The organism is Psychrobacillus vulpis (genome assembly GCF_006861825.1).
In the GTDB taxonomy this organism is placed as follows: Bacteria; Bacillota; Bacilli; order Bacillales_A; family Planococcaceae; genus Psychrobacillus; species Psychrobacillus vulpis.
Genome location: NZ_VDGI01000004.1, coordinates 115,637 through 172,129 on the forward strand (window position 1 = coordinate 115,637; position 56,493 = coordinate 172,129).

The following is a 56,493-nucleotide window of genomic DNA, read 5'->3' on the forward strand; positions in this document are numbered from 1 at the left end:
CTCCTTTATTCCTGTTGAAAAAGCTGACCGAATAGGCCAGCTTTTTCAAGTTATTTTTTTAGAAGTTCTAATACTACTTCTTTCGCTTTTAATAATTGAGGATCTTCGTTCAATATTTTTTGGCGAAGTTTATCCATTAAGATAAATGAAGATTCACCAGTAAGCTCTCCAGTGGATGCAAGTTTATTATCCGATTGAAATTTTTTCACTGCTGCAGTCATTTGAGCATCGAAGTTTCCATCTACTTTCCCAACTTCGTAACCAACAGCTTTTAGCATTTCTTCCGCATTTTGAACTGCTTCAGATGATTGATTTTCTTTTAAAATCATTGAAGGGTCTAATGGAGCGAGCATTGCATATGAAGGATATTCCACCACGTAATCTGGTGCAATTCCCTTTTCGTGAATCCAATTTCCATCTGGAGTTAACCATTTAGCTGTAGTAATTTTAATGTTTGATCCATCCGGTAGATCGTTAACTGTTTGGACAGTACCTTTACCGAAAGAATTTACTCCTACTAAAGGTACATTAGCCGATTCACTCAGTGCACCTGCTAGAATTTCAGAAGCAGAAGCACTTCCCTCATCAATAATAAGTGTGACAGGAACTTTTACTCTTTCACCTGGAGATGCTGTAGTGACATCTTTCTCCCCACGAACATCAACTTGAACAATTGGTTTTCCATCTTCAACAAAAAGGGTAGAAATATCTATTGCCGAGTTTAGAAGACCACCAGGATTTTGCCGAACATCTAATACTAGTGCTTTCATTCCTTGACTATTCATTTCATTTATCGCATCTAAAAGTTCATCATACGTGTTCGTTGAAAAACTTGAGATAATAATATGTGCAACTTGATCGTCCATCATCTCTGCATAGACTGTCTCTATCGGAATTTCATCACGAACAATGGTAATATCCATTGCAGCACTTTCCCCACGTTTAATAGAAAGCGTTACTTTTGTGCCTTTATTTCCACGTATTAATAATACAGCTTCTGATGCGCTTAAACCTTTTATATCTTTTCCATCTACTGCCATTATTTTATCATTTGGTAATACACCTGCTTTTTCGGCAGGAGAATTTTTTATTGGAGAAACGACTGTAATTACGCCATCTCTTTCTTGAATTTCTGCACCAATCCCTTGAAAACTAGAAGAGATACTTTCGTTAAACTGTGATGCCTCTTCTTCATTCATATAGTCTGAATATGGATCACCCAATGCATCAAGCATCCCGTTAATTGCACCATTTACGATTGCATCTTGGTCTATATCTTTATAGTATTCTTGTTTTAGCTTATCATAAGCCAAGTAGAGCTTGGCAAATTCTGATCTTTGTGGGTTAGCCATTTCCCCTACTTTTTCTTTCCCAATAGTTAGAGAAAACACCGTAATGCCTACAGTGGCTACAATTAAGGATAAAATCATTATTAAAAAAACAAATGGTTTCATCTTTACATATTTCGATGCGCTATTTACTTCAGAAGATTCTACTTCTTCATTCGTATGCTTTTGTTCTTCCAAATTTTTCACCCTCTTCAAAGAAAACTCAAAATCTTTTAAAAATAGACTGTCATTTCCATGACAGTCTATTTTAGCTTTTTCACTTAGTCCTGAATAGCCGCTTCTAAAGCAACGACAATCATATCGTTAAACGTTGTTTGTCTTTCTTCAGATGATGTTGCTTCTCCAGTAATAATATGGTCACTAACAGTTAAGATTGAAAGTGCTTTACGACCAAATTTAGCTGCTAATGTATATAGAGCTGCAGATTCCATTTCAACTGCGAGTACTCCATATTCTGCCCATTTTTCATTTTGAGCATTCTCATTATAGAACAAATCTGCCGTAAACACGTTTCCTACTTTTAAGTTTAATCCTGCTTCTTTACCGGCATTATATGCTTTATACAATAAATCGAAATCAGCAGTTGGTGCATAGCTCACATCATTCAATAATACTTTATTCAAAGTTGAATCTGTTGAAGCACTTTGAGCAATAATTACGTCGCGAACTTTTACATCTTTTTGGATTGCTCCACAAGTACCTACACGAATCAATTTTTGCACGTCATAATCGTTCATTAATTCATGAATATAAATAGAGATAGAAGGAACACCCATTCCAGTACCTTGGACAGAAATTCTCTTTCCTTTATATGTACCCGTGTAGCCAAACATATTGCGTACTTCGTTATATTGAACAACATCTTCTAAAAATGTTTCTGCAATATATTTCGCACGAAGAGGATCTCCAGGAAGTAAAATTGTATCCGCAATTTCACCTTTTTTTGCACTAATGTGTATACTCATTTATTTGACCCCATTTCTATTACATATCGGATTAATGATACATTTTTTTTGGTAGAATTGCAATGAAATAACTAGCTAATCGCTTCTATATATTGTTCCCAAAGCTCGTCAAAAACTACTGCACTCATATCTGGATGAGCCAGTTCTTCTATATATTTCGATAAAGTATCAAAAGAAGTTTCTGCTTTAGGAAAATCATGCTGATTAAACATACTTTCAGCAAAAAGAGATTTCATATCCTTCTTTTGACCCCCACGGAATTTTAATACAAATAAATAAAACGATTGATTCATAATTTCCCTCCGTCTTTAGTCATGAAGTCATAGAAAATTCAAAAATGTGTAGATAATTTAATCTAAAACAAGTAAACTTAAAAATATTGGTAAGAAATAGATCTTAAAGGGGATGGTTTAGTTGTTAAAACGGATCAAAAAAAAGATAAAGCCAATTGAATTACCAAAAATAAAGAAACCAGAAAAGAATTTATCAAAAGCGAAAAGAATTCCTTCACTATCTTTCTTCAAAAGGGGGAAAAAGAAAGTCAAAAACCCTGCGGTTATTTCCAAATCTAATATATTGAATTCAATTCGTGGCAGAGTGCTTTTAATTTTTTCAGTTCTTATCGTTATCTTAATTTCTATGCTTATATTAACATCTACAAAAATGTACTCATCTCAACAAGCATTAGAAAAATTTACAAATGTTGATATTAAAGAGCAAATGATGGTCAATCAAATCGCAACTGAAATTGCACAGTTAGCAAATGCAGAGCAAAGTTATATTATAACTGGTAAAACAAATTATATGGGAACTTACAAAAAATATAAAGATGCAATTTCAACTCACCTAAAAGAGTTGCACAACACATATAAAGATCGACCAGAAGAATTACAAAAGATAAAATCCATTGATCAATTTTTTACGACTTATCTTCAATATTCCGAACGAGTTGTTAAAATGCGAGATGAAAAAGGGATGGAATCAGCGCAAAAATTAGTGAACACTGGGAACGGTAAAACAGCGATGAGCTATGTAGATGTTCATATTGCAGCAATGAATGAACTTTTAGCTAAGAAAAATGCAGAGCAAATTGCTCTTTTGAAAAAAGAAAATACTACGTCCTTATACTTATTTATTGCTTTAACAGTATTTTCTGTAGTATTAACACTTTCATTTGGAATATATTTATTCCTTTCTATCAAACGTAGTACATACTCGATTAACCGATCTATTTTGGATATTGCACAAGCTGGCGGTGACTTAACAAGACGAGTTAAAGTACGTTCGAAAGATGAATTTTCAGAAATTGCTGAAAGTACAAACGTCTTAATTACTTCTATTGCAAATCTTGTCAAACGAGTAAGCTTATTAACTGAAAATGTATCTGCAAGTGGTCAAGAACTAATGGCATCATCGGATGAAACGGCTATTACAATTCAATCGATAGCAGACTCGACAAATGAAATTGCTGTTGGAAGCGAGCAAACAATTCGAAGCATGAATATCGCTATTCAAAAGATGAATTCTTTGGAAGAAGCAACAAGATATTTAAATAACGATGCTCAAGCTGTAAAAGAGGCTACAGACCAAATGAGGTTAGCAGCACTTAAAGGTGGAGAATCTGTACAACACTCTTCCAATGTAATGATGAGTATCGAAGAGACAATGGCCAACACTTCTCATACTGTAGAAGCTCTAGGTACCAAGTCATATGAAATTACATCTATTATTAAAACAATTACTGCTATTGCAGAACAAACAAATCTCTTAGCTTTGAATGCAGCTATTGAAGCTGCTAGAGCGGGAGAACATGGCCGAGGATTTGCAGTAGTAGCAGACGAAGTACGTAAACTAGCAGAGCAATCTCAAAATGCAGCAAAAGAAGTTACAGGAATAGTTACCTCTATTCAAATGGAAGTTACATCAATTGTGAAGCAAAATCATGAAGGTGTAGAAAACGTTATTCGTGGTGTAGAAGTAGCAAATGAGACGAATACATCACTTGAGCAAATTATGAAACAAACAAATGAAACGATAACTATCATTGATAAAATGGTCAAACAAATTGAAGAAACACTTGGTTTCAGTCAAGAAGTTGCTGCATCGTTCATTGAAGTTAACCAGATTGCTGAAAATACTGCAACAAATACAGAAACTTCAGCTGCTGCTGCAGAGGAAGGTTCTGCTGCTATGGAAGAAATCAATGCATCATCTGTTGAATTATCTCACCAAGCAGACGAGCTACGTAAAGTTGTAAACGAATTTAAACTATAAATTGAAAATAGCACGGAAGAGTACTTACCTCTTTCGTGCTATTTTTGTGTTAAAAGATAATGATTACTAAAATAATTTTAAGTAATCCTCATACCCTTCTTCTTTCAACTTTGCTTTTGGAACAAAGCGTAAAGAAGCCGAGTTAATACAATATCGTAGCCCTGTTTCATCTTTAGGACCATCTGGAAATACATGACCTAAATGAGAATTTGCAGTTTTACTTCTTACTTCTACCCTTCTCATCCCATAACTATCATCAAAATGCTCTGTCACCTCTTGAGCTTCAATAGGTCTTGTAAAGCTTGGCCATCCACATCCTGCGTCATACTTGTCCTTAGAATGAAACAATGGTTTACCCGAAACGATATCAACGTAAATTCCTTCCTCAAAATGCTTGTCATATTCATTTTGAAACGGAGGTTCAGTTCCTTTTTGCTGTGTAACATAATATTGCATTTCCGTTAGTTTATCTTTCATTCTTATCCCCCCACATTTTCTCTATATATGCTGCTCGTCCAGATCCTATAAAATATCGGTTATAATGAGTAGGATTTTTCTTATAATAGTCTTGATGGTATGACTCAGCAGCATAAAATACTTGTGCTGGCAAAATTTTAGTCGTTACATTGGAGGAAAACTTATTGGAAGCATCCAAATTGGCTTTCGAAATTTCAGCTTTTTCGCGTTGTTCTTCCGTATGATAAAATATAGCAGTCTGATAAGAAGTTCCTCTGTCAAAAAATTGACCACTATCATCAGTAGGATCGATATTCATCCAAAATATTTCTAGCAATCGTTCATAGGAAAAAATGGATGGATCAAATGTAATTTGAATAGCTTCATAATGACCAGTTGTATTCGAACAAACTTGTTCATATGTTGGATTTACAACATGTCCTCCTGTGTATCCAGAGATCACACTCTCAATACCATCGTAGGAATCAAAAGGTTTTACCATACACCAAAAGCAACCGCCTGCAAATGTAGCTTTTTCCATTGTTAACCCCTCCTTACTCATTTGGAATGACTATTTCTAAAGTAATAATATCTTCTGCAAGATTTATTTCCTTAGCGCGAACACGTACGCCAGAAGTCATCGGAATGCTTGCCAATTGTATTAGCACTTCCTCTTCATCAGGTTTTACAACTATCCATTCTGGTAATTGAATAGATTCATTTAGTAATTTTAAGACCGTTGCTGGATCTAGTTTTGCTTGACCTACTTCAATGGAAGACTGCTCCAGGCGAATATCACCATTTTCCTCCACAAAGGGTTCGAAAAATAGTTTCACAGGAAGAGTAAAAGAAAAAATCGTTAGCTCGGAAGATAGTACTACTTGGTCTTCTAAGGTCAATTTTAAAGGTACTGGCTTACCTTCCATCGCTTTTTTTATAAAACTATTTGCAATTCCTTCAAAATCTTCTATCGTTGAGTTCACTGTTAATACATGACCTGTTAAATTAGGTGATTCTTCGTAAACTACTTCGGAATCGGAAGGAAGAGTAATCCAGTAAAATAGTCCAATTATGGAACCCACTATTACTAGAACTAGTAAAAAGAAAGCAATCTTCCATTTGTTCATCTCATCAACTCCTTAAAACAACAATTCCCTATTTTGCGTATCTATAAAACCACAACCTTGTAAGGAGCTCATAATAGATTCTTTCATTAGTTGATATCCTTTACCGTTCGGATGAAAAAAGTCTGTATGATACACTAGATTAGCATTTGTATCAAAATGCTTTTCAATTGAAATAAAACATGCGTTTTCATCGTCTTCTGCAATAGATTCAATCGTTTTATTCCAATCATAAATTATTGTATCGAACTCATTGAACTCATCTGTTACTAAAGATAATGGGTTGTATATCCCAATTAACGCTATTTTTGCTTCGCTATTAATCTCTCGTATATGGTCCATAATTTTTATATAATTTTTTTCAAATGATACTAATCCCTTATCAAAGGACCCTACTTGCAAATTAAATAAATCCTTTTTTACTATTTTCATGAGATCATTCCCACCAATTGTGATCATGATGAGATCTGCATTTCGGATGGAATGGTCGATATCTCCATCTCGAAGTAGTTTTAATAACTGATCACTTCTTCTTCCTCTTAATGCAGTATTGGTTAAGATAACATCTTCTATTCCTTTATATTGCAAAAGTTCTGTACGTACTCTGCCAATATAACCTTCTCTTTTCATCTCATCTCCAACACCTTTTGTAAGAGAGTCTCCCATACCAACTAATTGGAGTTTTCTTGGAAAAAAAGTATAAGGGATAATATATTCCTCAAAAGAAATAGCTTCTTTCTTCGTAAAATCCACAGTTTTTGTATCCTGAGCCACACAGCCCGATAGTAAAATAATACATAATAAGTTAATAATGTACTTCATTCATATCCCCTTTCGATAAAATAAAAGCAGGGACAAATCCCTGCTTTACTACTACTCAGTCATATACATGAAACCAATTGCACCAGGACCTGTATGTGTACTAATAACAGGGGAAGTAAAAGAATCATGAATATGACGAAACCCTGTTTCCTCAATCTGTTTCTTTAAAGGTGTTGCCATTGAAAATCCGTTGGCATGTGAAATTCCAACTGCCTTTACAATTTTCCCTTTTGTGTCTTCGGTAAACTGCTTAAACAAATAACTAACTACTTGTTTATGACTTCTTACTTTTGCAATTGGAGTATATACACCATCAGCTAATTTAGCAATAGGTTTTATAGAAAGGAGAGAACCTAATATGGCACTTCCTTTTCCGATTCGTCCTCCCTTTACTAAATTATCTAATGTATCAACAACAACATACAGATTTGTTTTGGAACGCACATCATCCAACTTACGAAGAATTTCTTCTACTGACTTTCCGTTTTGTGCCATTTTAGCTGCTTCTATTACTTGAAAGGAAAGTGCAAAAGAAATAAATTTTGAGTCTATTACTGTGACGTCTGCATCTGACATTTCTGCTGCAGCTTGTGCTGATTTTACTGTACCACTCATACCACCTGTCATATGTATCGAAATGATTTGATCTCCATTTTCTCCGAGCTTATCGTATAATTCTTTGAATACACCTGCAGCTGGTTGCGATGATTTAGGAAGTTCTTGCGAAACAGCCATCTTCTCTAAAAAAGTTTCAGGTTGAATATCTACTCCATCCACAAATGATTCACCGTCAATTTGAATTGTTAATGGTACTATGTGTATATTGAGGGTTTCAATCAGCTCTTTTGTTAAGTCAGCAGTTGAATCCGTAACAATATGTATTTTAGACACAAAATCCCTTCCTTCCTATATACACTTATTATAAGAAGAAGTGCAGCAGTATGTAAACTATTTGATGGCATGTTCATACTTGCAAGACACCAATTGTAGAAAGTTTGTGAATAATTATTTTAGAATTTTTTTTAACGCTCTGTACACTATATGTTGGTAGTATTAATATTTGAACTTTTACTAGTTGGATTTTATTATTAATTTTCCCCTTTATTTGAGATGTTCCGTTTGTATAAATAGCGTCACGGTATTTTCCATGTCCCTATCCACAATACAAATCGAATAGTATGACTTATACACTAACCTTTCTTTCATAAACTAAGTAAGCATAAGTTACGCCATCCGGTGTCTGCATATCTTCTGTAGTGTCAACTAGCCCCCACTCTTCGTTGCTGTATGGAGGAAAGAAAGTGTCCCCTTCAAATATATCTTGAATAATAGTAATATACAATCGATCAGCTATTGGTAAAACTGCTCTAAAAATTTGTTCTCCACCAATAATCATTACCTCTTCGTGAAAATCTTTCGCTAGATCTATCGCTGCCTCAATAGTACTTACTACTTCCGCGCCCTCAATCTTATAAGTAGTATTTCTTGTAATGATGATATTCTTTCTACCAGGAAGTACTCTTCCAATTGATTCAAACGTTTTCCTTCCCATGACAATAGCTTTGTTCATTGTTTTTGCTTTGAAATAAGCTAAATCACCTGGGATGTGCCAAGGCATTTTGTTGTCTAATCCAATTACTCTATTTGGATCATGGGCTACTATTAATGAAATCATTTAAAATCCTCCTGACATTCTCACACAGCTATAGGTGCTTTTATTCTTGGATATGGGTCATAGCCCTCAATAGAAATATCCTCTACTTCAAATTCGAATATAGAGTCCTTTTGCGAATTTAATACAAGTGTTGGTAATTGCCTCGGAGTACGGTTAAGTTGTGTATCCACTTGTTCCATATGATTTAAATAGATATGTGCATCCCCAAGCGTATGTACAAATTCCCCAACTTCTAAATTACATTCTTTTGCGATTAAATGAGTAAACAACGCGTAAGAAGCAATATTAAAAGGCACGCCTAAAAATACATCTGCACTGCGTTGATAAAGTTGACAAGATAGTTTTCCATTCGCTACATAAAATTGCATAAAAGAATGACATGGGGGAAGTGCCATTTCGTCTACCTCAGCAGGATTCCAAGCGGTAATGATATGTCTTCGTGAATCAGGATTCGTTTTTAATTGCTCAATAAGATTTTGAAGCTGATCAATCGTTTCTCCGTCTTTACCAGGCCAAGATCTCCATTGCTTTCCGTAAACAGGACCAAGATCACCAAATTCATCTGCGAATTGATCGTCGGATATTATTTTAGAATGAAAAATTTCCATTTGTTTATCAACGACTAGCTTAAATTCTTCATCATTCGCAGCTCTTACACCGAAATTTGTCATATCTGGACCGTCATAGCTTTCACTTTTCACCCATTTTTCGAATGCCCACTCGTCCCAAATATGGTTATTAGCTTCTATTAGAGTTTTTACATTTGTATCACCTTTAATAAACCATAATAATTCACTTACTACTAAACGAAAAGCTGTCTTCTTTGTAGTCAATAATGGGAAACCTTTTGACAGATCAAATCGCATTTGATAGCCGAATACACTTTTTGTCCCTGTACCAGTACGATCCGATTTTATGATTCCATTTTCTTTTATATATCTGCATAAATTTAAGTATTGTTCCATTGTGATTCCCCTTTTTTTCAGTATCTATTCAATGTTGTATAAAGTTTGATTTAAAATATACTATATCATAAAAAAAGCTCTCGTTAAGAGAGCCATTTAGGAGGTGTATTTTTTGACCAGAAAATTTCTCCTAATGCATAATGTTTTGAATAATTATCTTCTGCTAAGTGATAGTGGAAGTTGAAATAATATCCGTCCATCGGTTTTTTATCTGTTCTAACATGGAATCGGATTAAATCTTTTCTTGAATCAAGGTTATAAATGTGAAAAATTTTCTCATGATATTCTCCGGAAGGTTGTTCTGTAATTGATAATCTAGAAGCATTATCCGTTCCTACTTTTGAAATAGTAGCGTCTATGGCTTCTTGAATTCGAGGGAAAATGACTGCATCAAACTCATCTTGAATAACAGGTCCAATCCGTTCACCAAATTTTATGTAAGACTGTTCTTTTGCGGCGAACGTGAAAGTTTCTTTCTCATCAGGAGTATTTTTAATCGTAACTTGTACATACTCTACACTATTAGCTTCAGAAGAAATCGACTTTGCTGTGCTCTTATTATCTAATAATTGTTCCCAAATTAGATGACTGGGAGATATTAGTCCAAATGTTAATAATGCAACAGTAACTATGAGAGATTTCTGAATCCATTTTTTCATTCATTATCACCTTCAATTATGACCATTTTAGAAACGCAGTGTCTAATCTTGAACGTTTTCAAGAACAAAAGGTTTCATCTTCTTACTATTCATTGTACAATAATTAGTGTAAACATACAGTAGGTTTTTTCTTAAGGAGGAGAATTTATTATGGATTTAAATTTAGTAATTGGAATTGGATTTTTATTTTTATTAGGATATTTAACTTCTTTAAACTTTACTGACTAATATTATTATTCTCTAGTTGATACAAAAAAGCTGTCTAAATTGACAGCTTTTTTATATGTTCAATATGCCGTAATGGAATTTAGAAGTAAGACGTGTTAACTGCTCAAATCCATATCGTCCAAACATTTCAGATCGAAAATGTGCTTTTAAAACTACTCTCTTTCTAGCTACCCTTTTAGCTTGTTCTACCCATTCTTCCGTTAATACATCGTGTAGACCTACCGCTCGAAGCGTTTGAAAGTTAGAAGACTCTTCTATCTCCTCTTCAAACATAGGATCCATGTATACTACATCATATGTATCGGATTCACAGCTTTTCAAATACTTAACTGCATCCACGTTCATTAGATGCACACGATGCATACTATTCTGAAGCTCACTAATAGGAGTCTTATATCTTTTTAAACCTGTTGATACAATGTAAGCAACAAGTGTATTTGCCTCACAAGCATGTACAATCCCTGTTTCTCCTGTTGCAAAAGATGCAACGATACTATCAGAACATAGTCCTGCTGTAGTATCTAAGAAACAATCTCCTTCTTGTAACCCGGTAGCTTGTAAAAATAGATCCTTTTCTCCTTTTAGTAATCGCTTCATGCGAAAAGCAGCTGAATTTGGATGAAAGAAAAAGGGTGTATTGGAACCAAGCACATATAGCTCTAACCTTTCATTACTTACTACAATCACATCGCTCTTATGTTCTGCATGTAATAATTGCACCGATTTTTTTTTGCGACTGACATATTGCAATGACAGTTCTTTCGCAACAGATATAGCCACTTCAATATTTGCTTCATTCGTCCGTCCTGCTGTTGTTACGACTGCATTCATGAAGAAACAATTTGAGAAAGTACACCAGAAATATGGTCTTTAATCGTTTCCATTGCATTACTTTCAATTTGCTCACGAGGTATAAAATAAGCTAGTTGGTCATCTTTCCAAATTGCAATGGATGGTGAACTTGGTGGAACCTCTTCAAAATAACCTCTCATCGTAGCTGTAGCTTCCTGATCTTGTCCTGCAAATACAGTAACTAGATGATCAGGCTTTACTTCTAATTCATTTATCGCAGCTACCACTGCTGGTCTCGCTAATCCCGCAGCACATCCACAAACAGAGTTAATCACTACTAAAGAGACACCTTTAGCACTCGCCATATGCTCTTTTACATCTTCCTCCGTAAGCAATTCTTTAAATCCAGCATTTGTAAGTTCACTTCTCATAGGTTTAACAACCTGTTTCATATACTCATCGTACGCGTTCATGGTTTCTCCTACTTTCAATTAGTTTCAATATCCTATTATAACAGCATACCAATTATATTATCTATTATACTGCTTTCATATAGTTTCACATTATTTTGGATTTTTCTTGACTTTTTTGTGATTCCTGTGACTTTTTTGAGTAACCATAAAAATGTTTGTAAAACATGTTGCAATGAGTAGGTTATACTATTTTTGGATAAATAAAAAAGCACCTCGTGAGAGATGCTTAAATAACCAAACAAACTTAATAAAAATACTCTATGCAAAAAGATGAATAGCTCATTTTGTCCATTAAGGATTTTTCAATGTTTAATAGTATTTTTTTTAAACGCTTTTTTTAAAATATCAGAAAAACCCGAAAAAAATAAAACTAGTGATATTACAAATTTTTGTTCAAAACCTAAATCATTTAGGAAAAAATAAAATATAATACATACACTTAATAATAAGAGAAACATTTTAATCCTTCTATTTTTATTATCATTATCTAACATGGCTAATGATATTGGAATAATAAAAAGATAGGGAACCGTTGGATACCAAAATATTAATAAATAAGAAATACATAATATCAAACGAAAAAAAGTATTAGTTTTTGTATCAAGATTCACAGTAGAATTCTCCTTAAGTTCTTATGTCTACCCTAAAAGAAGTATGATAACCAAAATGAGTGTCTATCGTATTATAGCTATTTTTAAGAATATTATATATTTTTTTGAGCGCTATTTATTCTTTATATTTATATAAAGAATAAAAGAAGCATTATCCACAATTAAGTGAGCAGGACTTGTAACTACATATTATTTAATTTTTCCAACATATCTTTCAGCGACAAGCGCATGTTCTAATGATAATATGTAATAAAAAAAGGTGGGTATTTATGAGTAAAATTAATGGAGTTGAACTAAAGCATTTTTCTAGTGAGTATCTCAAAAAATTGAACTCTTTTGAGCTTCCCGAAGAACAAAAACAATTTTCAGCATTGCCTAATAAATTTGAAGAAATTACTGAGGGACAATATCGTATTGTTATTTTAAATGATGATGAACCAGTTGGATTCTTTCTATTAAACTCAACGGAACGACTAAAGGAATATTCGAGTAATATGAATGCCCTGCTATTAACTGCCTTATCCATTAATCATACAGAGCAAGGTAAAGGATATGCAAATCAAGGGATGTCCTTACTATCTACGTTTATACAATCCGAATTTCCTAACTGTGATGAAATTTTCTTGGTTGTAGATGTAGAAAATATTCCAGCACAAAGACTATATAAAAAAGTAGGATTTCAAGAGACTGGCGAGAGAAAAATTGGTCGTATTGGCGAAGAAATTATCATGAGGTTATCAATAATCTGATGCGTATACCTATTATAATTAGCCCCGCTCACATTAAGTGCGCAGGGCTAGTAGTATTTATATAGAACCTTTAGGTTCAAGTATATTTATTAGAGGTGCAAACATCGTGATTTATCGAACGTCTACCAAATCCTTTACTACATAATCAGCAGCCATCAATCCATGTTTAACCAACGTATCTTTTGCTTTTTTTTATCCTGGCGTTAAAACAATAACTAACTTACTGCTTATTCTCTAGAGTGAAGTTACTGATTCCCATTCGCTTAAATGAATCTGTAATCTCGCTAGACTTCATCAAACGATTAATCTTCTTTTGCTTTGAACAATCGCATTCAATCCAGATTTCATATATATTCCTTGTATCTTCATCAAGCATCGGTAAACAAGGGATTGCATTTTATTCATTACGAGGAGTAAATAATCTAGCAGGTATGGTGTTTCGTTATGCAAAGGAAGTAAAACTAATCAAAGACAACCCTACTGAGTCAGCATTTATACCTAAGAATAAGTTAGAATTAGAAGATATAGACGGGAGTAATGTATCCAAGTTGTATCTTGAGCCCGATGAGTTAGAGGCGTTGTTAGAGTATGTAAACAAATATCGAACTATTATAATACCCCCTCTCCTTTAATCTTTATTCAAAACTTTGATTAATCAACTTCTCCATATAGCAAAAACGTCTCCATCTGTTCGTTTCCACTTAACTGTCGAATAATTTCACGCTTTTGTTTTCTTACGAAAAGAAACAAAACCACCTTCCATTTTACTGGTTGGTGGTTTGTGCTTCATCTATCTTAATGCATACTTTTGTTACCATATCTATTTCTGATTTTGGCATGTGCTTTAGCATATCCAAGGCACCCATAACTCGCTCTCGAGGGTATTCTTTCAACATTTCTTCTATTAACTTATCCATTCTTTCTTGTTCCATTAAATCCACCCCATATTTGCTTATCCGAATACAGTTACATCTATTATATCGTCTATTTGAACAACAAATGAATTAATATTTTCCATTTCGATTGTTTGTCTTTTTTTAGATCAACTACGTTATTAATGATCTACGGAAAACAAACGTTTTTTACATAACCAATTTTTAATACGCATATGATTAAGCTGAGTTGTTTTATTCTAAAGTTGGAGGCTACTTGTAAATGGCAAATGGTGAAAATAATAACAAGGATAATCAAAATTCAAACACAGGGATTAGCTCCTCAGAGCTTGCCGTTATAGGTGCAATAATAACTACTGTTGGTGATGCTATTTCTCTTATTGCTGCATTACTTGCACTAGAAGAAGAACAACAAGCACAAAGTACACAGGACGACAGTAATAATATGCAGAAACAGATTGACCATTTGACATCTGAATTAGAAAAGGTTAAAAAGCAAGTAAACATGAATAAATCTAAATGGATATAGGATCAATATCTCCCTTAAATCGATCCTTATTTTTAGCATCTCTTTAGATGCTTTTTTTGTTATATTCTGTTGGGGACTTTCTGTCATGTCTGATGCGAACTATGATTACTATTTGATTAAATCTATTCATATAGGTTAATACTTCTAAAAAAGAAGGTGGTATATATGATTAAATTAGAATTTACCATAAATAATTTTTATGCTGAAACCCTTAATGACTTAGTAAAGCAATTTAATGCACTAATTCCTGAGAATGTTCCTTATTCATATTCAACACAAGATGTTATTGAGTTACTTATCATTCGCGAGTATGTGAATAGCGAAATAAAAATTTCTAGAACTTGAAAAAGACTAATAAGGATACACGATCACTTTTTTCTTCGTACAAACTTGTTAATCTTAACTAAATATAAAAGTTCGAAAAAAATAGTGATAATTTAGCACTCAAAAACGCTTGGACAAATTTCCAAGCGTTTTTGCTTATTTTTGTTTTATATTCCACATTGCATTTTGTAGTTCCTCAAGCTCATACCATTTGACTTCGTCATTCCGAACTTCTCATAATATGGAACTAAATCATCGTCACAACATAAATCAATCATGTATAAACCATCCAGTTCTTTCAGCATCCTATTTACTAATCCCTTACCTATTCCTTTATTTTTAATTCTGGTAAAATCTCAAGAAATGGAATGTATGCAGATAGAATTCCATCACTTATTGCTGTAATAAATCCTATTACTTGATTAGTATTTTCATCAACTGCAATAATTACATTACTGCTTTTCTTTAATAGTTTTAAGTGAGTAAGTGAATTTGGTGGTTTTAGCCAGTCCACAAAAAAGCCATTTAACATTTCCGAAGTAATACCATCTAGCGAGTTCTGGTATATCATATTATATCAGCTCCTAATTACTATTAACTTATTAGAGAGATGAAATAAATCAAAAGTACAGTAACAAAGATTAGACCTCCAAGCATTCTAAGTGATACTATCATTTATTCTACTTACATTTCAAAATTCCTTCTTTTGATTTTTTTAGTACGACTTTAACCGACGTTACTTCTTTACTTTGGTAAGTAGATGAAGCCTACTAGCTAATCAAGGAAAACGATACATTTTGCCAAAGATAATAGTACGTATCCATGAAAAATCCAAACTGTAACGTTTTAATGATTTATAATTACTAATGAATTGGGAGTAAAGCAGTTCTTTTTCTTGATTTTTTTCTCCGTCAATGTATAAATTATCTTAACCTAGACTACACTTTATGATTAAGAGCTACTATCAGTCGGGAAAGTCTGATAATTAGCTCTAACATCTAATTTAGTTCAGGAGGTCTCTCTATGGCGGAAAACGTATCTTTTTTATTTATGATGGTCATATTCGTTTTTCTAATACTATTTATCATATTGAAACCTAAAAAATTCGAGTTTACTAAACAGATAATAATTACTTCCATAATATTAATAATCGGATTAGGACTCATTGTTTATTTTACTTCGTGATACATATTTCTTTTCTTCTATTCAAATTTTGACCGAACTGTTTAATACTCTTTTCAAAGGTATAATGATTTTCTTGAAATAACAGATATCCTTGCTATATCCTCGACTAGAACGAACGTTCTAGTACTTGGGACACTGAAGAAATTACTGCCCAACAAATCATTAACCATTACCACTTAATATTTTTGCCGTTATTTTACATTTAATAGTTCTAGTAAGCCTATCAATCACTTCCGTTACTTCGTTCTCCGTTTCAAGATTTCTTAATCCCTTACACTTGTCTTTTAATTTTATTTTCCCACCAGTGATTTTCATTCCATTTACTCCTTGCATATTCACAAATGATTTAATCCATAATAGTTTCAAGTAATAAATGAGGTGATTTTATGTCTAATTTCAATTATGAATTCATTCAATTATTCCAGCTCTATATTGAATTAATTCTTAGAACAAGGTAACAACAGCACAAAAAATGTTGGACAACAATAAAAATAAAATTAACTTTGAAATAGCTATCCTGAGCGGCACTTACCCTCCCCCTGTCGAATAATTTTTACAAACCACACAAATGCTCAGACAAACATTTACTATTTACATAGAATGAACTATCTCATTTATAGGAGGTGTTCAATATGGGAAATACTGATTGTGGACCTGGTTATGAAAGATCAGGAAACGGATCAGGATTTGCTTTAATAGTCGTACTGTTTATATTATTAATAATCATTGGTGGATTAGCCTTAAATAGCCACGGCTATGGTGGAGTCCCTTGTTGAAATTACACCATTAATAACTTCACTAAAAAACAGTACATCTGAGGCAGGTTTATATTACCTGTCTTTTTCCTATTAATTTAAAAAGTTTGTCAAGTACCTAATTAGTTGAGTTTCTATCTTAAATGCCTACTTAATAATGAAGAAAAAAAAACGAATTTGTTTCTTATTATTTCCAAGGTTGTATGCCCCATTTCTTTTTTATCAATTGAATAAGCTATTTTATAACTGTAGAGGCACTTCGAACCTCCCGATTGTGCCTCCAGTATAGAAGAACTCGTTGTAATTTCACGATTGAAACGGACAAACATCTATTAGTTACAAAGAATGAATTAACTCATCTTCATCTATTGTTCTTTACAGTAATCTGGGTCCTGTTCGTCTCAACTAACTGTAATTATTCATACGAATCACTATTCCCTCCTTACAATGGCTAAGATTTATTCATACATTACAATAGATTTAAGAAGGGGGATGAATATGCTTATATCATTAAGATTGGCTATTGTATTGTTAGAAGCAGCGGAAAGAAAAGCGTTAGAACTTGGTCTTTCCGAGGATATCGCAATTGTTGATGAAGGGGGAAACCTTATTGCCTTTCATCGCATGGATAATGCGAAGATAGCGGGTATTGATATTGCTCAGAACAAGGCATGGACCAGTGTTGCTATGCAAATGCCGACATCAAATTTAGCGAATGCTGCACTTCCTGGCGGTCCTTCTTTCGGAATCAATACAACTAATCAAGGAAAAATCGTAATACTAGGTGGAGGAATACCACTAATTTTCAACAATAAGGTAGTCGGTGGTGTAGGTGTAAGTGGTGCTACCAGCGAACAGGATATCGAAGTTGCTAATGCTGCCCTTTTAACATTTAATAAAATGACTAACGCAGGTTCCAATTCTAATCCAAATAAATAGGGTGTTGTCATACTCCAGCATTCTAAAATGGAAGATTTCTGTATTATGCAGAAATCTTTATTTGTCTTAAACTAAGACAATTTCACTTTTATTATTTGAATAAGATATTTTATAGGGCCAGGTCAAACCTGCATCGGTGCCTCAAGTGTAGAATATCTTGTTATAACCACACGAATGAATCAGACAAAGATTTTTTTTTTACATAGAATGAACTATATCATCTATAGGAGGTGTTCATATGGGTTATGCGGGTTGTGGACCTGGATATGGAGGATCAGGATACGGATCTGGATCCGTATTCGTTCTAATTGTCGTTCTGTTTATTCTATTAATAATCGTAGGCGCAGTTGCCTTCGACAATCGCCGAGGCTACGACGGAGCTCCTTGTTAAGATGCCTCCCTAAAGGCTTAGGATTAAAAGCGAATCCAGTAAATTAAGACAGGTGCCTTATGACCTGTCTTTTTTATTTGTTACTTTAGAGAAGTTTACCTCTATCTATTTTTCTCGGTTTTAAGCCGTAATTAAATACCTTACTGTCAATACTATATCTGAAGCATCTTACGACGTTAGTTTTTATCTTAATTCACCAAGTGATCCTTCTCCCATAATTTCCATTACTTCTCCTGCAAACTTAACCTCGCTTCCCATTGGGACTTCATCACGAATTAATGCTTCATTTTCATATTCAACAGCTTGTTGTTTTAACTGTTCATTTAATTCTTCTTGTGTAGCCATCAAATCCTTTCAACAATTAAACCACTTTATCTAATTAAAGCATTACAACTCCTTAGGATGCTTAAGTGTATTTATAAATTTCTTTTATTGACTCAGTATATTCCGCTGCCCAATCGTGGTTTGAATCTTCGATATTATTGAAGACAAGTTGTTCCCCATTTTCAAATGTGAGAACTAATTCATGAGACTGTCCCGTAAACTTACTAGTTGTGAATTTCTTTTTCACTATGTTCTTGGAGTAATGTTCAAATAAAAAGTCCGCATCCTCTATTTTTGAAACTTTTAAAATGCTTTCTTTAAAAATAAAGAATAATTCTTTCTTTTTTTCATTAACACCATTTTTAAAATAAAAAGCGAGAATATTTTCTTCCTTATATACATCAGAAATAAAAGCAATTACCCGAATATACCCGTCACTTCTAAAATTAAATTGCATATTTGCCACTTTTTCTTTGAAATTTTTATATTCAAACATTTCATCACCTCCCACTGACATTATTCGCCAATGCTAGTGAAAATCCTTTAATATATATATATATATCTTCAGATCCAATCTATTCAGTCCTTCTTCAGCCTCTACTAATCGATTTCACTTCCATTATTCAATTACATGAAAAAAACGTCCATTTGGACGTTCTCTTTAAGCATCTCTTATGATTATTTATATATTTCATTTTCAAGGATAATCACTTTTTCATCGTTTGAAGATTGCCCAATTTGCTTCGTATTTTCAACTAAGCGAAATATATTATCACAACATTGTTTAGCACCCATAACTAATAATGGCACACCTATAAAATCAATTTTTATTCCTCTAGAGAAAAATCCTCCCATTGACATGACGAACGGCACAGTTGGTGAAGTATTAGAGAATATTATTTTTTCATTAAATGGATACTTGCTGTGTAGTAATAAGCTCATGTTTTTTAAGGCTGGAACAACTAGTTTGTTAGATTTTCTCCCTATTGTATATACCGAATCCCCATTTTCGTCTATACCGTGAAAAATTATTTTTCCTGAATCCTCTTTCGTTAATTTATTGAAGTAGTTAACATTTAATATTTCTTCTTTCGTTAGTTTTCGTTCTGATTGAGTAATTTCTTTTAAATGATAGGCAGCCGCCAAAGCAGTGGTATGAGTACCACCATAGTCGTTATATATATAAATCATCGTATCATCCTTCATATAATTTCTATTGTTATTATGGTCGTTTAAACTACTTCAAATTCATTTAATCAATTTTTTACTCACATAACATTCAGATTACCTTCCCTAGAAATAATCTGAACATTACTTTTGATTACTCACCTTTTTAATAATTCGCTAAATTCTGAGTTACTCTTTGAAAGGTGCCAGATTATTTATTACACCAATGGATGAACTGAACTTAAGTAAAATTGTGAATTATATAGAGTTGTTTTAGAAAATTTTATTGTCATTGGACAAATTATACAATCCATTACATTTTGAAATCATAAGTTATTTATGAAAGACTAGGTTTACAAAGAACAGATAGAAGGTTTTTAATCTTCCTGAATTTCTTATAACATAACTTCTAGACTTCGAAATAAAACTTTATTGTAATTGGACAAATTGTACAATCAAATTACATTTTGAAATCATAAGTTATTAATGTAAGACTAGCTTATCAAAACTAGAAAGGGGGTCTTGAAATGAGAAATACGAGAAATAATTGGAAAGATAGTTGTTCTTCTAGTCACAAGAGAAAATGTTGGTGCGAAGAACATCATGAAAGAAAATGTAGTTGTGTTCATGAAAAACATCATGAGAAAGAAGTCAAACGACATCAATGTAAAGGTTGTGCATGTGATCAACTAAGAAGATTACAATCCCAAACTCCAGTTGATGTTTTCTTATCAGGTGGTCAAGTATTAAGTGGTTTGTTTTTTGTTAATTTTGACAAGGATACTTGCTGCGCATTCTTTATTGATCCATCCACAACAGTACCTTCAACACTAATCATCGACTGCCAAGACATTCTAGCTATTCGCTTACTTGCAGCTGCAGCATGATTTAAAGTGGTCTCTTTCTTTAAGAAAGAGACCTTTTTCTTTTCCAGTTCCTCCGTAATACTTCTTGCATTCCAGATTTATAAACTCATCATATCCATATATACATATACATATGATGTATAAGATGTGCTAACATAGCACACTCGAGATTATAGGGAAGGATGTACTAATGAGCTCAGCTCATTTATTGATTATACGTCTCCAACAACTCAGTTCGCATTTGATGTAAATAAAAGTCCACTCTTCAAAAAAGATAATGAAAACTATATTAACATTTTAAGTATCAATCAATTAAATACTCTAGAAAATGTGTCATTATTGGATATTTATCTAAGCACGAGTAATGTCGTTGAGCCGCATTATCATCAAAATGCTGCAGAACTAGTGTATTGCATTTCAGGAGCAGTTATTGTTTCCATACTGAATCCATTTACAAAACAACTTCTAAACTATCCTCTTACATCTGGTCAGGTTGCCAATGTTCCTCAAGGTTGGTGGCATTATGAAATAGCAACAGTTGATAACACTCATCTACTGGCAATATTTGATGCACCAATACCTGAAGTAATTTTGGGCTCAGATATATTGAAATTAACCCCAGCAAATATTATGGCACACACTTATTGTATGGATGAAAGCCAATGGAAAAATGCAATTGCTCCCATTACCCCCCCCACATTTATTGGTCCTCCAAAGGACTGTAATAAACCAAAAAATAATATTCACTTTCAAAATCCACAGTATATGAACCAAAACTCCAACCAAATGTATCCATCTAATTATCCTTATCCAATGCAACCACAAAGCGGCACTAATAACCAGTAATGATGAATTCTTTAGTTATACAAGTAGATCTTAAATTCATCCTGGAGGTCAATTGTTGCTATTAATATGTCGTGTACTTCCACATTTAATAATGAAGTTTTGCCTTCTAGCCAATTGATATCTTTCCCTGTATTATGTAATTCATTGAAATCTATTTTCCCCTCTTTAATAATTACTTTGGGAATACTAAATGGTTTTCTAATTACTTGTATATCCTCTGGTGTTAAAGGTTGAAGTTGAGGGGACAAGAAAAATGATATAGTTCCATCTGGCTCCCATAAAGCAAGTGAAATTTTTTGGATTTCTTCTATTTTTTCTTTTCTTGCTTCTGATAATAAATGATCGATTGTTATTCTCGCTTTCCGTAATCCTTTATAGATGATTTCTCCATTTTTTATTAATGGAAAAGGAGACGGTTCTAGCCAATTTTTAAAAACTTCCAACTTCAAACTTATTAGTACAGTTACAATGTACATAATTGTTAATACTGAAGTGGTAATAATAGAGCCTTTTAACCCTAGTCGTTCGTCTGATAATGGATGCGCTAGAATATTCCCAAGAATTAAAGCTATTGTAAAATCGATTAATCTTAGCTGAGCAATTGATCTCCTCCCCATTAATTTCGTTGCTATGAGTAGAAAAATAAAGGTAACAACTGCACGTAATATCCATTGAATTGTTGTAAGAGATTCCTGACCGTGAAAAAAGTCCACCTAATTTACACTCCAGTTCTTTGTAGAAGAAGATGACATTAGTATTTCCAACAATTCTATAATCATGAGTGGCGCTTTTCCAAAAAGAAGTTTATGGTATTAAGCAATCTCAAATGCTACAATTGAAAATTTTAACCATAATAAAACGCAATATGTATTTCTCCGGTAATACTTTCGGATTGAATACAAAAGGCAGTTGGAATGAACTAATTCCAACTGCCTTAAAATTTTTCTTAATTATCTTCTATAGATCCTATCATTAACGAGAGCAGTACTCTTCGAGTACCGATTTTACTCCGTAAACGGGCCTTGCCAAGTTTAAATAACCAATTCCTTCAAGTTCAGGGTGGCAGATGTAAGCATCGCTTGCATGGACAATTTAATAATCCTCTAAGAGTTGTTTAACGCATACCATCCTTTTCCTTAGCATCCGCAAAGACACGTTCTACAGTTTTTTCAAACCTACGATTGTTAGTAGCTGTTTTCACATGACTAAATATAAAACAAGTTTTCCGAAGCTTACCGCTCGCTTTCCGCGGGCGTTGCCTCAGCCTCCTCGCTTCGCTGTGGGGTCTTCGACTAACGCTTTTCCCGCAGGAGTCGATCGAACGCTTCTCCAAACTAAGAGAATGTTACCTTGAACTTTATTGTATCTCATATAAAAATCAAAAACTGTGGAGCAAACTCGTTTTTTTTTGAGATTGTCTAATGTCTGAAAGTATTTCTTGGGAAAGCTTTTTTGAGTTTCTATTTCGATAATTCCTTATATGCAAGAACCTTTAATGCTAGCATTTCTTCTTCCGTCAACGTATTTTCAAGCTTGCTAAAAATTTCTTGTTTTTCTTCGGCAGTCATGCCATTTTTAGCTTTTGTTTGGAAATCTTTTAAGTCACTTACATTGAACTTTTTAACCAATACTCTCGTTGCTTCTTCTTTCGTTTGAAAAGGTAGTTTACTACTATCAACATTTTTTCCTTCTTCAATAAATGCTTGTAATTGTGGATCATTGTTTATTTCATTTTTAATAGTTTCAAGTTGACCGCTATCTTGTAGCTCCACTGCTACCTTATCCATAACTTGATCTGCTACTAATTTTGGTAAAAAATAATATGCTGATATCCCTATTATTAAGATAATAACTATAATACTAAAAAAAACTTTAATAAATCTCAATACTCTCTCCTCCTAGTTGTTAGTTAGATTCTACACTATTTCACAATATGTTAATAATAGCATTTCAGTTGGAAAAATACGAAACTCTCTTTGTTAACAATACTCATAACTAAAAATGCCATTTACAACAGAACATATATTCTGTTAATATAAATTTTGGAGGTGGATAGTGTGAACGCTACAAATTTACTAATACTTAATTTTAATGAGATTCGAAGAAGAAGCATTAAAATTTGGAACTCTATACCTGAAGAATTGTATAGTTGGAAACCTGATGAAAATGCACTAACTTGTTTAGAAATGGTTCGACATGTCTTAGAATCTGAATATTATTATCATTTAGCAGTAAACAACAGAGGCAGCATTTCTAACTTTGTTTCTCCTTTTGAATCGAGAGAATTATTATCAGTTCAAGATGAACTTCATTTTGCACAACAATTCAGAAATAGTTTTATGAGCACGATTCAATCCTTTAATGAAGAAGACTTAAAAAATATTCGAATTGATCGCTCCGATGTTGGATATGTAAGAGACCTTGGAGATATGCTCTTGCGAATTGCTTATCATGAAGCAGTGCATACTGGACAAATTCTAGACTATCTACGCACAGCTGGAGTAGATAGACCAAATATTTGGGATTGATTTTTTTAGAGTATTAATTTTCTATTAATACTCTTTTCCATGAAAATAATTTACACTGTTTTACCTAATTTTAGCTTATATTCTGAAATTTTATAGTCAATAAATGCACCAATTACTCCAATAGGCAAACCGCCTGCTGAAATGGAAAGAAAGATGATAAATAAACTTAGCTTCTCCACTTTATTACTTAAAAAATATAGCAAGAGGAGAGTTCCTATTACAGTAAATATTACTGTAAAATAATAAGTTATATGCATTTCTTCTTTCACGTTGGCATCATTTTTTATTAATTCTTCATTCAACTAACTCCCTCGTTTCTTGAAACCTAACTATAGCCTCCTCATTATTTACTAAAATCTAATTATTTACTCATTCTTTTTTCAAAGAACATATAAAAAAGCTAACCAATTACTCAGTTAGCTTAAGAGAGAAGTTCCTACTCTTCATTTAATTGTTGTTCTCCATAGAAATCCTTCATTCTTTTTAAAGTATAAATGAAATACTCCCAATTATTTATTGTTGAAGGGATACTCACATGTTCTTCTGGAGTATGGACATGAAAAATATCTGGCCCAATAGATACAGCGTCTAATCCAGGTATTTTTTCGATAAACACTCCACACTCAATCCCTGCATGCACAGCAATAACTTCTATATTCTTCCCATATTTTTCTTGATACGTTTCTTCAAACAATTTCATAACTTTTGACTTAGGGTTATATGGCCATTCAGGATAATCTGAATCAATTGTTACTTCACATTCAAGTAAATTTGCAATTAATTTTGCTTGATTCACCATATAGGATTTTACACTTTTGACCGAACTTCTAATTTCACTTACAAATGCTATTTCGCTCTCATTAGTTGACACGAACCCTAAATTTGTAGAGCTTTCTACTAATCCCTCTATCCCCATACTCATTCCTTGAACACCATCGGGTATTAAGAGTAAAGATGAGATGGCTTTATTCGCTGTTACTTTGGAGAGCACTTTTGAAGAAGCGATTTCTCTTTTTTCAATACTAACCGAAATGCCTGGATCTGAAATTTGCAACTCAGTTTTGAATGTTTGATCCCATAATTCAATTCTTTCTGTAATTTTTCCAAGATCATCTGATTGAAATAATATTATTGCTTCTGCTTCGCGGGGAATTGCATTTGACTTTAAGCCCCCGCTTATTTGCTGAATGAAACAAGAAAATTCAGAAGTCAAATCATGGAGCAATCTGCCTAATAGTTTATTAGAATTTCCTCTTCCCTTATCAATTGAAATGCCAGAGTGACCACCTTTTAATCCCTTTATACTAACACAGTAAGTTACCTTATCTTGAGATACATTATCCCATTTAATAGGTAGTTTCTGAACAACACGTACCCCTCCTGCGCTACTAACTAACAATTTGCCATCTTCTTCTGAGTCTATATTAATAAGTATTTTACCATTAAAATGAGCCGCATCAACTGCAAGAGCACCTTTCATCGTCGTTTCTTCTTCAGTAGTAATAACTACTTCTAGAGCTGGATGTGGAATATCATTCGAGTCTAATAAAGCTAGTGCGTATGCAACAGCAATTCCATTATCTGCTCCTAATGTTGTATCCGTAGCATATAACATATCTCCAATAATTCTTAATTGAAGAGGATCTTTCTCGAAATCATGATTTGTCCCTTGATTCTTTTCGCAAACCATATCCATATGTCCCTGTATAATGACTGTTGGTGAATGACTATAACCTTCAGTAGCTGCTTTTTTAATAATGACATTCATTGATTTATCTTGCACTACGTCTAAATCTCTATCTTGTGCAAAGCGCACCAAATAATCACTGATTGACTTTTCATTACCTGAACCTCTAGGAATTTTAGAAATCTCTGCAAAATAATAAAATACTGGATGGCTTATTAACTCTTCTAAATTGTTATACATAGGATTCGTCCTCCCCATTAACTTTTTCTCTATTCTCGAAGGCCAATGCTTTCTATCTGTAATTTCGTAATGTTATCGATGAATTTATTATAGCTCATACATACTATTAAAGTTACCAAAAGATTCTAGTAATTAAACTAGAAAACGATATTATATTATGGTGAATCACTAATTTTTTCTTAAGGAGAATAATTTATGAAACCTCAACACCTTGCCCAGGCTGTAAAATAAAATACACCTCAGATAATTACATCACAGGTGTCAGATTTTCGACAAAAGGTATCGAAAAGACACCCTCTCTATACCTTTCTCATCTGTAGCTGAATGAAACGAATAAGCAAACTGTTTTATTCTTTCATCTTTTACATTGTTTGAAGTTATAGTTGGACATACCTAACAATAACCCAATAGAGAGGAAAATCGTTGAGATAGCTCCCTTTCCGCGGGCGTTGCCTCAGCCTCCTCGCTTCGCTGCGGGGTCTTCGACTAACGCTATTCCCGCAGGAGTGTCGCCTTTTTCAACGATTTTCTAGTTTTAGACAAGCCCATCTTGCTCTTTTCAATTAAAATAAAAGTACAAAATTGGGGAAAAATAGTGAACTAAAAAATCGACACGGGTATGATTTGGCATCGAGCGCAGGTCTATTTGACATGTCAATTCAAGGTCCACAGACTGCGAGGAGGAGTCTCAAGCCCTTTAAGTGGAACGCACCGATTGCAGTGGAAATCCACTCTCTCTTAGCACCTTATATTTTTTATTTTATTTATAAAAAGACTGTAAGCAAACTCGAAGATTACTCGAGTTTGTCTACAGTCGGAGGTGATTTTACTTGTTCTATTGATTTTGATGAAGTGTATCCGACCAATCTACTTGATTTAAGAAAGCATACACGTCTTCACATACTTTATCTTTTTCTTTTCCTAGAGTAATAATATGTCCTGATTCTTGATACCAAATTAATTCTTTTTCTTCAGTTTCCACATGATCTAAGATAAAAGAAGCACTTTCTTTATAAATGGAATCGTCTAAAGCACCTTGTAGAACGAGTGTTGGAGAAGTAATCGAATGCAAGTCTTCACAAGTACCTTCTGTGAAGGACTGAACACCATTTAAGGAATCCTTCGGGATATTTCTCAGCTCTTCTAGCTCTTCTATAATAACGTCTTTTGATTTTCCTTCAAAAGATTTATAAATTTTTGCGTAATTGTATAATCGATCAGACAAACCTTCAGCGCTATTTCGTTTTATCGGTGCGCACATAGATACAACCGCTTTTACTGGAAATTCCTCCGCAACTTTTAATGAAAACACACCACCTAAGGAAATTCCTGCCACTGCAATTTCTTCATACCCATGATTTTTTAAATAGTTGTATCCATCGACAACATCTTGCCACCAGTCGGCAGGACTAGTTTCAAGTAATTCTTCAGGAGTTACACCATGTCCTTTGTACATTGGTGCATGACAAGTAAAGCCTCTTTTTTGCAAGTACTCGCCTAACCTTTTAACATCTTTCGTGCTTCCAGTAAATCCATGAAGCAATAATACAGCTCGATTTCCACCTTCGAATGTAAAAGATTTAGGTGTAACTACTTTCATCTGAATATCCCCTTTAGTTAGCTAAAACATTAATTTAATGAATTAATACTATCATTGACAATTGATAAAGTATAATTTATTATTTTTATCATTATAATGCATAAAAGTTATCAATTAAAAAGGAGATGCTCGATATATGGAATGGCAACGACTCGAATATTTTCAAACACTTGCGAAAGTACAACATATGACACGTGCAGCAGAAATTTTATCCATCTCACAACCGGCATTAAGTCGTTCCATTTCGAGTTTAGAAGAAGAAATTGGTGTACCCCTTTTTGATAGACAAGGTCGCTCAATTATCTTAAATCGTTATGGGCTTATGTTTTTACATAGAGTAAATCGTATTATGAATGAAATGAACGAAGGTTTGACTGATATACAACAACTCATTCATCCAGAGCAAGGGGAAGTTGCACTTGGATTTTTACATACACTTGGTACGAACATTGTGCCAAATTTAATCAGAACCTTTCATGATGAATACCCAGGAATTACTTTTCAATTGAAGCAAAATCATACACATACTCAATTAAATCAATTAAAATCTGGTGAATTAGATCTTTGTCTCCTTGCTTCTATAGAAAATGAAAAGATGATTGAATGGACTGAATTATGGCGTGATGAATTATTTATCATTGTCCCTATTGACCATCCACTAGCAAACAGAAAAAGTATCCAACTAAGGAAACTGGCGAACGAATCTTTTATTTCTCTAAAAAAAGGATATGCACTTCGTGTAACAACAGATGAGATATTTAGAAGTTCTGAAATAGAGCCAGTAATTACTTTTGAAGGCGAAGAAGTTGCAACGGTAGCAGGATTTGTTGCAGCAGGGCTTGGTTTTTCCATTCTACCTGATGGCGAAGAAATTAATCCAAACAAAATTGCAAAATTACGTATTGAAGATATGAAATGTGAGCGAGTCATTGGTATGGCAAGAGTAAAAAATCGTTATTTATCACCTGCAGCTAATAACTTTCAACAATTTATACTTGATTATTTCTTAAAAAAATAGGTTTTGTTCTTTTAGCTAACAAAATCTAATTTAGGGTATTATTACTTAAGTTGCTAAATCAGTTTTTTCAACATCTTATAATTTGTTAGCATAATCCCTTTTCTTTCAACAGTTTGCATTTTAATTACTTTATAACCTTTATGCTCAAAGAATGTTTTAGCAGTTATACTTGCATCCGTAGTTATTTGCGAAATATCAAATTTTCTTGCTTCTGATTCAAGTTTTTCAACGAGTAAAGTTGCAATACCATTACGTTGATAATCTTTGTGTACATAAAGTCTATCCAAATATCCACCACTTGTTAAATCGGCGAAACCAACAATTTCATTATTAATTTTAACTACATACGCGATATGTTGACTCAATGAGTCTTTCCAAAAAGATATCCTCATCTCTTTTTCTTCCTTTGGTGCCCAAACATTTAATTGTTCTAAAGTATAATCTTTGGAATTTATTGTATGTACTGTATCATAAAATAAAGAGACGATTTCTTCGATATCTGAAATAGTAAATTCTGTTATTTTCATGTAAAGCTACTACCTTCTTTCTATTGGAATTATTTCCTTCTCAATAGTCTACTAAAAAGAAAAAAAATAAAATAGCCTCACTCTACTTGAGAGTGAGGCTATAAGAAATATCATTTTGTAAGAAAACGAAGGGAGATCTTCTTCAGGTTACCAGCCTGTTTCTTACACCTATATATTATCATGTAATCGTCAAAGACTTATGTGTAATAGTTGTGCACAGAGCACATATTAACCACCATTGGTAAACTGTTCATTTATTTCATTTATTTTTTTCTTGCTTCACTCATTTGTTTCCAAACAGAGCCTTTTGCTTCCTCTCCCTCTTCAATTCGAGCTATTGCCATTCGTATTTGCAACTTGACTTCATACTCTTTATCTTCCAATGCCTCTTTTAGGACAGGGAGAGCATCATTATCTCCTACCTCATAGAAGTACATTGCCGCACGCCAGCGAACTAGTTTGTTTTTATCAAATAGTGCAACTTTCATTGCTTCTGCAAAAAGTTCGAAACCTAAGTCACTCATAGCGTCGCCTGCTGTTCTTCGGACTGCTGCACTTTTATCTTTTAGGGAAATTTCTAAATATGGAATGACTGCTTCATCCTCTATTAATCCTAAATACACTGTTGCTAATCGACGGATTGATACTTGTTCGTCTTGAACAGCTTTTGCTAAAATCGGTAAATCTTCTATTTCTGGATTGATTAAATTATTCAGTAATTGAAATCTTTCTTCCCACTCACTTACTTCAAATTGTTCTAAAGTAAATGGTACTCGTACTGCTGATTTTTCTTCCGTGGAATTATCTTTTTCTTCAATTAGCTGCTGTAGCTTACTTTGTGGGAAAGTTGCTTCTAGCTCTTTAACTAATTGTTCCCCTATTTCTTTTTGGTCACCGTAGCGTACACCAAAGTCAACCCATTTGCGGAGTAATATATAATTTTCTTTATCGCCTTCCATTGCTTCGTCTAGCGCTTTTATAAACCGGTCAGATAATCCATATCTAGATTCTGACTCACTATCAAATACCTTTACTTGCAAAGGAATTCCTTTATATTGTTGGACATGAACATATACTTCTCCATAATGATCCAACGATTTTTCCAAATCTTCTTCCTCATTTTCTGCACCAAACACGTTCTCTACAGCAGCTAAAATTGACTCCCATGAAAACTTTGCATTTCTTTCAATCGCTAAGAAATCTGCAACATGATAGATTCCTTTAATCCCTTCGATAGCAAAAATATCTTGTATTTCTTTTGGTGCTCCTTCAATATTGTCAGCTTTGTAATTATTGCTCTTACCAAAAGGAAGCTCTGAATCGATAATCACTTTCATCGTATTAGGACTTGGCGTTGGTTCTATTGTTACTATTTTCATTTTTCATAACCTCCACTAAAAGTAAGTAATTAAGATGATACAATTTCTTCTAAATATGACCATCGTTCAATTAATTGCTCATACTTTTCATTTTCATTTTCTAGTTGCTCTGTCAATTGTTGTAATAACGTGAAATCAGATCCAGCATTCAATACTTTTTCTTCTAATTCCCCTATTGACTGTTCTGTTTTCTCTATTTCATCACTAATTGTTTCCCATTCTCGTTGTTCTTTATATGTGAGCTTTTTCTTTTCTTTCACTGGTTTTTCTATAATATTTTCTTTCTTAACTTCTATTACTTCTGGTGATATGGATAATATTTCTTCTAGATAATCTGAATAAATGCCTAGCCATTCTTTTACAGTCCCATCTCCATTTAATACCCATAGTTTCTTCGCAATACGATCTAAGAAGAATCGATCATGTGAAATGGTTATTATTACTCCCGGAAAAGTTTCCATAAAGTCTTCCAATACCGAAAGTGTTTGAATATCTAGATCGTTTGTCGGTTCGTCTAGCAATAACACATTTGGTTGCTCCATTAGCATTTTTAATAATACAAGTCGTTTCTTCTCACCACCCGAAAGCTTTCCTATTTGGGTGCCATGAGTGTTTAATGGAAATAAAAATCGCTCTAACATTTGTGCAGCAGAAAACTTCTCTCCACTACCAGTATCAATTGCATTTGAAGTTTCTCGTATATATTCAATCATACGCATTTGTTCATTCATTTCTGGCAGCTGCTGCGAGAAATGAATCATTTTAACAGTTGACCCAACTACGATTTCACCAGAATCAAGTGGTATCTCACTAGCAAGTGTTTTTAATAATGTACTCTTACCTACACCATTTGCACCAACAATTCCAATTCTATCTCCTGCTTGTAATAGGAAAGAAAAATCCTCTATTAGTTTTTTAGATCCGAAACTTTTTGAAATAGATTTTCCTTCTAATACTTGTTTGCCTAATCGAGTAGTAGCAAGTTCCATTTCTAAGTTTTGATTAGAATTATTTCGATCAATTTTGGAATCGATTTCTTCAAATCGATCTTTTCGAGCTTTCTGTTTAGTTGATCTAGCTTTTGCACCTCTGCGAATCCACTTCAATTCATTTCGATATAAATTTTGTAATTTTTGTTGAGAGGATGCATTCATTTCTTCGCGTAAAGCTTTTGATTCTAAGTAATCTGCATAATTTCCGGTATGTGTATACAACGTTTTATCTGCAAGCTCATATATATGTGTAGCAACTGCATCTAAGAAATATCGATCATGCGTTACGAAAATGATAGAGCCTTCTACACGCTGTAACATGTCTTGCAACCAATCTGTAGATTCTTTGTCTAAATGGTTCGTCGGCTCGTCCAATAAAAGTAAATCTGCTGGTTCAATTAATACTTTGGCTAAAGCAACTCTCTTTTGTTGCCCTCCAGATAAGTGGAGAATCGAATCTTCAAATTGTGTTATTCCAAGTTTCGTTAAAGCTGTTTTTGCAAGTGCATTGACATCCCATGCTTGCATTTCATCCATTTTCTGCTGTAAATTCATTAATGTATTTTGAAGTTTTGTAGAGTTTGGATCCTTTACTAGTGCTTGTAATGCTTCCTCATATTCACGGTTGGTTTTTAAAATTGGTGAATCACCACTAAATACAGTTTGTAAGACAGTCTCATCTTTTTCAAACTTTGGTTGCTGTTCTAAGTATGCAGTTCGATATTTGTTCGGATGATCTCGGTCTATGGAGTCTGCTTCTAACTGTCCAGCTATAATGGATAGAAAGGTCGACTTTCCCGTACCATTAATGCCAATTAATCCAGCACGGTTTTGATCGTTAATTGTAAAAGATATATTTTGAAAAAGTGTTTTTTCTCCCACTGTTTTGGTTAAATTAGAAATAATTAAATGACTCATATTAGTTCACCAGTTTCTTTTCTTAAATTTTGCAAAAAGAGTTCCATAAAAGCATGTCTTTCCATTGCAAGCTCTTTCCCTTTTTTCGTAGTCATTCCATCTACTAGTAATAACAGTTTTTCATAAAAATGAGTAAGTGTTGCCGTTTCTTTTGAACGATATTCTACCTCTGTCATGTTTTCACGAGGAGTTTCACTTGCGTCGTATAGTTTTCTCCCTTTTGCACCACCGTACGCAAATGTACGAGCTATACCCACTGCTCCTATTGCATCTAATCGATCTGCATCTCGAACAATTTTTGCTTCAATTGACTTAGGCTCTTTCTCATTCCCACCGTTAAACGAGATTGACTTGATAACTTCTTTTATATGTATTACTTTTTCTTCAGATAGGTTTAACAGTTGAATAATTCGAGTTTCTTCAGATTTTGATTGATCTTTAGCGTATTTAGGATCACTTACATCATGTAGTAATACCGCTAGTTCAATAATTTCTCTATCAGCATATGGTTCAGTTTCTACTATTTCAAACGCATTTTTTCTCACTCTTTCAATATGTTGAAAGTCATGACTTGCATCAAAATGCTTATACACTTCTTTTACTAATAGTTCACATTTCTCTATTGGATTCATATTATATTTCTCCTTAAACGACTTCATCTTCTTTATTATATACAAAAAAACAGAAAAAGACTGCTATTTGAGCAGTCTTTCATGTACTTTAAAACAATCCAATTGCATGTCCGTCTTCTGAAACATCCATATTCAATGCAGCGGGTTTCTTCGGAAGTCCAGGCATAGTCATAATATCTCCTGTTAAACATACTATGAATCCAGCACCAAGTTTCGGTAAAACTTCACGCACAGTTATCGTAAAGCCGTTTGGTCTACCTAATAGTTTTGGTTGGTCGGTTAAGGAGTATTGCGTTTTTGCCATACAAATCGGCATAGTGTCCCACCCATATGATTTAATCTGATTGATTTGTTTCTGTGCTGTATCTGTAAATACGACATCAGTTCCACCGTATACTTTTTGTACGATTGTTTTCACCTTATCTTCAATCGATTCTGTTACATCATAAAGAGGTGCGAATTTCGAAGGCTTTTCTAGTTCTTGCATAACTAGCTTCGCAAGTTCAACTCCACCTTCACCACCTTTTTCCCACACTTCTGTTAAAGCAATTACAACATTTTTTTCCTTACACCATGACAATAAGGCTTCTATCTCATCATTTGTATCCAGACTAAATTTATTTAGTGCGATAACTGGTTCTATTCCAAATGCACGAATCGTATCAATATGTTTTTCTAAGTTACTCGTACCTTTTAAAAGAGCAGCCACATCTTCTTCCTTTAGCGAATCCTTTTGTTTTCCACCTTGCATTTTAAGTGCACGGATAGTCGCAACGATAACGACAGCATTTGGTGAAAATCCACCTTGCCTTGACTTAATATGCATAAATTTCTCTGCTCCTAAATCAGCTCCGAATCCAGCTTCCGTTACTACAACATCTGCTAAGTTCGCTGCTGTTTTAGTTGCTATAATAGAGTTACATCCGTGTGCAATGTTTGCAAATGGTCCTCCATGAATGATTGCAGGTGTTCCTTCAATTGTTTGCACTAGGTTTGGTTTAATTGCTTCTTTTAATAATAATGTTAAAGCTCCTTCAGCCTCTAGAGCACGAACGGTTACTGGTTCTTTGTCGTATGTATAACCAATAACAATCTGTGCTAGTCGTTCTTTTAGGTCACGTAAATCTTTTGCAAGACAAAGTATTGCCATTATTTCAGAGGCTACCGTTATATCAAAACCATCTTCTCTTGGAACTCCTTGCGTAGGACCACCAAGACCAATTGTAATATGACGTAGAGCCCGGTCATTCATATCTATTACCCGTTTCCATATAATTCTTCTAGGGTCAATTTGTAATTGATTACCTTGATGTAGGTGGTTATCAATGATTGCAGATAGAGCATTGTTTGCAGTTGTAATTGCATGTAAATCTCCATTGAAATGTAGATTTATCTCTTCCATTGGTAGAACTTGAGCATATCCACCACCAGTTGCCCCACCTTTTACACCCATCACTGGTCCCAGTGAAGGTTCTCTTAATGCAACAATGGCAGATTGCCCTATTTTTTGCATAGCATCTGCAAGACCAACAGTAACTGTAGACTTTCCTTCCCCTGCAGCTGTAGGACTGATTGCCGTTACTAAAACAATTTTTCCCGGTGTATCTTTCATTGGAATTTTTTCGAAATCTATTTTCGCTCTATATTTCCCGTATAAATCTAAATAGTCATCCGAAATACCTATTTTATCTGAAATTTCTTTAATTGGTTTCATTTTAGCATTTTTGGCAATACTTAAATCGGTTAAAGGATTGATCTTTGTGTTCATTTTCATCCCTACTTTTTAATTTTATTATATCTCGGGAATAGTGTATAAAAACAAGTGAAATTCGACATATTATTGACGAATTCTGTCATTTAATGTATAGTTTATCTATCCATTATCAGAATATTTAATGGATCGAGGGAGGAACGTTATGCAACAGGGGAAAGTAAAATGGTTTAATAACGAAAAAGGATACGGATTTATTGAGGACAATAATGGAGATGACGTTTTTGTCCATTTTACAGGTATTCAAGGTGAAGGGTTCCGTTCATTAGAAGAAGGACAAGAAGTATCTTTCGACATAGTGGAAGGCAACCGAGGACCACAAGCTGCAAACGTTATTAAAAATAGTTAGAAACGGTTCTTCCTGCGACAACTGGTCGTGGGACTTTTTTTTATAACTATTCAAGTAAGATCGCAAATCGCAATACTCGTACTTTTATTTCGATTGAAGTTTTTCACCTGCTTGTTTGATTTCTTCCCCTACTGTACATGCAGAGATGCAAAAATTATGTGCAGCTCTTCTCCCTTTCTCCTTACGAAGACACTTAAGAACTAAGCATCCTTCACAATACGTATTGATTAAATAATCGATTTCATTTATGATTTGTACATTTTTCATTTTTATTCTCCTCGCTATTCGATAAGATTGTACTATTTGGACGAATTTGTTTGCAACTGTACAAATAATAGTACAAACTAAAATAGTGTTTAGAAAAACTAAAAAAACAGGTGATACATCATGCTTGAAGTTTATATTGATGGTTCGACGACTGGAAATCCAGGTCCAAGTGGAATTGGAATTTTTATAAAAGGTGAAGGCCATCATATTAAAATTAGTGAATTTATAGGCAATTACTCGAACCATACGACAGAATTTATCGCATTACTTCGAGGTCTAGAAGAAGCGAAAAAGCTCGCACCCTCCATCGTTTCTGTTCGAACTGATTCTCAAATCGTTTGTGCTGCCATAGAGAAAAGATATGCAAAGAATGCAGAATTTGCTTCTATTTTAGAAAAAATATTAGTCATTAGTGATTCATTTGAATTGTTTTTTATTAAATGGATTCCAGATGATCAAAATAAAGCTGCACACGCCTTAGCTAGAGAAGCTGTATCAAAAAAACTGCCTTAATCGGCAGCTTTTTTGCTTATTTACTGAATATTATCATACCCATTCTTTACGATAAATAGAAGCCCCAATATTTTCAGGTAAAAATAAATTAATCTTTCTCTTTTTCGTATGCATTTTCAATTGTCTCTTTCGTTCTATTCATAAAATTTTGTACCACTTCATCACTACCAAACAATTGAAACACATTTAATAAAATATTTTTAGGCTTGTTAATAGATGTATATGTAAATTTTGTCGTCGTATCGTCGCGACTCTCTAACTCATATTCTGTCGTCATTCGAAAACGATTATTCAATAGAAAGCTTTCTTGAAGCATTCTGTAATTCTTTTCCTCACCATATTTTTTTATCGTTAGTTCATATTGTTCTGTATAAGAACCATTTTGATACGTTTGGAGGATGATGGATCCAACTACATCATCCGTTTGTTGGATAATTACCTCATCCATTACTTTTGGAAAAATCATCTTCTTTTTATCGATGTCACCATAAAAAAACGGCCAAACAAAATCAATGGGTGCTTGTATGATAATTTCTTTCCTCCATTTTTTCATTTATTATACTCCTTTCTGACTAACGCATCATTACGCTCTCCATTGCTATATGATAACATAAAAAAACAGACTCTCGAATGAGAGTCTGTTAAAGTTTTTGGTTTAAAATTAAGCTTTAACTACGTTAGTAGCTTGAAGACCACGTTGACCTTGCTCGATTTCAAAAGTTACTTCTTGACCTTCGTCAAGAGATTTGAAACCTTCGCTTTGGATAGCTGAGAAGTGTACGAATACGTCGTCTCCGCCTTCGCGCTCGATGAATCCGAAACCTTTTTCTGAGTTAAACCATTTTACTTTACCTTGTTCCATGTGTGTTTCCTCCTCGTGTGCATTAATTGCACACATTGTGTTACTATCCTTGCTCAACACTGTTAAGTAAAAGTGTTGCCACCTACTAACTAACCGAACAAAAATAATCCTCTTTTAATATAACACGCATTATTTCTTTATGCAACACTTTTAACTAAATAATTTACTTACTTTCCAGTAATGCCCCTATTGCACCACTATAACCATGTTTATCTAAAAAAATAGGATTTTTTTGCTTTAAAATGGTGTAACTTTCTATGATTTCTTTCAGTAAACTATTGTTTTCAAGTGTTGAGCCAATATAAATAATGTCATTTACTCCATGTGCATCAGCCGATTGTATGCAAAGTGATGCAACCACTTCACCTATGATTCCTTGTATGCCTGCTAAATAATCGGCTTTCGTTCTATTTTCAATCGACTTAAGCGCAACTCCACCAAAATTGCTTGCTGTAAGAGATCCATTTATCGGTAATTTATTGCTTTCGTAAATATCACTAACTAAAATGTCTATGGATGATCTAGATCCTTTCTTTGAAACTTCAATCATCTCTTCATAGCTTTTCGTACCTGTTAATGCAGATCCTAAACCAATTAATGTACCCCCGCCGATTCCTGTCCCGCCTAGCCTACTATGCGAATCCGCTTCCATAATATGGATGGACGTTCCTGTCCCAATGTTAGCAATGATTGCTTTCTCACAGCGAATACCGTCATGTTTTAACTGGTACATAACACCTGCCATTGTAGCATCAAACTCTACAATATACGGAATGTCATTTTGAGAAAGCAAAAATTTCTTTAACTGTTCTGCACGGCCACCAGTAAGACAAATGGAAGATAACGACGATTTGGAATCCAGCCAATCCTTAACAGCTTTAAAATTAGATGAAAGAAAACTAAGTAGTTGTAATTCATTCGTTTCATCCCAAAAAGCTATTTTCGTTAACGTTCCACCTGCATCAATACCGATTTTTGTAGCCATACAAATTCCCCTTTTATGTGTAACATTTATTTTATCCAAGAACCTACGATTGGATAGTTAAATGTACTTCCTGTAATCGCTTTAACTATTCCGATAACCGGAACAACAAATGCCATTATACCAAAAATTATTAGTAATGGGATACCGATTAAGAAAATTATCAAAAATATTGAAATAGTAATTAAAACTGCTATTACTAATTGGAACAGAACTGCTTGAATCGATAGTTTTTTTATTTCTTCATCATCTACAAGTAAAAATAAAATAAACGGTACTAAAAATGGTGCGAACCACGTACTGGCATGTAGTAATACTTTTAAACCTGTGTTTTGCATAGGAATCATACTCCTTTCCATAAATTAATATTTTATATTTTATACGTATATGTTATTCATTTGTTTCATTTTTCTCTTAAACTATTATTAAGATAAACAGTTTCACCTGCAACAATCGTTTCCACTATACTAGCTTTTCTAAAAGTTGTTTCGTTTAACTCTATATCTACTATCGTGAAATCCGCATCAAAACCAGGTAGTATTCTTCCACGTTCTCTTTCTTTTCCGATTGCTTTCGCACTACCTGTTGTAAACAATGAAATTGCTTCAAATGCAGTGAGTGCTTGGTCAGGCAAGTATTTGTTATTTACTGCAGCATCCATCCCTAACAAGGGATCTGCTATTTCTATAGGAGAATCAGACCCTCCTGAACAATCAAATCCTCTACTTATCAGTGTTTTCCATGCATAGCTCCATTTTAATCGGTCTTTACCGAGCCTTTCTTTAACCCAAGGGAAATCGGAAGGTACAAACATAGGTTGTAGATCGAGTACAACTGGTAATTCTGCCATCCTATTCACTAGGTCTTCACGCAAAACATTCACATGAATCAGTCTATCTTTCTTGCCAGATGGCACTGGGTATTTTTCTATTAAATCTAATATAATTTCTACTGCTTTGTCTCCAATTACATGAACAGCTATTGTTTCATTGTAACTTCTTGCCATTCTCACTAACTGCTCCAATTTTTCCGGCTTATGCACAGCTACTCCTTTATTCCCTGGATTATCTGAATAATCCTCAGACAATAAGGCAGTGTGCCCACCTAAAGAGCCATCAATAAATATTTTCATAGCGCCAAATTCAATGAATGAGGACGTTTCCTTTTCTCCCTGCATCTCTTCAAACACATCATGGTGTCTTAGTAGATGAGTACGAAAACTACGACCAATTACTTTTCTGTAGGCTTTTAATGGAACAGTATATGGGCCATAATATGCCATATCTTCTGTATGAACACCAGTCAATCCTTTAGACTGTAAATCACTAACACTGGATTTAATTACTTCTACTAAATAATCTGTTGTAGTCGGAGGAATTTTTGAAGTGATTAGTTGCTGAGCACTGTCGTAAAATAGACCATTTAGATTTCCTTCCGTATCCTTGCCAATGATACCCCCAGTAGGATTAGGCGTTTCTTTCGTAATTCCAGCCAGTTCTATTGCTTTGGTATTTGCTACAAGGACGTGTCTACAAATCCTTTTTAATACAACTGGCGTATCTTTCATTTTATCTAAATCGTATCGGGTAATAGGTCGGTTTTCTTTTAATTTATTATCATTCCAACCTTCTGCAACATACCATTTCTCGTTTAATACTCGGCTTGTAACTTCATCTACTATTTCTTCAATCGAGTCAATCAATGATAAATCCAGATACGCTAATTTTTCTCCATGCCCAATGAGGTGAATATGACTATCTACAAAACCAGGATACATGGAAGCACCATCCAAAGAATGTACTACATCTGCTAGTTCCAGTAGTTCTTCCTTTCGTCCTGTCTGAATGATTTTTCCGTCTTCCACTAAGACTGCGTCTACTTTTTCTCCATCTTTATGCATCGTGTGAATATTTCCGTCTGTCCACAATATCTTCATTTTTTCTTATCCTCCTTATTATTTTCTAATAAACCATCTACCATTATTTCTGCAGCTTTACGAAAAGCATTGCTCATACTTGCAAGGGAAGCAATGAACGATATTTGTTTTAATTCTTCTTGTGCTTCCTCTAGTTCAATTTCTTTTTCCAGTATTCTAATTTGTTTGGAAATGTTCTCTGCATTTTTCTTTTGTAAATGAACTAAAGTAGAATAAAATTGTTCGAGTTCGAAATTTTCTGATTCCAAACGTTTGTTGATAGGATCTAGCGTTGCTTTTATATCATTAATGGATAAAGTACCTTTTAACTGATAGATCATACTAATTAGCATAATATGTTGTTTCGAATATTTTTTATTTTTTATCGGAATAAAAAGTTTTCCTTTTGCGTAGTTATTGATCATAGTTTTTGTTAGAACTTTTTCTTCATCATTGCGTAAAGTTTTTGCAAATTTAGAGTCGAATAATTGAATCACTTGATCCATATACAAATCAATTTCTGGAATTTCTTCTTCTTTAATAGTGGATTCGAGTGATAGTTTTTGTAGTAATTCTTCAGATTGAATCATCTTAATGCCTCCATCAGGATTAGTATATCTATCGTATCGTAAAAAAAACTTCTCGTAAACATTGACTATTACACGTGACGGTAATATCATAATAAGTAGTTATAAAAACTACATATTGTGATAGGAGGAATTATAGTGGGGAATTATATTCGAGAGCCTTTTAACGGACTATCGCATCTCTTTGGAGCGATTTTATCCGTGTTTGGGTTGGTTGCAATGATTATCAAAGTTTCTTTCGATGGAGCAACGGCATTAACAGTTACTGCTATTGTTATCTTTGGTGTGAGTATGATTTTACTTTATACGTCATCAGCAACATATCATATGGTAATCGCAAAGGAGAAAGTGATTCAACTTTTGAGAAGATTGGACCATTCGATGATTTATCTATTAATTGCGGGAACTTATGCACCATTTTGTTTAATTGCTTTAAAAGGGACAACCGGATATGTACTGTTTACAATAATTTCTCTTATTGCTGTTAGTGGAATTCTCTTCAAAATGGTTTGGTTCAATTGTCCAAGGTGGATATCTACTGCACTTTATATCGGAATGGGCTGGATTATCGTATTTTTAGCTTCACCTTTAGCAGACAAAATTAGTTCTGAAGGAATATTCTATGTAATCCTTGGTGGTATCTTCTATACAATCGGTGGAGTTATATATGGTGTAAAGCCGAAGATTCCATTTATTAAGAAGCTAGGTTTTCATGAAATTTTTCATATCTTCATTTTGCTTGGCACATTTTGTCACTTTATATGTGTATTTGTATATGTTCTTTAACAAGAAAACCGCCCATTAGTTTGGGCGGTTTCAGACTGTAGGTAAACACAAAAATGTGAGTTTGATAACAGGCTTTTTTATGGTATTGACTAAAAATACCGTTGATTTTCACTTCGGCGGACGCTTTCCGCGGGCGGCCCTTGAGCCTCCTCGTCGCAAGCTCCTGCGGGGTCTCACCTGGGCACGCTGTTCCCGCAGGAGTCGCCGCCTCCGTTCCAATCAACTAGTGTATCCTTTTAAGTAATTTGAGGTGATCGATATGATGACGAAAATTTAAATCATAAACGCGATCAATTAGAAATGTTCTCGATTGGAGGACCAAGTATTAATCAGGTTGTCCCAATAAAATGACATTCATTTTATAGGTGTTTGGCATTCGCTCCATGTATATTTGGGCACATCCTTTGGAAGAAGCGGATTATATACGCCATCAAAATGATATTAAACAAATCTACTCCCGGCTCATAGAAACGATTGAACGCGTTTTGCAGATGCAAAGGAAAGCTTGCTATGCGTTGAACAACCCTCAGAGGGCTTGAAAAATTGTCCATGCAGGGGATGCTTACTTTTGCTGCAATGAATTTGAAGAAACCTGTTAACTGGACGTGGCGTAGTCCAGAAATTGCATAATAGATGAACTCGTATAGTTCTAATCACGTTAATCATGCCTGATTTCGTGTGCAACTTTAAACGAAATGGAAAAAGGCATTCAGAATATGATCATTCTGAATGCCTCAGACTGTAGACAAATTCGTTTTACAATGAATAGAGATGTATAAGAGAATCAGCAGGAGCGGGGCCCACCACTTCGCATTCCGTGGGCTTGGCTTCAGCCTCTTCGTCACTGCCGTTCCTTCAGCGTCTTCAGCTCAAGCTATTCCCTCAGGAGTCTCCGTGGCGGGCCCTGCCTATTTTTCAAAAGTTGAAAGTGGAAATCTGAAGATGCTGTGATCGATGAATGTTTCTCGGAATATCTGATAAAAATAACGGATTGACTATCCCGTCTCATCAAGTGAAAAGGCTTTAATTGTACACTTTTCTGTTTATTGAAGTTAAAAATAAGCGGAAGGCGGCGACTCCTGTGGGACAGCGAGACAGTCCAAGACCGCAGGCAATAAGTAGGAAGGCTAAGATCGCCGCTTCCTGCTCCTGCGCAAAGCTCGTCGCAAAAGAACTTTTGCGGCAACGCCATCATGACCAACATCCTGTTAGCCCGAGGCTTGGCGCGAGCCCGCGGAAAGCGCCCGCCTGGAGCGATTGCTACAGGAAAAGCACAATAATCACTATGTTTTTAATACATTTTGATTCATAAAAAATACATTTGTCGACGAGCAAAGGCATTCAGAATATGATTATTCTGAATGCCTTTTGTGGTCAATCTGAAACCACCCATTAACTTTGACGATTTCTTACTTTAATAGATGATGGAACTCTACTTCTTTAGATGACTCTAATTTCATCTGCTCTAATTGTAACTTCATCTTCTCTGTTTCAATGATAAAATTCTCATGTCGTAATTTTTCCAATTCAAGCTGATCTTTTACTACTTCTGCATTTATTTTAGCTTTCTTTTCAAAATGACTTGTTATGGTACCAAGAATCGGAATTGAGAATATAAGTATAACTGCAATAGTTCCCGTCAATACGTTCCCTCGCTTTTAAAAATAATTGAATATTTATATTATACAGTATATTCATTTAAGTTAATACAATCAGTTTCCAGTTATAATAACTGGTTCCAACTCAATTTCCACATTGCCACGTAAAGCTTTACTAATCATACACGTTTGTTCAGCTTTTACAGCAAGTCTTTCAGTTATTGCTATATCTTTTTCATCCATGAGAATAATAAACGGCCGATGAATAATTTTTTTGTATGTAAAAATTCCATTTGTAACATCTACAATTGCAGTAGATTCCATTTCCAATTTCTTTTTTGCAACATTACTTCTTTCCATCATTGCAGCAAGCGTAATAATATAACAAGTAGCTGCTGCTCCTAGCAACATTTCGTCTGGATTTGTCCCAATGCCAGGGCCATCCATTTCTGTAGGAATAGATATTCTGGTATGTAGATTTTCTGCTTTAATCTCCCCGATATCGTTTCGCTTACCTGGCCAGTTCGCTTTTAAATGAAAGTGATGCTCTGCCATATTGATTCCTCCATTTCTTTTCTTTACTTAACTATATACATAATTGTTTTATTGGAATATAGAAAACTTTCCAGTATGATTATTATATAGAAAGAAGGCGATTTTATTGTTAAAAGACTATGGGAAAATTGGGGGAGGCACAATTATCCTGTCCTTATTCTTATTAATACTTGGTGTTAAATACGTACTTGGACACGATTTGGTCATTAGAAACTTTATTGCTTTTGCAGTCATTTCAGTTTTAGTTGGTACAATTTCAGGAGCACTACTATTTTATAAGCTGAAAATAGCATATATACTTTTTACGACTGGATTAGTTATTGGTTTCATCGAACTTTTCCGTTCATTTATTGTAGGTAAGGATGGTTGGGGGGACTTAGTTGGAATTCTCTCCCTATTTATTTTTACTGCTTTTGGTTTAGTAATTGGACTAATTGTAGAAGGTATATTGTTTTTTATAAAGAAAAACAAGTAAAAAAGAAGTTTTTCCGCCGTTTCAGCGAGAAAAACTTCTTTTTCTTTATTTCTTCCTAAGAAGATTCCAAATTACAACTCCAATTAATAATACTTGCGGTATAATCGTTTCCCATGTCGGATAAAATCCAATTGAACTAATGACTGGGAAGCCATCCACTATATTCATTGGAAGTACACTTGTTAGTTGTAGAGTGTGAATACTTACACCAATTATTTTGAAGGCCAATAAATATATAAGTATTGTAGCTACAATAAAGAATCGATGTATAGGTATTTTCCCACTTACTTTTATTAAAACAACTGCAAAAACAGCTAAAATGACTAATGCAATGAGGATACCTAAACTCAATTCCAATGTTGACATTTTAGGAGCAATACCTGCGTAAAAAATAATCGTCTCTGCCCCTTCTCTAAATACAGAGAGAAAACTAACAAAAGCCATAGAGAGAATACTACTTGTAGAAATAGCATGATTCATTTGATTTTGGATATATTTATTCCAAGCGTTTATGCTAGATTTATTATGTAACCAAACACCAACACCTATCATTAGAACTGCTGCACCTAACCCAATATAACCTTCCATCATTTCTCTACTCGTTCCAGCCGAAATTGATTGAAGAACGGTAGAAAGAATAATGGCTACAGAAGCACTAACAACTAATCCTGCAAAAGCCCCAATGTAAATCCACTTTGTTTGATTTTCTTGGTTTGCTTTCTTTAAGAATGCAACCAAAGCAATAATAATAAGTAATGCTTCCAAACCTTCACGAAGAAGGATTAAGGCAGAATCCCAATACGTATAATTAGAAGTTGTTTGTATTAATTCTATTTCTTTAATAAATAAACTGATAGAATCGGAGATCCTTTGATTATCAACCTTAGATTTTGAAAGCTCACTTACAAGCAGAGGAATATTGCTTTCTATTTTAGTATATAGGGAAGCATTTTTTGTCCGAATATCTCCTTCGACATTTGGCCAAATTTCAATAAACTCCACTAATTTTTGAGCTGCTGCATCATATTCTTCCTCATTAATAAGATCCTTACTATCTTTAAGTAAACCTATTAAAGTAGCAGTTGAGTAATTACCAGTTGCGGCTTGGACTTTTTTCCCAGCAACAAAATCATCAATAGCACTTGTTAAAGTATTGAACTGACCTTGAAGTTGATCTATATCAAATTCGTCTTCCGCTAAAGTAATTCTCATAAATGCTACTTGAGTTTCTATTTTTCCGTAACTTGCAATATCCATCTCTCTAACAGGACGCTCGTTTTTTGTCCAAGAAGCTACGAATTTCGTATATTCCTGTAAGATAGCTGCTCGATCTTTTGTTATGATAACCTCATTTAGATTATCTATAGCTGGTTGAATCTTCTTACCGAAATTCGTTCTTTCTGCTTTTTCATCTACAGGGTTTAGTTCTTTTTCAAGTGCTGCTAATCCTTTAGCAAGTTGTTGTAATCCTACGAGGCGATCTTCCGCATTTTCTGCTTCATAGGCAATAGTAAATGCACTATTTATTTGTTCTACTGTGTTACTGCTTTGCACATTCATCTCTGCCCATTGCTTTTCAAATAATTCTAATGCTTCCTTAGCATTTGCGTCATCATCTTTTTTTGAATCCATAATTGCATCGCCAATTGTTATATACAGTTCACCAAAAGTAGTAGTAGCATGAACAGGTAATACAAATACTACAAAAAAGGTACAAACAACAAATACTATTAAAGATAATTTATGCTTTAAAAAGTGATTCACCTACAAAACTCCCCTTTTGAATTCCAGGGAAACAAGCGAAAGTTGCACTGCCTCGATGGGTAATGTATTCATTTAATTTATCTATACGACCTAAGCTGTTTTGAATATTGATGAATTGCTTTGGATGTTTTTGAAAGGAAATAAATAATAGTCCCGCATCAAATACTCCTGTCTTTGGATCCATTCCACTAGAATAAGAGAATGATCTCCTTAAAATACGATCATCTACTAGTTTAGCTAAATGTACATGGGAAGTTGTTGGGATGATTGGATTTCCACTCGAATCTTTTCTAGCAAGCTCCATATCTTCAAATTCTCCTGTTTTCCCTATCGGAGCTCCGCTATCACGATGACGTCCAAAAGTTGCCTCTTGTTCACCTAATGCTGTACGATCCCAAGTTTCTAAGTGCATTTGTATTCTCCTGGCCACAAGATAGGTACCCCCTGTCATCCAAGGAACAGATTCATTTGACTGAACCCAAACAACATCATTCATTTCTTTCGTATCATTCACGTTTGGATTTCCAGTTCCATCTTTAAAAGCAAACAAATTTCTCGGCGTTTGTTTTTTATTTTTTTCTACTGGAATTGAGTTAAAACCAGCTTGAGTCCATTTTAAGATTACTTTTCCTGAAGCAGAGCGAATAAGATTTCGAACAGCATGAAAAGCAACTTGTGGATCATCCGCACATGCTTGTATACACAAATCCCCTGAAGAATAACTTTCGTCTAACTGATCTTTTGGGAAATGAGGTAATGCTTCTAACTCTGTCGGTTTAAGGTGTCCTAATCCTAGTTTAGATTTCTCAAAAAGAGTCGGACCGACCCCGAAAGTAATCGTTAAATTAGAAGCGGAAAGACCAACTGCCTCCCCAGTGTCTTGTGCTGCAACATAAGAATTGGTAGTTGGTTCTGCAATCTCTTCCCCATTCATCATTCGAACTGCTAATGGCGTCCACATTTCGAATAAATCTTTTAACTCTTCTTTTGAAGTAACAATAACATTCAAAGAAGCAAAATAAATATGTTTTTGAACATTTGTAACAATACCAGACTGATGACTCCCGTAAAATGGAACTTTTTCAGTAGCAGTCATATTGTCATCAACGATGGAATAACCAAACGAATTCGCTACAGATCCAAATCCAGTTGCACCGATTAATACCCCTGCAGTTCCCGCTCCGGTTAATTTAAGCATTTGTCTTCTATTCATCTTGTTCTTTAAAAGATTGTCTGATTGCTTGGTGTTCATCTAGTTCACTCCATAATGATTCCCATTTGACTTAATGGTTCACCTAATTGATTTACCGCCTCAGAAAGTGTTTTTGTATCTTCATTTGTTAGTTCTTCATAAGAAACATATACACCATTTCCGTCTTCATATTTTGCTAATAAACTATTAATATTTTTGAATTTTTGTTCTAATTCTCCTACTAAATTTGCATCTTTTTCTTTTATTCTATCCTTTAAAATGATAAATATTTTTTCTGCACCTTCAATATTTGCTTTAAAATCATACAAATCTGTATGTGAAAAAATTTCTTCCTCACCAGAAATCTTTGAAGTTGATACTTCATTTAATAAATCAACTGCGCCAGTAATCATTAAATCTGGAGTTACATCAACCGTTTCTACTCTCGCACGAAGCTCTTTTGCATCTTTTAGTAATTGATCTGCAGTATTCTCGTAGCCTTCTGTTGTGTTTTCTACCCACAGACCGTATTCAATCTTATGGTATCCTGTCCATTCAGCTTCCGTTTTTCCTTCATCCTTTAAATCTGCTAGTCTAGCATCTATACGTGGATCTAAATCTCCGAAACTTTCAGCAATAGGTTCTGAACGTTCAAAATACATACGTGCATTTGGGTATATTTCTTTTGCCTTTTCTATCTCTCCTGCTTTTACTGCTACAACAAACTTTTCTGTCTCCGTTACAAATTGATCCATTTGATCAATTGCAAATGATTTATATTCTTCTAGCTCTTTACTTAATTCCACTGTTTGCTCTGTTGTATTCTTTTCCTCTACAACTTTTTCATTTGTGTTTCCGCAGCCAGTAAGTAATATACCAGTTGCAAATAGTGAAGAGATGAATGCTGATTTTTTCACTTTTTATCCTTCTTCCTTTTTATGTATCTATTTAGTAATGATAATCATTTTCAACGAAAAGTCAATGAAGAACATTTGTTTTAATTTCAAATAAATGTATAGATCACCACACTCAATAAACAGTACAACAGAGCATAAAAAAATGGTTTTAGCGATATAGCTAAAACCATTTTTGAAATCAGTTTGAAATGACCGTTTTATTTCGTCCTTCTGATTTCGCTTTATATAATGCATCATCCACACGATGCATAAAATCGCTAACATTTTCATTATTTGATTTGTATTCTCCTACTCCTGAAGAAATAGTAATTTTCTTATTCGTAGGTGGAATACTCATTTCTATTTCATTTCTTAACTTTTCTGCCAGATTGTATGCGTCTTGAATAGAACAATGTGGTAAGACTATGATAAACTCTTCGCCACCTAGCCTTATACATACATCTGTTTCTCTAGAAATGAAAAGCATCTTATGAGCTAAAAACTTTAACACTTCATCTCCAGCATTATGTCCAAACTCATCATTAACTTTTTTAAAATGATCGATATCAATCATAATCATTGAAAATAATGTTTGATGCTCTAGTAAATCAGAAAATAAAAACTCTGAATATCTTCTATTCCGAATACCTGTTAACGGGTCTGTTAACGACTGATGTTTAAAATCTGCAACTGTTTCTTCTTGTGTTTTCCGGTAATTTTCAATTGTTTCAGTAAGTTGTTTCGCTTCAAAATACCATGTCGAAATTCCAATAGTTTCAATAGTTGTACTTTCTTTTGGTAAATTCATCGTAAATAACGCTAGTTTTTTTAAAGGTGATGCAAGTTTTTCAGACAAAAGTAATGCCAATAAGAAAAATATTAAAAGAAATGGTAAAGAGTAAATAAACATTTTCAGCATTATCCCATCTAAAGGATATAAACTACTTTTATATGGAGTTTGGGAAACTACCCCCCACTCACTTGCCGGGATGAAAGTGAATCCAGATAAAAAGTGCTCACCCTTTGAATTCATAACCTCCTGTGATCCACTTTTTTGCTTTATAATATTTTGAACCACTTTGTTTTCTTTAACACTTTCTCCTATCCTTTTTATATCTGGATGATAAATTAGTGTCCCATTTTTATCTACGACATACACATATGACCCATCTCCACTAAAATGCTCTGCTAAAATATTTTGTATAAAATTATCTTCTTGTAAATATATGGTTCCATTTAGCATCCCAAGATACTCATTAGTACTGCTAGATAAAGGTGTTGAAACAAGTATTAAAAAACGTCCAGTTACTGCTGTATAAGGGCTAGAAATAATACTTTCTTTTTTACTGATAGCTTCTAAAACTCCTGGAGATTCTATTTTATTGCCCGCAATACCAATGTTTGGTGAAGTAGCGATTGCCACACCGTCGCTTCCAATTACGGAAAGAGAATTGAAATTTTTACTGCTGACTAACAATTGATCCAATATTTTTGTAAGTTGAGCTGGATCATTCATATTCGCAATAACATCTAATTTTCTTGCTTCTAAATTTGCTTTCATTCCCTCAAAAACTTCTTCTGACATTTGAGCTAATTTTAAAGAGTATACCTCATTTTGCTCCAAAGAATTTTCTATTAAGCTTTTCTTCGTCACGATATAACTTGAAAATAAGGAGCTACTTAAAATGGCAATCATCGTAAATGTAATAAGAGTCAATATCCAAAATCTGAGTGTTTTCTTCATTGTTCCTCCAAATAATAGCATATTATGCCATTATATCACTTTGTATATCAATTGAACTATAATTCTAATATAATTCCTTTACATATTTCTATAATAAAAAAAGCATTCATTAAGTAGATTTCACTTAATGAATGCTCGCCTATTTATGTTTAATGTCCTCCTAGATACGCCTGCCTTACCTCTTCACTTGTCTGTAATTCATGGGCAGATCCAGAGAGTACTACTTTTCCAGTTTCAATAACATAGCCACGATTTGCTACTGATAACGCCATGTTTGCATTCTGTTCAACCAACAAAATAGTTGTACCTTCACGATTAATGTCCCCTATAACGTCAAAAATCGTTTTAACCATTAATGGAGCTAATCCCATAGATGGCTCATCTAATAATAGCAACTTAGGTTTAGCCATAATTGCTCGACCCATTGCGAGCATTTGTTGCTCCCCACCCGAAAGAGTACCAGAAAGCTGCTTTTTACGTTCTAATAATCTAGGAAAGATTTCATACACTTTTTGCATATCTGCATGAATCCCAGCTTTATCTTTTCGTAGAAACGCACCAAGTTCTAAATTTTCTTCCACTGTTAAGTTAGCAAATACTCTTCGTCCTTCAGGTACATGTGAAATACCAGCTTTCACAATTGATTGTGCTTGTTTTCCAGCAATCGAGCTATTCAAAAAGTCAATCTTCCCATTTTTAGGCTTTAGTAAACCAGAGAGCGTTTTTAATAAAGTACTCTTCCCAGCACCGTTTGCACCAATTAGAGTTACAATTTCCCCCTCATTTACTTCAATTGTAACATTTCTAAGTGCTTGTATATTTCCATAAAATACATCTATGTTATCCACTTTAAGCATTGACATCGTGAACTTCCTCCCCTAAATAAGCCTCAATAACCTTAGGATGGTTACGAATCTCTTCTGGTGATCCTTCCGCAAGAAGTTGACCATGATCAAGCACATAAATTCTTTCACAAACTCCCATTACTAAGTTCATATCGTGTTCTATAAGCAAAATTGTTAAATCGAATTTATTTCGAATAAATGCGATTAAATCCATTAAGTCCTTTGTCTCTTGAGGGTTCATACCTGCTGCTGGTTCATCTAAAAGTAGAAGTTTAGGACCTGCTGCTAAAGCACGAGCAATTTCCAGTCTACGCTGTTGACCATATGGTAAATTTTTAGCTAATTCATCTTTATAAATATCCAATTTGAATATTTTTAAGAATTCAATTGATTTTTGTTCCATCTCTTGTTCGCCTTTAAAATGAGATGGTAAACGTAATACAGAACTCATAATAGAGTGTTTAGCAAGTGAATGATAGGCTACTTTTACATTATCTAAAACAGAAAGTTCGTTAAATAGTCGTATGTTTTGGAAAGTTCGACTAATTCCTTTTCTTGTTACTTTGAAAGGTTGTAAACCGTTTATTCGCTCACCATTAAATAGAATGTCTCCTTCTGTAGGAACGTACACTCCTGTTAATAAGTTAAAACTAGTTGTCTTCCCTGCTCCGTTAGGACCTATTAATCCAACTAATTCTCCTTTATTTAATACTAGATTTAAATTAGATACTGCTTTTAAACCACCAAACTGTATTCCAGCATTCTTTACTTCCAACAACGGTTTATTTTCCATGTTGTCCGCCTCCTTTTGGAGTTCTCCAAAGCTTGAAATAATCCGTAATTTCCATCGTACCCATTAATCCTTTCGGACGATATAGCATTACTAAAATTAATACAAGACTATAAATAATCATTCGAGTTTCTGGATAACCTTGAAGGTATGTCGAAACTACAGTTAATAATATTGCTGAAAGTACAGCTCCTGAAAGACTACCTAGTCCCCCAAGAACTACAAATATTAAAATATCAAATGACTTTAAAAACCCAAATTGACTAGGCTGAATGATATAGAAATTATGAGAGTATAATGCTCCTGCAACTCCAGCAAAGAAAGAACCAATTGCAAATGCTATTACTTTATAATAAGTAGTATTAATACCCATCGCATCAGCTGCAATTTCATTTTCTCTAACGGAGATCGAAGCAATACCATGTCTAGAATTTGTAAAGTTTACGATTACTATAAGAGTAATAACTAAGCAGACAAATGCATAAGTCCAAGTTGTTAAATGAGACACTTGCATACCTGCTGCACCACCGACAGCATCAATGTTTAAGAACACAATTCGAATAATTTCTGCAAATCCTAACGTAGCAATTGCTAAATAATCCCCTTTTAATCGTAAACTTGGGATACCAACAATTAACCCAGCCAATGCAGCAACAATTCCACCTACTAAAATAGCTACTATAAATGGAAGATGTAATTTCATCGTGAGTATTGCAGAAATATAAGCTCCTACCGCTAAAAAACCAGCATGACCTATAGAAAACTGTCCAGTAATTCCGATTACTAAATGTAGGCTGACCGCTAAAATTATGTTAATGGCAATAAATATAAGTGTATTAGAATAGAATTGATTCATCATTCCATTAGAAATGAGAAGCTGAACAACTGCGTATACTACTACTGCCGCTATCATAAATGGCCAAAACTGTTTTGACTTTTTCATAATTATGTACCACCTACACTTTCTCTCGTGTATTTTTTCCAAAGATTCCAGATGGTCTAAAAATCAGAATTAATATAAGAATGATAAATGCTGCAGCATCTCTCCATAATGAGAACCCTAAAGCACTAACAATCGTTTCAACAACTCCGAGTACTAAACCACCAACCATTGCACCAGGAATTATTCCAATACCTCCAAGAACCGCAGCAACAAACGCCTTTACTCCTGGAATAACACCCATTAGTGGATCGATCTTTGTATAATACACACCGAAGATAACACCTGCTGCTCCAGCTAAAGCAGAACCAATTGCAAAAGTTGCAGAAATTGTATTGTCTACATTAATACCCATTAATTTTGCCGCTTCTGTATCATGAGAAACTGCGCGCATCGCTTTTCCAGTTTTCGTTTTGTGAACGATAAACTGCAATAAGATCATTAATACAATAGAAACGGAAAGAATCAGAATAGATTGGCTGCTAATTTGAGCTCCAAATATTTCAAATGAACGGTTTGAAAATACATCCGGGTAAGCTTCAGGTTGAGCTCCTCTAATATATATAACACCATACTCTATCAGTAGAGATACCCCGATTGCTGTAATAAGCGCTGCAATTCTTGTTGCATTTCTTAGACGTTTATATGCAATACGTTCAATAATTACACCAAATAGCGCACATGCTGTCATTGATATAATAAGCGCTGGGAAAAATCCTAAACCAAATACAGTAATAGAATAAAATCCAATGAAGGAACCTACCATAAATACATCGCCATGAGCAAAGTTTATCAGTTTTATAATTCCATAAACCATCGTGTAGCCGAGGGCTATTAATGCATATATACTTCCGAGTGAAATACCGTTAATTAATTGTTGTATCCATTCCATGAAGTTTCACTCCTTAAGTTAAAATTACAACTAGTTTGGAAATAGAAAAGGAGGGATATCAATCCCCCCATATTTTACGAGTTAATATTAAGGATTAACTTTCGTTTTAAATACTTGCTCACCATTAACGAATTCGATAATAGTAGCAGATTTAATAGGATGATGAAATTCATCAACAGAGTATAATCCAGTAACTAGTTCTAAATTATCAGTAGCTTCAATAGCTTCTTTAATTTTTGTTCCATCTAATGATTTAGCTCTTTCAATTGCATCTTTCAATAAATAAACTGAATCGTATCCAAGTGCATGGAATGAGTTAGGTGCTTTACCATACTTTTCAGTAAACTTGTCAGCAAATTCTTTCGCTTTACCATCTGGATCTTCTGCTGAATACGCAGTAATGATAAATGTATTATTTAATGCATCTGCTCCTGCTAAGTCAACGATTGTTGGAGAATCCCAACCATCAGCACCCATTAATGGAACATCTATTCCTAATTCACGAGCTTGCTTTACAATTAATCCAACTTCTTCATAATATCCTGGAATAAAAACAAAATCTGGATTTGACCCTTTAATACGAGTTAGTGTAGAACGGAAATCAGTATCTTTTGCCACATATGATTCTTCAGCAACAATCTTGCCCCCTGCTGCTTCAAAGTCTTTAATGAAAGATGCTGCAAGACCTTTCGCATAATCACTCGCATTGTCTGCATAAACTGCTGCAGTTTTAACCTTTAATTCGTTTGCAGCAAAGTTTGCTGCTACAGTACCTTGGAATGGATCGATAAATGCCGTACGGAATGTAAATGGATTTACTTTTCCGTTATCTGCAACTGTAACTGTTGTACTAGTCCCAGAAGGTGAAATCATTGGCGTTTTTGTATCTGTTGCAATTTGTACTTGAGCAACTGAGTTACCACTTGTTGCAGCCCCGATGATAGCAGTAACTTTATCTTGGCTTGTTAATTTTATTGCAGCATTCGTTGCTTCTGCTGCATCGGATTTATTATCTACTTTAATAAGTTCGATTTGTTTCCCGTCAATACCACCAGCAGCATTGATTTCCTCTACAGCTAATACAATAGCATCCGCTTCAGATGAACCATAAGATGCAACAGCACCTGAAAGTTCTAAGTTGGCACCAATTTTTATAGTGTCTCCTCCTGAACTAGATCCCTCTTCTCCCCCTGAACATCCTGCAAGTACTCCAACTAACAGCGAACTTGCTAGGAATAGTGAAGCAAATTTTTTTGTCTTCATTTAATATGACCCCCATTTTTGTTTGATGATTCTGAATTTTATAATTACTCATTTACCTTTCTCATATAAATATCAGGTAATCACTCAGAATCTATCAAGTTGTAAGAACAATCTCATTGTAAAACAAACTTTAAATTCAGTCTATACTAATTTTTCTTTTAATTTGAAAATTAATAATATTACATCAATATAATATTGTTAAACTTTATCAAAACCCTTGATTTTACTGAATTTCAGTTTTATTTTTTCCCTTTAATTGTCTAAATTTTTTATTATTTTTTCTAATAGTCTTTATTTTAAAATTGGATTATTTTATCATTCTGACTAATAAAATATCTATTTATTTGAAAATTTTCTATAAATTGAATGTTTTTTTACTTTTCTCTTACTATTCGATATACTAATTAATAGTTCGATATTCGTAATAATAAGGAGAGATGAGAATGATTAAAAGCCTACCAAAACGTTCAGAAGTAACATTAGAAGAAACATGGAATTTGAAAGATTTATATGAATCAGAAGAGGATTTCAACAATGCCTTAATAGAATTAGAGAATGAAGTAAACAGATTTGAGGAAAAATTTAAAGGAAATATTATTAATCCAGAAACAATTATTGATGCATTGCAACAATATTCCGCTGTTTACGAGAGGCTTGTCCCAAGCGGAACGTATGCTAGTTTGTCCCTTAGCACAGATCAAACAAATACAGAAGCACAGATGCGCGCAAGCAAATTTGGATCCATTTCCGCAAAAATAAATAGTAAATTATCTTTTGTAAATAGTGAGTTGTTGGAGCTTCCAACTGAAGTGTTAGAGCTAGCAATTGAAAACTGTCCGCCTTTTCAAAACTATTTACAGAAACTACTTATCAAAAAACAATACCAATTACATCCGGAAGTGGAAAAAACACTTGCTGCTCTTTCTTCCACTTTTAGCGCGCCATATAAACTGTACGATACAACGAAGATGATAGATATTGCGTTTGATAATTTTGAAGTTAATGGTAAGTCATACCCTTTAAGTTATGTATCATTTGAAAATGATTGGGAATCGGAGTCTAATACAGAACTTAGACGTGCAGCATTTGAGGCTTTTTCAAGTAAACTAAAAGAGTATCAACATACAACCGCAAAAACGTATGATATGCATTTGCAAATGGAAAAAACAACAGCAGATTTAAGGGGTTATAATTCAATTTTCGACTCTTTGTTATTAAATCAAGAAGTGGATCGCACTTTATATGATCGTCAAATTGATTTGATAATGACAGAACTTGCTCCACATATGCGTAAATATGCAAAGCTACTTCAAAAAGTGCATGGGTTAGACAAGATGACTTTTGCTGATTTGAAAATTTCACTTGATCCGTCCTATGAACCAAAAATCTCTATTGAGGAATCTAAAAAATATATTATTGATGCCCTTGGTGTGATGGGAAAAGATTATTTAGAAATGGTAGAACGTTCTTATAAAGAACGATGGATTGATTTTGCTCAAAATGCAGGTAAATCTACAGGAGCATTTTGTTCTAGCCCGTATGGTAACCATCCTTATATTCTTATCTCTTGGTCAAGTAGAATGAACGAAGTATTTGTACTCGCACATGAGCTAGGACATGCAGGACATTTCTATCATGCGAACAGTGAACAAAATATATTTAATGCACGTCCATCAACTTACTTTATCGAAGCACCATCTACAATGAATGAGATGCTTGTAGCAAATCATTTACTGGAAAATTCAAATGATCCGAAGTTTAAACGTTGGGTAATTTCTTCTATTGTAGCGAGAACTTACTATCATAATTTTGTTACTCACCTACTTGAAGCTGCTTACCAACGAAAAGTTTATGAACGTATTGACGAAGGGCTACCTGTTAATGCAAATATTCTAAATGAATTTAAACGAAGCGTTTTAGAAGAATTTTGGGGTGACGATGTAGAAATTTCGGAAGGTGCTGAGTTAACTTGGATGCGCCAACCACATTACTATATGGGGCTATATCCTTACACGTACTCTGCAGGTTTAACAATCTCTACACAAGTATCAAAACGTATTTTAAATGAGGGTCAGGTTGCAGTGGATGAATGGATTGACGTATTAAAAGCAGGAGGAACAAAATCACCAGTGGATTTAGCAAAAATGGCGGGAGTAGATATTACAACTGAACAACCGTTAAGAGATACAATCGCATATATCGGAAGTTTAATAGATGAATTAGTTCAACTAACAGATGAAATTGAAAGATAAGAACAAAAAGCTTAGTATCCACACCTAGCCCATTCGGTTTAGCTTACAGACTGTGGACAAACTCGATAAAATCGAAGTTTGCCTTCAGTCTTTTTTCTTATTAAAAAGAATGAATAGTAATTGAGACATAAAAAGCCACTCGCTTTCCTCGGACGAATCGGCTAGCCTCCTCCTCTCTACGTTGAGGGGGACTTAAAAAGTCCATATGAACAGCTTTGGTAGACGGAGTTGTACAATAACCCAATAAATAAGAAAATCGTTGAAACGGCTCCCTTTCCGGAGGCCACTGAAAAAGTCCATATAGTTTCACTTTTAATGAAGTTCCCCCGTAGTTTTCCGAAGCTTACCGCTCGCTTTCCACGGGCGAAGAATT

65 protein-coding genes and 2 pseudogenes are annotated in these 56,493 nt (G+C 34.1%); 19 read left to right on the forward strand and 48 right to left on the reverse strand.

Annotated elements, in window-relative coordinates; translation table 11 throughout:
* Positions 1–50: 50 nt before the first annotated feature.
* The 3 genes from FG384_RS06275 to FG384_RS06285 form a co-directional block, all read right to left on the reverse strand.
* On the reverse strand, positions 51–1,526 hold the full coding sequence (locus tag FG384_RS06275) for a lmo1851 family serine protease (protein WP_240793354.1): 1,476 nt from the start codon (positions 1,524–1,526) through the stop codon (positions 51–53).
* Between the two features lie 83 nt (positions 1,527–1,609).
* Positions 1,610–2,314, reverse strand: a complete 705-nt coding sequence (gene deoD / locus FG384_RS06280) for a purine-nucleoside phosphorylase (protein WP_142641735.1) — start codon at positions 2,312–2,314, stop codon at positions 1,610–1,612.
* 71 nt (positions 2,315–2,385) lie between these two features.
* On the reverse strand, positions 2,386–2,607 hold the full coding sequence (locus FG384_RS06285) for a YozE family protein (RefSeq protein ID WP_142641736.1): 222 nt from the start codon (positions 2,605–2,607) through the stop codon (positions 2,386–2,388).
* A 346-nt stretch (positions 2,608–2,953) separates the two neighbouring features.
* On the opposite strand from FG384_RS06285, the gene FG384_RS06290 reads away from it, so the two are divergent.
* Entirely contained in the window at positions 2,954–4,588 is a 1,635-nt protein-coding gene (locus tag FG384_RS06290; RefSeq protein ID WP_240793359.1) for a methyl-accepting chemotaxis protein, read from the forward strand.
* 66 nt (positions 4,589–4,654) lie between these two features.
* On the opposite strand, the gene msrB is transcribed toward FG384_RS06290, so the two are convergent.
* The 11 genes from msrB to FG384_RS06345 all read right to left on the reverse strand — a co-directional run bounded on the left by msrB (position 4,655) and on the right by FG384_RS06345 (position 12,393).
* Entirely contained in the window at positions 4,655–5,065 is a 411-nt protein-coding gene (msrB, locus tag FG384_RS06295) for a peptide-methionine (R)-S-oxide reductase MsrB (protein ID WP_142641737.1), read from the reverse strand.
* A complete protein-coding gene (gene msrA / locus FG384_RS06300; protein WP_142641738.1) occupies positions 5,055–5,585 on the reverse strand; it encodes a peptide-methionine (S)-S-oxide reductase MsrA in 531 nt (176 codons plus the stop codon). The genes msrB and msrA overlap by 11 nt, the downstream gene beginning before the upstream one ends.
* Positions 5,586–5,598: 13 nt before the next feature.
* Complete coding sequence (locus tag FG384_RS06305) at positions 5,599–6,171, reverse strand: YpmS family protein (protein ID WP_142641739.1); 573 nt, start codon at positions 6,169–6,171, stop codon at positions 5,599–5,601.
* A gap of 12 nt (positions 6,172–6,183) precedes the next feature.
* Positions 6,184–6,990, reverse strand: a complete 807-nt coding sequence (locus tag FG384_RS06310) for a GDSL-type esterase/lipase family protein (protein ID WP_142641740.1) — start codon at positions 6,988–6,990, stop codon at positions 6,184–6,186.
* Positions 6,991–7,041: 51 nt separating this feature from the next.
* A complete protein-coding gene (locus FG384_RS06315; protein WP_142641741.1) occupies positions 7,042–7,881 on the reverse strand; it encodes a DegV family protein in 840 nt (279 codons plus the stop codon).
* Positions 7,882–8,173: 292 nt separating this feature from the next.
* On the reverse strand, positions 8,174–8,665 hold the full coding sequence (locus FG384_RS06320; RefSeq protein WP_142641742.1) for a dihydrofolate reductase: 492 nt from the start codon (positions 8,663–8,665) through the stop codon (positions 8,174–8,176).
* 20 nt (positions 8,666–8,685) lie between these two features.
* Positions 8,686–9,630, reverse strand: a complete 945-nt coding sequence (locus FG384_RS06325) for a thymidylate synthase (RefSeq protein ID WP_142641743.1) — start codon at positions 9,628–9,630, stop codon at positions 8,686–8,688.
* A gap of 83 nt (positions 9,631–9,713) precedes the next feature.
* Positions 9,714–10,289, reverse strand: a complete 576-nt coding sequence (locus FG384_RS06330; RefSeq protein ID WP_142641744.1) for a YpjP family protein — start codon at positions 10,287–10,289, stop codon at positions 9,714–9,716.
* Between the two features lie 279 nt (positions 10,290–10,568).
* Positions 10,569–11,348, reverse strand: a complete 780-nt coding sequence (locus FG384_RS06335) for a class I SAM-dependent methyltransferase (RefSeq protein ID WP_142641745.1) — start codon at positions 11,346–11,348, stop codon at positions 10,569–10,571.
* Positions 11,345–11,782, reverse strand: coding sequence for a BrxA/BrxB family bacilliredoxin (locus FG384_RS06340; RefSeq protein WP_142641746.1), 438 nt, complete (start codon positions 11,780–11,782; stop codon positions 11,345–11,347). Before FG384_RS06340 ends, FG384_RS06335 begins: the two co-directional genes overlap by 4 nt.
* A gap of 302 nt (positions 11,783–12,084) precedes the next feature.
* Positions 12,085–12,393 carry a hypothetical protein gene (locus FG384_RS06345; RefSeq protein ID WP_142641747.1) on the reverse strand — a complete coding sequence of 103 codons (309 nt, stop codon included), beginning with the start codon at positions 12,391–12,393 and terminating at the stop codon, positions 12,085–12,087.
* A gap of 269 nt (positions 12,394–12,662) precedes the next feature.
* Between FG384_RS06345 and FG384_RS06350 the strand changes: the two genes are divergently transcribed.
* Both FG384_RS06350 and FG384_RS06355 read left to right on the forward strand, forming a co-directional pair.
* Positions 12,663–13,142, forward strand: a complete 480-nt coding sequence (locus tag FG384_RS06350; protein ID WP_142641748.1) for a GNAT family N-acetyltransferase — start codon at positions 12,663–12,665, stop codon at positions 13,140–13,142.
* 239 nt (positions 13,143–13,381) lie between these two features.
* Positions 13,382–13,774, forward strand: a complete 393-nt coding sequence (locus FG384_RS06355) for a hypothetical protein (protein WP_142641749.1) — start codon at positions 13,382–13,384, stop codon at positions 13,772–13,774.
* A gap of 132 nt (positions 13,775–13,906) precedes the next feature.
* On the opposite strand, the gene FG384_RS19735 is transcribed toward FG384_RS06355, so the two are convergent.
* Positions 13,907–14,074: a hypothetical protein gene (locus FG384_RS19735; protein WP_166462389.1), complete on the reverse strand. Its 168-nt coding sequence runs from the start codon at positions 14,072–14,074 to the stop codon at positions 13,907–13,909.
* 223 nt (positions 14,075–14,297) lie between these two features.
* Here FG384_RS19735 and FG384_RS06360 point away from each other — a divergent pair, with 223 nt between their 5' ends.
* Both FG384_RS06360 and FG384_RS06365 read left to right on the forward strand, forming a co-directional pair.
* Complete coding sequence (locus tag FG384_RS06360; protein WP_142641750.1) at positions 14,298–14,564, forward strand: guided entry of tail-anchored proteins factor 1; 267 nt, start codon at positions 14,298–14,300, stop codon at positions 14,562–14,564.
* A gap of 165 nt (positions 14,565–14,729) precedes the next feature.
* A complete protein-coding gene (locus FG384_RS06365; protein ID WP_142641751.1) occupies positions 14,730–14,909 on the forward strand; it encodes a hypothetical protein in 180 nt (59 codons plus the stop codon).
* A 146-nt stretch (positions 14,910–15,055) separates the two neighbouring features.
* Here FG384_RS06365 and FG384_RS06370 read toward each other — a convergent pair.
* Positions 15,056–15,459 (reverse strand): annotated as a pseudogene (locus FG384_RS06370) (GNAT family N-acetyltransferase).
* 452 nt (positions 15,460–15,911) lie between these two features.
* Here FG384_RS06370 and FG384_RS19740 point away from each other — a divergent pair.
* Complete coding sequence (locus FG384_RS19740; RefSeq protein WP_166462390.1) at positions 15,912–16,073, forward strand: hypothetical protein; 162 nt, start codon at positions 15,912–15,914, stop codon at positions 16,071–16,073.
* Between the two features lie 162 nt (positions 16,074–16,235).
* On the opposite strand, the gene FG384_RS19745 is transcribed toward FG384_RS19740, so the two are convergent.
* Complete coding sequence (locus FG384_RS19745) at positions 16,236–16,388, reverse strand: hypothetical protein (RefSeq protein WP_166462391.1); 153 nt, start codon at positions 16,386–16,388, stop codon at positions 16,236–16,238.
* Between the two features lie 317 nt (positions 16,389–16,705).
* Here FG384_RS19745 and FG384_RS06375 point away from each other — a divergent pair, with 317 nt between their 5' ends.
* From FG384_RS06375 to FG384_RS06385, 3 genes are all read left to right on the forward strand, one after another.
* A complete protein-coding gene (locus tag FG384_RS06375) occupies positions 16,706–16,849 on the forward strand; it encodes a YjcZ family sporulation protein (RefSeq protein WP_142641752.1) in 144 nt (47 codons plus the stop codon).
* Positions 16,850–17,326: 477 nt separating this feature from the next.
* Entirely contained in the window at positions 17,327–17,767 is a 441-nt protein-coding gene (locus tag FG384_RS06380; protein WP_240793355.1) for a GlcG/HbpS family heme-binding protein, read from the forward strand.
* A 238-nt stretch (positions 17,768–18,005) separates the two neighbouring features.
* Positions 18,006–18,158, forward strand: a complete 153-nt coding sequence (locus tag FG384_RS06385) for a YjcZ family sporulation protein (protein WP_142641754.1) — start codon at positions 18,006–18,008, stop codon at positions 18,156–18,158.
* 183 nt (positions 18,159–18,341) lie between these two features.
* Here FG384_RS06385 and FG384_RS19750 read toward each other — a convergent pair whose 3' ends face one another.
* The 3 genes from FG384_RS19750 to FG384_RS06395 form a co-directional block, all read right to left on the reverse strand.
* A complete protein-coding gene (locus tag FG384_RS19750) occupies positions 18,342–18,503 on the reverse strand; it encodes a hypothetical protein (protein WP_166462392.1) in 162 nt (53 codons plus the stop codon).
* A gap of 61 nt (positions 18,504–18,564) precedes the next feature.
* On the reverse strand, positions 18,565–18,978 hold the full coding sequence (locus FG384_RS06390; protein WP_142641755.1) for a hypothetical protein: 414 nt from the start codon (positions 18,976–18,978) through the stop codon (positions 18,565–18,567).
* Positions 18,979–19,160: 182 nt separating this feature from the next.
* Positions 19,161–19,673 carry a DUF3189 family protein gene (locus tag FG384_RS06395; protein WP_142641756.1) on the reverse strand — a complete coding sequence of 171 codons (513 nt, stop codon included), beginning with the start codon at positions 19,671–19,673 and terminating at the stop codon, positions 19,161–19,163.
* Positions 19,674–20,176: 503 nt separating this feature from the next.
* Here FG384_RS06395 and FG384_RS20145 point away from each other — a divergent pair.
* Together FG384_RS20145 and FG384_RS06405 are read left to right on the forward strand one after the other, a co-directional pair.
* Positions 20,177–20,536, forward strand: coding sequence for a hydrolase (locus tag FG384_RS20145; RefSeq protein ID WP_240793356.1), 360 nt, complete (start codon positions 20,177–20,179; stop codon positions 20,534–20,536).
* 186 nt (positions 20,537–20,722) lie between these two features.
* Entirely contained in the window at positions 20,723–21,361 is a 639-nt protein-coding gene (locus FG384_RS06405; RefSeq protein ID WP_142641757.1) for a cupin domain-containing protein, read from the forward strand.
* An 11-nt stretch (positions 21,362–21,372) separates the two neighbouring features.
* Here the strand turns inward: FG384_RS06405 and FG384_RS06410 are convergent, their stop codons facing one another.
* Entirely contained in the window at positions 21,373–22,074 is a 702-nt protein-coding gene (locus FG384_RS06410; RefSeq protein ID WP_142641758.1) for a DUF421 domain-containing protein, read from the reverse strand.
* 747 nt (positions 22,075–22,821) lie between these two features.
* Positions 22,822–23,247 (reverse strand): hypothetical protein, encoded by a 426-nt coding sequence (locus FG384_RS06415; RefSeq protein WP_142641759.1) that lies wholly within the window; start codon positions 23,245–23,247, stop codon positions 22,822–22,824.
* A gap of 171 nt (positions 23,248–23,418) precedes the next feature.
* Between FG384_RS06415 and FG384_RS06420 the strand changes: the two genes are divergently transcribed.
* Positions 23,419–23,889, forward strand: coding sequence for a DinB family protein (locus tag FG384_RS06420; protein WP_142641760.1), 471 nt, complete (start codon positions 23,419–23,421; stop codon positions 23,887–23,889).
* 50 nt (positions 23,890–23,939) lie between these two features.
* Here FG384_RS06420 and FG384_RS06425 read toward each other — a convergent pair whose 3' ends face one another.
* The 3 genes from FG384_RS06425 to FG384_RS06440 form a co-directional block, all read right to left on the reverse strand.
* The gene (locus tag FG384_RS06425) at positions 23,940–24,191 is read right to left on the reverse strand and encodes a hypothetical protein (protein ID WP_142641761.1); all 252 of its coding nucleotides are present in this window, start codon (positions 24,189–24,191) and stop codon (positions 23,940–23,942) included.
* Between the two features lie 134 nt (positions 24,192–24,325).
* Complete coding sequence (locus tag FG384_RS06430; RefSeq protein ID WP_142641762.1) at positions 24,326–25,816, reverse strand: aminoacyl-histidine dipeptidase; 1,491 nt, start codon at positions 25,814–25,816, stop codon at positions 24,326–24,328.
* A gap of 835 nt (positions 25,817–26,651) precedes the next feature.
* Positions 26,652–27,416 (reverse strand): alpha/beta hydrolase, encoded by a 765-nt coding sequence (locus FG384_RS06440; protein WP_142641764.1) that lies wholly within the window; start codon positions 27,414–27,416, stop codon positions 26,652–26,654.
* Between the two features lie 136 nt (positions 27,417–27,552).
* Between FG384_RS06440 and FG384_RS06445 the strand changes: the two genes are divergently transcribed.
* Complete coding sequence (locus tag FG384_RS06445) at positions 27,553–28,434, forward strand: LysR family transcriptional regulator (RefSeq protein ID WP_142641765.1); 882 nt, start codon at positions 27,553–27,555, stop codon at positions 28,432–28,434.
* 53 nt (positions 28,435–28,487) lie between these two features.
* Here FG384_RS06445 and FG384_RS06450 read toward each other — a convergent pair whose 3' ends face one another.
* The 5 genes from FG384_RS06450 to FG384_RS06470 all read right to left on the reverse strand — a co-directional run bounded on the left by FG384_RS06450 (position 28,488) and on the right by FG384_RS06470 (position 34,650).
* Entirely contained in the window at positions 28,488–28,961 is a 474-nt protein-coding gene (locus FG384_RS06450) for a GNAT family N-acetyltransferase (RefSeq protein ID WP_142641766.1), read from the reverse strand.
* Positions 28,962–29,224: 263 nt separating this feature from the next.
* A complete protein-coding gene (locus FG384_RS06455) occupies positions 29,225–30,340 on the reverse strand; it encodes a conserved virulence factor C family protein (protein ID WP_142641767.1) in 1,116 nt (371 codons plus the stop codon).
* 29 nt (positions 30,341–30,369) lie between these two features.
* A complete protein-coding gene (locus FG384_RS06460) occupies positions 30,370–32,250 on the reverse strand; it encodes an ABC-F family ATP-binding cassette domain-containing protein (RefSeq protein ID WP_142641768.1) in 1,881 nt (626 codons plus the stop codon).
* On the reverse strand, positions 32,247–32,882 hold the full coding sequence (locus FG384_RS06465; RefSeq protein WP_142641769.1) for an HD domain-containing protein: 636 nt from the start codon (positions 32,880–32,882) through the stop codon (positions 32,247–32,249). The genes FG384_RS06460 and FG384_RS06465 overlap by 4 nt, the downstream gene beginning before the upstream one ends.
* Positions 32,883–32,970: 88 nt before the next feature.
* Positions 32,971–34,650, reverse strand: a complete 1,680-nt coding sequence (locus tag FG384_RS06470) for a formate--tetrahydrofolate ligase (RefSeq protein ID WP_205961750.1) — start codon at positions 34,648–34,650, stop codon at positions 32,971–32,973.
* A gap of 148 nt (positions 34,651–34,798) precedes the next feature.
* On the opposite strand from FG384_RS06470, the gene cspD reads away from it, so the two are divergent.
* Entirely contained in the window at positions 34,799–35,002 is a 204-nt protein-coding gene (gene cspD, locus FG384_RS06475) for a cold-shock protein CspD (protein ID WP_142641771.1), read from the forward strand.
* Positions 35,003–35,086: 84 nt separating this feature from the next.
* Here cspD and FG384_RS06480 read toward each other — a convergent pair whose 3' ends face one another.
* Complete coding sequence (locus tag FG384_RS06480; RefSeq protein WP_142641772.1) at positions 35,087–35,269, reverse strand: zinc-finger domain-containing protein; 183 nt, start codon at positions 35,267–35,269, stop codon at positions 35,087–35,089.
* Between the two features lie 120 nt (positions 35,270–35,389).
* On the opposite strand from FG384_RS06480, the gene FG384_RS06485 reads away from it, so the two are divergent.
* Positions 35,390–35,782 (forward strand): reverse transcriptase-like protein, encoded by a 393-nt coding sequence (locus FG384_RS06485; RefSeq protein WP_142641773.1) that lies wholly within the window; start codon positions 35,390–35,392, stop codon positions 35,780–35,782.
* 88 nt (positions 35,783–35,870) lie between these two features.
* Here the strand turns inward: FG384_RS06485 and FG384_RS06490 are convergent, their stop codons facing one another.
* The 6 genes from FG384_RS06490 to FG384_RS06515 all read right to left on the reverse strand — a co-directional run bounded on the left by FG384_RS06490 (position 35,871) and on the right by FG384_RS06515 (position 40,131).
* Positions 35,871–36,335: an SRPBCC family protein gene (locus tag FG384_RS06490; protein WP_142641774.1), complete on the reverse strand. Its 465-nt coding sequence runs from the start codon at positions 36,333–36,335 to the stop codon at positions 35,871–35,873.
* Between the two features lie 108 nt (positions 36,336–36,443).
* Positions 36,444–36,644, reverse strand: coding sequence for a cold-shock protein (locus FG384_RS06495; protein ID WP_053589685.1), 201 nt, complete (start codon positions 36,642–36,644; stop codon positions 36,444–36,446).
* A gap of 163 nt (positions 36,645–36,807) precedes the next feature.
* The gene (coaW, locus tag FG384_RS06500) at positions 36,808–37,629 is read right to left on the reverse strand and encodes a type II pantothenate kinase (protein ID WP_142641775.1); all 822 of its coding nucleotides are present in this window, start codon (positions 37,627–37,629) and stop codon (positions 36,808–36,810) included.
* A gap of 26 nt (positions 37,630–37,655) precedes the next feature.
* Positions 37,656–37,964 carry a magnetosome magnetite crystal formation protein family gene (locus FG384_RS06505; protein WP_142641776.1) on the reverse strand — a complete coding sequence of 103 codons (309 nt, stop codon included), beginning with the start codon at positions 37,962–37,964 and terminating at the stop codon, positions 37,656–37,658.
* Positions 37,965–38,029: 65 nt separating this feature from the next.
* Positions 38,030–39,562, reverse strand: a complete 1,533-nt coding sequence (locus FG384_RS06510) for an amidohydrolase (RefSeq protein ID WP_142641777.1) — start codon at positions 39,560–39,562, stop codon at positions 38,030–38,032.
* The gene (locus FG384_RS06515; protein ID WP_142641778.1) at positions 39,559–40,131 is read right to left on the reverse strand and encodes a DUF1836 domain-containing protein; all 573 of its coding nucleotides are present in this window, start codon (positions 40,129–40,131) and stop codon (positions 39,559–39,561) included. The genes FG384_RS06510 and FG384_RS06515 overlap by 4 nt, the downstream gene beginning before the upstream one ends.
* A 135-nt stretch (positions 40,132–40,266) precedes the next feature.
* Between FG384_RS06515 and trhA the strand changes: the two genes are divergently transcribed.
* Together trhA and FG384_RS20150 are read left to right on the forward strand one after the other, a co-directional pair.
* A complete protein-coding gene (gene trhA / locus FG384_RS06520; RefSeq protein WP_142641779.1) occupies positions 40,267–40,914 on the forward strand; it encodes a PAQR family membrane homeostasis protein TrhA in 648 nt (215 codons plus the stop codon).
* Between the two features lie 386 nt (positions 40,915–41,300).
* Positions 41,301–41,544, forward strand: a pseudogene (locus FG384_RS20150) (transposase); the annotation flags it as partial.
* A 779-nt stretch (positions 41,545–42,323) separates the two neighbouring features.
* Here the strand turns inward: FG384_RS20150 and FG384_RS06530 are convergent.
* A complete protein-coding gene (locus FG384_RS06530) occupies positions 42,324–42,557 on the reverse strand; it encodes a hypothetical protein (RefSeq protein ID WP_142641781.1) in 234 nt (77 codons plus the stop codon).
* A gap of 69 nt (positions 42,558–42,626) precedes the next feature.
* A complete protein-coding gene (locus tag FG384_RS06535; RefSeq protein WP_142641782.1) occupies positions 42,627–43,067 on the reverse strand; it encodes an OsmC family protein in 441 nt (146 codons plus the stop codon).
* A gap of 106 nt (positions 43,068–43,173) precedes the next feature.
* On the opposite strand from FG384_RS06535, the gene FG384_RS06540 reads away from it, so the two are divergent.
* Complete coding sequence (locus FG384_RS06540; RefSeq protein ID WP_142641783.1) at positions 43,174–43,542, forward strand: hypothetical protein; 369 nt, start codon at positions 43,174–43,176, stop codon at positions 43,540–43,542.
* Positions 43,543–43,587: 45 nt separating this feature from the next.
* Here FG384_RS06540 and FG384_RS06545 read toward each other — a convergent pair whose 3' ends face one another.
* The 9 genes from FG384_RS06545 to FG384_RS06585 form a co-directional block, all read right to left on the reverse strand.
* Entirely contained in the window at positions 43,588–45,306 is a 1,719-nt protein-coding gene (locus FG384_RS06545) for an FTR1 family iron permease (protein ID WP_142641784.1), read from the reverse strand.
* The gene (gene efeB, locus FG384_RS06550; RefSeq protein WP_142641785.1) at positions 45,284–46,558 is read right to left on the reverse strand and encodes an iron uptake transporter deferrochelatase/peroxidase subunit; all 1,275 of its coding nucleotides are present in this window, start codon (positions 46,556–46,558) and stop codon (positions 45,284–45,286) included. Before efeB ends, FG384_RS06545 begins: the two co-directional genes overlap by 23 nt.
* 5 nt (positions 46,559–46,563) lie before the next feature.
* The gene (gene efeO / locus FG384_RS06555; protein WP_142641786.1) at positions 46,564–47,415 is read right to left on the reverse strand and encodes an iron uptake system protein EfeO; all 852 of its coding nucleotides are present in this window, start codon (positions 47,413–47,415) and stop codon (positions 46,564–46,566) included.
* 178 nt (positions 47,416–47,593) lie between these two features.
* Positions 47,594–49,138, reverse strand: a complete 1,545-nt coding sequence (locus FG384_RS06560) for a sensor domain-containing diguanylate cyclase (protein WP_166462393.1) — start codon at positions 49,136–49,138, stop codon at positions 47,594–47,596.
* Between the two features lie 149 nt (positions 49,139–49,287).
* Positions 49,288–49,995, reverse strand: a complete 708-nt coding sequence (locus FG384_RS06565; RefSeq protein ID WP_142641801.1) for an ABC transporter ATP-binding protein — start codon at positions 49,993–49,995, stop codon at positions 49,288–49,290.
* Entirely contained in the window at positions 49,988–50,776 is a 789-nt protein-coding gene (locus tag FG384_RS06570; RefSeq protein ID WP_142641788.1) for an ABC transporter ATP-binding protein, read from the reverse strand. Before FG384_RS06570 ends, FG384_RS06565 begins: the two co-directional genes overlap by 8 nt.
* A complete protein-coding gene (locus FG384_RS06575; protein WP_142641789.1) occupies positions 50,766–51,716 on the reverse strand; it encodes a branched-chain amino acid ABC transporter permease in 951 nt (316 codons plus the stop codon). The genes FG384_RS06570 and FG384_RS06575 overlap by 11 nt, the downstream gene beginning before the upstream one ends.
* A gap of 13 nt (positions 51,717–51,729) precedes the next feature.
* Positions 51,730–52,605, reverse strand: a complete 876-nt coding sequence (locus FG384_RS06580; protein ID WP_142641790.1) for a branched-chain amino acid ABC transporter permease — start codon at positions 52,603–52,605, stop codon at positions 51,730–51,732.
* An 87-nt stretch (positions 52,606–52,692) separates the two neighbouring features.
* The gene (locus tag FG384_RS06585) at positions 52,693–53,868 is read right to left on the reverse strand and encodes an ABC transporter substrate-binding protein (RefSeq protein WP_142641791.1); all 1,176 of its coding nucleotides are present in this window, start codon (positions 53,866–53,868) and stop codon (positions 52,693–52,695) included.
* Positions 53,869–54,311: 443 nt separating this feature from the next.
* Between FG384_RS06585 and pepF the strand changes: the two genes are divergently transcribed.
* Complete coding sequence (pepF, locus tag FG384_RS06590; RefSeq protein WP_205961751.1) at positions 54,312–56,120, forward strand: oligoendopeptidase F; 1,809 nt, start codon at positions 54,312–54,314, stop codon at positions 56,118–56,120.
* The last annotated feature ends 373 nt before the right edge of the window (positions 56,121–56,493 follow it).

Excerpts from the sequence above, each read along its gene's own strand:
- FG384_RS06460 (WP_142641768.1), bottom strand. The coding sequence starts at position 32,250 with ATGAGTCATTTAATTATTTCTAATTTAACCAAAACAGTGGGAGAAAAA.
- FG384_RS06365 (WP_142641751.1), top strand. The coding sequence starts at position 14,730 with ATGATTAAATTAGAATTTACCATAAATAATTTTTATGCTGAAACCCTT.
- FG384_RS06465 (WP_142641769.1), bottom strand. The coding sequence starts at position 32,882 with ATGAATCCAATAGAGAAATGTGAACTATTAGTAAAAGAAGTGTATAAG.
- FG384_RS06385 (WP_142641754.1), top strand. The coding sequence starts at position 18,006 with ATGGGTTATGCGGGTTGTGGACCTGGATATGGAGGATCAGGATACGGA.
- FG384_RS06450 (WP_142641766.1), bottom strand. The coding sequence starts at position 28,961 with ATGAAAATAACAGAATTTACTATTTCAGATATCGAAGAAATCGTCTCT.
- FG384_RS06340 (WP_142641746.1), bottom strand. The coding sequence starts at position 11,782 with ATGAACGCGTACGATGAGTATATGAAACAGGTTGTTAAACCTATGAGA.
- FG384_RS06485 (WP_142641773.1), top strand. The coding sequence starts at position 35,390 with ATGCTTGAAGTTTATATTGATGGTTCGACGACTGGAAATCCAGGTCCA.
- FG384_RS06445 (WP_142641765.1), top strand. The coding sequence starts at position 27,553 with ATGGAATGGCAACGACTCGAATATTTTCAAACACTTGCGAAAGTACAA.
- pepF (WP_205961751.1), top strand. The coding sequence starts at position 54,312 with ATGATTAAAAGCCTACCAAAACGTTCAGAAGTAACATTAGAAGAAACA.
- FG384_RS06470 (WP_205961750.1), bottom strand. The coding sequence starts at position 34,650 with ATGAACACAAAGATCAATCCTTTAACCGATTTAAGTATTGCCAAAAAT.
- cspD (WP_142641771.1), top strand. The coding sequence starts at position 34,799 with ATGCAACAGGGGAAAGTAAAATGGTTTAATAACGAAAAAGGATACGGA.
- efeB (WP_142641785.1), bottom strand. The coding sequence starts at position 46,558 with ATGAACACCAAGCAATCAGACAATCTTTTAAAGAACAAGATGAATAGA.
- FG384_RS06430 (WP_142641762.1), bottom strand. The coding sequence starts at position 25,816 with ATGTATAACAATTTAGAAGAGTTAATAAGCCATCCAGTATTTTATTAT.
- FG384_RS06285 (WP_142641736.1), bottom strand. The coding sequence starts at position 2,607 with ATGAATCAATCGTTTTATTTATTTGTATTAAAATTCCGTGGGGGTCAA.
- FG384_RS06375 (WP_142641752.1), top strand. The coding sequence starts at position 16,706 with ATGGGAAATACTGATTGTGGACCTGGTTATGAAAGATCAGGAAACGGA.
- FG384_RS06325 (WP_142641743.1), bottom strand. The coding sequence starts at position 9,630 with ATGGAACAATACTTAAATTTATGCAGATATATAAAAGAAAATGGAATC.
- FG384_RS06560 (WP_166462393.1), bottom strand. The coding sequence starts at position 49,138 with ATGAAGAAAACACTCAGATTTTGGATATTGACTCTTATTACATTTACG.
- FG384_RS06490 (WP_142641774.1), bottom strand. The coding sequence starts at position 36,335 with ATGAAAAAATGGAGGAAAGAAATTATCATACAAGCACCCATTGATTTT.
- FG384_RS06380 (WP_240793355.1), top strand. The coding sequence starts at position 17,327 with ATGCTTATATCATTAAGATTGGCTATTGTATTGTTAGAAGCAGCGGAA.
- FG384_RS06505 (WP_142641776.1), bottom strand. The coding sequence starts at position 37,964 with ATGCAAAACACAGGTTTAAAAGTATTACTACATGCCAGTACGTGGTTC.
- FG384_RS19740 (WP_166462390.1), top strand. The coding sequence starts at position 15,912 with ATGGCGGAAAACGTATCTTTTTTATTTATGATGGTCATATTCGTTTTT.
- msrB (WP_142641737.1), bottom strand. The coding sequence starts at position 5,065 with ATGAAAGATAAACTAACGGAAATGCAATATTATGTTACACAGCAAAAA.
- FG384_RS06585 (WP_142641791.1), bottom strand. The coding sequence starts at position 53,868 with ATGAAGACAAAAAAATTTGCTTCACTATTCCTAGCAAGTTCGCTGTTA.
- FG384_RS06335 (WP_142641745.1), bottom strand. The coding sequence starts at position 11,348 with ATGAATGCAGTCGTAACAACAGCAGGACGGACGAATGAAGCAAATATT.
- FG384_RS06320 (WP_142641742.1), bottom strand. The coding sequence starts at position 8,665 with ATGATTTCATTAATAGTAGCCCATGATCCAAATAGAGTAATTGGATTA.
- FG384_RS06390 (WP_142641755.1), bottom strand. The coding sequence starts at position 18,978 with ATGTTTGAATATAAAAATTTCAAAGAAAAAGTGGCAAATATGCAATTT.
- FG384_RS19745 (WP_166462391.1), bottom strand. The coding sequence starts at position 16,388 with ATGAAAATCACTGGTGGGAAAATAAAATTAAAAGACAAGTGTAAGGGA.
- FG384_RS06535 (WP_142641782.1), bottom strand. The coding sequence starts at position 43,067 with ATGGCAGAGCATCACTTTCATTTAAAAGCGAACTGGCCAGGTAAGCGA.
- coaW (WP_142641775.1), bottom strand. The coding sequence starts at position 37,629 with ATGGCTACAAAAATCGGTATTGATGCAGGTGGAACGTTAACGAAAATA.
- FG384_RS06305 (WP_142641739.1), bottom strand. The coding sequence starts at position 6,171 with ATGAACAAATGGAAGATTGCTTTCTTTTTACTAGTTCTAGTAATAGTG.
- FG384_RS06510 (WP_142641777.1), bottom strand. The coding sequence starts at position 39,562 with ATGAAGATATTGTGGACAGACGGAAATATTCACACGATGCATAAAGAT.
- FG384_RS06440 (WP_142641764.1), bottom strand. The coding sequence starts at position 27,416 with ATGAAAGTAGTTACACCTAAATCTTTTACATTCGAAGGTGGAAATCGA.
- FG384_RS06575 (WP_142641789.1), bottom strand. The coding sequence starts at position 51,716 with ATGAAAAAGTCAAAACAGTTTTGGCCATTTATGATAGCGGCAGTAGTA.
- FG384_RS19750 (WP_166462392.1), bottom strand. The coding sequence starts at position 18,503 with ATGGCTACACAAGAAGAATTAAATGAACAGTTAAAACAACAAGCTGTT.
- FG384_RS06310 (WP_142641740.1), bottom strand. The coding sequence starts at position 6,990 with ATGAAGTACATTATTAACTTATTATGTATTATTTTACTATCGGGCTGT.
- deoD (WP_142641735.1), bottom strand. The coding sequence starts at position 2,314 with ATGAGTATACACATTAGTGCAAAAAAAGGTGAAATTGCGGATACAATT.
- FG384_RS06580 (WP_142641790.1), bottom strand. The coding sequence starts at position 52,605 with ATGGAATGGATACAACAATTAATTAACGGTATTTCACTCGGAAGTATA.
- FG384_RS06360 (WP_142641750.1), top strand. The coding sequence starts at position 14,298 with ATGGCAAATGGTGAAAATAATAACAAGGATAATCAAAATTCAAACACA.
- FG384_RS06455 (WP_142641767.1), bottom strand. The coding sequence starts at position 30,340 with ATGAAAATAGTAACAATAGAACCAACGCCAAGTCCTAATACGATGAAA.
- FG384_RS06515 (WP_142641778.1), bottom strand. The coding sequence starts at position 40,131 with ATGATTCAATCTGAAGAATTACTACAAAAACTATCACTCGAATCCACT.
- FG384_RS19735 (WP_166462389.1), bottom strand. The coding sequence starts at position 14,074 with ATGGAACAAGAAAGAATGGATAAGTTAATAGAAGAAATGTTGAAAGAA.
- FG384_RS20145 (WP_240793356.1), top strand. The coding sequence starts at position 20,177 with ATGAGAAATACGAGAAATAATTGGAAAGATAGTTGTTCTTCTAGTCAC.
- FG384_RS06570 (WP_142641788.1), bottom strand. The coding sequence starts at position 50,776 with ATGGAAAATAAACCGTTGTTGGAAGTAAAGAATGCTGGAATACAGTTT.
- FG384_RS06290 (WP_240793359.1), top strand. The coding sequence starts at position 2,954 with ATGCTTATATTAACATCTACAAAAATGTACTCATCTCAACAAGCATTA.
- FG384_RS06350 (WP_142641748.1), top strand. The coding sequence starts at position 12,663 with ATGAGTAAAATTAATGGAGTTGAACTAAAGCATTTTTCTAGTGAGTAT.
- msrA (WP_142641738.1), bottom strand. The coding sequence starts at position 5,585 with ATGGAAAAAGCTACATTTGCAGGCGGTTGCTTTTGGTGTATGGTAAAA.
- FG384_RS06395 (WP_142641756.1), bottom strand. The coding sequence starts at position 19,673 with ATGATTTATATATATAACGACTATGGTGGTACTCATACCACTGCTTTG.
- FG384_RS06565 (WP_142641801.1), bottom strand. The coding sequence starts at position 49,995 with ATGCTTAAAGTGGATAACATAGATGTATTTTATGGAAATATACAAGCA.
- FG384_RS06495 (WP_053589685.1), bottom strand. The coding sequence starts at position 36,644 with ATGGAACAAGGTAAAGTAAAATGGTTTAACTCAGAAAAAGGTTTCGGA.
- FG384_RS06480 (WP_142641772.1), bottom strand. The coding sequence starts at position 35,269 with ATGAAAAATGTACAAATCATAAATGAAATCGATTATTTAATCAATACG.
- FG384_RS06330 (WP_142641744.1), bottom strand. The coding sequence starts at position 10,289 with ATGAAAAAATGGATTCAGAAATCTCTCATAGTTACTGTTGCATTATTA.